The following is a 57,671-nucleotide window of genomic DNA, read 5'->3' as shown; positions in this document are numbered from 1 at the left end:
GACCGTGCGGGCGAGTTCCGCGATGGTGATATCCTCGCCAGACCCGACATTGACGTGGCTGTCGCCGGAATAGTTCCGCAACAGCCAGACAAGGGCATCGGCGGCATCGTCGACATGCAGGAACTCGCGCATCGGCGTGCCCGAGCCCCAGACAGTCAGCGACCTGTCGCCTTGGCGTTTGGCCTCATGCGCCTTTCGCATCAGCGCGGGCACGACATGACTCGAACTGAGATCGAAATTGTCGCCGGGGCCGTAGAGATTGGTCGGCATCGCCGAGATGTAGTCGACGCCATGTTGGCGCCGGTAGGCCTGGCACAGTTTCAGCCCGGCGATCTTGGCGATCGCGTACCATTCGTTGGTTGGCTCGAGCGGGCCGGTCAGCAGCGCATCCTCGGAAATCGGCTGTGCCGCGAATTTCGGATAGATGCAGGATGAGCCGAGAAACATCAGCCTGCCCACCTCGCAGCGAAAGGCGCTTTCGATGACATTGGTCTGCATGACCAGGTTTTCCTGGAGAAAATCGACCGGAAACCTGTCGTTTGCCAGGATGCCGCCGACCTTGGCGGCTGCCATGACCACCGCATCGGGCCTGCGGTCGGCCATCCAGCGACGCACGCCGGCCTGGTCGAGAAGGTCGAGTTCGCAACGCGATGCGGTCAGGATCTCGCAATCCTCGTCCGCCAGCCTGCGCACGATTGCCGAGCCGACCATGCCGCGATGCCCGGCCACGAACACACGCTTGCCATGAAGCTCGAACCCACTGCCCATGGATGCGCCTCCTATGCGGAATGCCCGCTGTGCCAGGCGCCGCCAGCGGCGCGCGCCAGGTCGGCCCGCACCATCTCCGCCACAAGCTCCTTGAAGCCGATCGTATGCGACCAGCCCAGCCTGGTCCTGGCCTTGGATGCGTCACCCAGGAGCAGGTCGACCTCGGTCGGCCGGAAGTAGCGCGGGTCGATGCGCACCAACGCGGCGCCCGAAGCGGCATCAACGCCAACTTCTTCAACGCCCTGCCCTTGCCAGCGAACGGTCCGCCCGGTCTCGGCAAAGGCCAGTTCGACAAATTCGCGCACCGAATGCGTCTCGCCCGTCGCCAGCACGAAATCGTCCGGCACGTCATGCTGGAGGATGCGCCACATGCCCTCGACGTAGTCGCGGGCATGGCCCCAGTCACGCCTGGCGTCGATATTGCCGAGATAGAGCGTGTCCTGCAGGCCGCGGTCAATCGCGGCGACAGCCCGCGTGATCTTGCGGGTCACGAAGGTTTCCCCCCGCGTCGGGCTCTCGTGGTTGAACAGGATGCCGTTGGCGGCAAACATGCCATAGGCTTCGCGATAGTTCACCGTGATCCAGTAGGCATAGAGCTTGGCGACGGCATAGGGCGAGCGCGGATGGAAGGGGGTCGTCTCGCTCTGTGGCACCTGATGCGTCTTGCCGTAGAGCTCCGATGTCGAGGCCTGGTAGAAGCGCACCGACTTTTCCAGGCCAAGGATACGGATCGCCTCCAGCAGCCTCAGCGTCCCCAGCGCATCGGCATTGCCCGTATACTCCGGCGTCTCGAAGCTCACCTGGACATGGCTCTGGGCGCCCAGATTGTAGATTTCGCTCGGCCGCGTCTCCTGTACCAGCCGGATCAGGTTGGTGGCATCGGTGAGATCGCCATAGTGCAGGAAGAAACGGGCACCACGCTCATGCGGGTCGACATAGATGTCGTCTACACGCTCGGTGTTGAACGAGGAAGACCGGCGCTTGACGCCATGAACGACATAGCCTTTTTGCAGCAATAGCTGCGCCAGATAGGCGCCGTCCTGGCCGGTCACGCCCGTTATGAGCGCCACTTTATCCATCGTCGCTGCCTTCGCTCACCTTCAGGTGAGATACCGAAAACAGATTTGGCCGGACAAGGCAAATTTATCGGCCGAACCGGAAGCGATCCGCGTCGCGATCAGACGCCCGCCACCGCGCGGAGATTTTTCATTCTGGCGACCGCCATCTCCGGATCGGCCAGCAGCCCGGCCTGATCGGCGAGGCGGAAGACATCGCCATAGTGGCGGATGCCGCGTGCCGACTGCATGCCGCCGACCATGGCAAAATGGTCCTGATGGCCATTGAGCCACGCCATGAACACGATGCCGGCCTTGTAGTATTCGGTCGGCGCCTCGAAGATTTTTCGCGACAGCGGCACCGTCGGCGCCATCAGCGCGTCATAGCCGGCACGGTCGCCGGCGGCCAGCTTCACCAGCGCCGCGTTGGCGACCGGCGCGATCGCGTCGAAAATGCCAAGCAGCGCATGAGAGTGTTTGTGTCCGTCGCCGGCGATCAGTTCGGGATAGTTGAAATCGTCGCCGGTGAACATGACGACGCCTTCGGGCAATCGGTTCCTCAGCGCGACCTCCTTGCCGGCATCGAGCAACGAGATCTTTATGCCTTCGACCTTTTCGGCGTGGCGCTCGATGATGGCAACGACGGTGTCGAGCGCGCTGTCGAAATCATGGGAGCCCCAGTACCCCTTCAATGCCGGATCGAACATGTCGCCCAGCCAGTGTAGGATGACCTTGCCCGAAGCCTGGGACAGGATGCGGTCGTAGACGCGGGCATAATCCTCAGGACCCTTGGCCACCTTGGCCAGCGCGCGGCTTGCCATCATGATCGCCTTGCCGCCCTGCCCTTCGATGAAAGCGAATTGTTCTTCATAGGCGGCGACCACGTCGTCGATCGACCTTGCCTCGCTTGCCGCCAGATGATCCGTTCCGGCGCCTGAAGCAAGATCCGCACCCTCCACGGTTCGCGCCTCGGCGATCGAGCGGCGGATCAATTCCTTCGCGCTGGCCCAGTCGAAACCCATGCCGCGCTGCGAGGTATCCATCGCCTCGGCGATGCGGAAGCCGAGCCGCCACAGATGATGGCGAAATTCCATCGTCTTGTCCCAGTCGACAACGGCCCGAGACCACGGATCGGTCATCGCCAGCGGGTCGGCGACGACATGCGCGGCGGCATAGGCGATACGCGAAAACCGCCCGCCGATCTCAGGCTGCACCGGCTTGCCGACGAGCCGGTAGGAGGCGCTGCGGCCACCCTCTTCTGGCAAGGCAATGTCCATCGATCTCTCCCTTCCCGGCGCCTATAAATGGAACGTTCCAATAAATCAAGAACCTTTATGATTTCAAGGCCCGTTCTCGCGAATTGCTGCGACGCAATACACAATTCCTTGATAGGGGCCATGTTCCGCCGATATCGATCGATTGTTCGGATTCAGAAAAAATCCTGATTGACTCGAATACCGAGCAGCGATTAGAACGTTCCAATTATCAATGAGAAAATACTGGAGGATGCATCGGATGGCCAGCCGGGCCAAGGCGACGATACTCGACATCGCCCGCGAAGCCGGCGTGTCGAAGTCGACTGTGTCGCTCGTGCTCCAGGGCAGCGGGCTGATCCGGCCTGAAACCGCGAGCAAGGTCCGCAAGGCGATCGAGGATGTCGGTTACGTCTACAACCGCGGAGCCGCCAATCTGCGCAAGGCGCACTCCAATGTCATCGGCATGGTCATCAACGACCTCACCAATCCCTTTTTCGCCGAACTGGCTGTTGGCATGGAGCGCGTCTTCCAGTCGGCCGGCATCGTGCCCTTCATTGCCAACACGGCTGAAAATCCCGTGCGCCAGGAAGAAGTGCTGAAATCGCTGATGGAGCAGGGCGTCGCCGGCCTCATCGTCTCGCCGGCGCGCGGCACGACGCCGGGCGCCTTCCGCCGGCTGGAGATGGCGGGCGTGCCCGTTGTCTTCGCCATGCGCCGTTTGCCTGAAAGCCGTATCCCGGTGATCGCGCCCGACAATCATCGCGGCGCCTACCTTGCCGCCGCCCATCTGATCGAGAAAGGGCATCGCAGGCTAGCCTTTTTCGGCGGCTCGTCCGATCTGGTCGTCTATCACGAAAGGCTGGGCGGATTTCGCGAGGCTTGCGAAACGCTCGGCATCCCCGCGACCGACACTGTGGTGGTCGAGGGCGAAACCAGCCGCCGGGGTGGCATTGCCTGCCTGGAAACGGCGCTGTCGGTGGCTGAGCCGCCAACCGCGGCACTCTGTTTCAACGATGCGGTCGCTTTCGGCGTCATGTTGGCGCTGCGCAAGCGGGGACTTGAGCCCGGAACGGATTTCGCCGTCGTCGGTTTCGACGACGTGGTCGAGGCCGAGCACTATATGCCGGCGCTGACCAGCGTCTCGGTGGATACGGCGGGCCTCGGCGAACGCGCCGCCCATGTCATGCTGAAGATGATTCAGTCACGCACCACGCGCGCCGAGGACCATATCGGCGCGGTCAACCTCATGATCAGGGAAAGCAGCGGCCCGGATCGGCGCGCGGGAACGGGAGACGCGGCATGACCGTTAGATGGGGCCTGATCGGCGCGAGCACGATCGCGCGGCAGTTCATGATCGACGCCATCCGCGCCCAAGGCGACGGCGAGATCTCGGCGGTGATGAGTTCCAGCCCCGAGCGCGCCACGACCTATGCCAGGGAGAACGGCATTCCAGTCGCCGTCTCGACGCTGGACGGCCTCTTTGGCGCGAATATCGATGCCGTCTACATCTCCACCACCAACGAATTGCATCTCGAACAGGCGCTTGCCGCGATCAAGGCGGGCAAGCATGTGCTGTGCGAAAAGCCGCTGGCACTGACCAGCGCCGACGCGCGCAAGATGGTCGCCGCCGCCAAGGCAGCCGGCGTCGTGCTCGGCACCAACCACCATCTGCGCAATGCCGGCGCTCACCGCGCCATGCGCGAGGCGATCGCCTCCGGCCGGATCGGCAAGCCGATCGCGGCGCGCGTGTTCCATTCCGTCTATCTGCCGGAAAACCTGCAGGGCTGGCGCATCACCAGGCCCGAAGCCGGCGGTGGCGTGGTGCTCGACATCACCGTGCACGATGCCGACACGCTGCGTTTCGTTCTCGGTGACGATCCCGTCGAGATTGCCGCCTTCACGCAAACCGCCGGCATGGCCGGCGGCGGGCTGGAGGACGGCGCCATGTGCATATGGCGCTTCAAATCGGGCGTCATCGCCCAGTCGCATGAGGGCTTCACCACCAAATTCGCCGACACCGGCTTCGAGGTACATGGCTCGGAAGGCTCGCTGATCGCCGGGAATGTGATGACGCAGAAGCCGGTCGGTTCGGTCACGTTGCGCACGGCGAAAGGCGAAGAGGAATTGAGCTTCGACCGCGACGACCTCTATGCGCGCTCGCTGGGTCGGTTCCACGCCGCGATCCGTGGCGAGGGCCAGCCCTCCGCGACCGGCGAAGATGGCGTCTGGTCGCTGGCATCGGCCGAAGCGGCGCTGCAATCGGCGCGGACCGGCAAGACCGTCGAGATCAATCCAAGGCTTGAGACCAACACAAGACTTGAGACCAACACAAGATCGGGGAGCGCAGTTTGAGCAAGGTCGTCTCAGCGGCTGAAGCCGCAGCCCTGATCAAGGACGGCATGGTCGTTTCCGTGTCCTCGTCCAGCGGCCTTGGCTGCCCGGACGCGGTGCTCGCCGCCATCGGCGAGCGCTTCGACACGCAAGGCCATCCGAAGAACATCACCACGCTGCACCCGATCGCCGCCGGCGACATGTACGGAATCAAGGGCATTGACCATCTGGCCAAGCCGGGCCTGTTGAAGCGCACGCTGTGCGGCTCTTACCCATCCGGTCCCTCGTCGTCCGAACCGCCACAAATCTGGAAGATGATCGGCGACAATTCGGTCGCCGCCTACAACGTGCCGTCCGGGATCCTGTTCGACATGCATCGCGAGGCGGCAGCCAAGCGCCCGGGCGTGCTGACCAAGGTCGGCCTCGACACCTTTGCCGACCCCCGCCACCAGGGTTGCGCCATGAACGCGGCTGCCAGTGACCCCATCGTGTCGGTGCAGCAGTTCGACGGCGAGGAATGGCTTTATTTTCGCTCGATCGTCCCGCATGTCTCGATCATCCGCGCCACCACGGCAGACGAGCGCGGCAACCTAACCTACGAGCATGAGGGCGCCTATCTTGGCGGCCTTGAACAGGCGCTTGCCGCCCGCAACAATGGCGGCATCGTCATCGCGCAGGTCAAGCGCGTCGTCCAGAACGGCACGCTGAAGCCGCATGACGTGCGCGTGCCCGGCGTGCTGGTCGACCACATCGTCATCGCGCCGGACCAGTTGCAGACGACGCTGACACCTTACGACCCGGCGATCTCCGGCGAGATCTTCCTGCCGCTCTCCAGCTTCAGCAACGCCGAGATGAACGTCCAAAAGGTCATAGCGCGGCGCGTCGCCATGGAGCTTTGCGATGGCATGGCGGTCAACATCGGCTTCGGCATCTCCGCCAATGTGCCGCGCATCCTCCTGGAGGAAGGCCAGCACGGCAAGGTCACCTGGGTGATCGAACAAGGAGCGGTCGGCGGCGTGCCGCTGCTCGACTTCAAGTTCGGCTGCGCCTCCAATGCCGAGGCGATCATGCCCTCGCCGCACCAGTTCATCTACTTCCAGGCCGGCGGCTTCGACGCCTCGCTCTTGTCCTTCCTGCAGATCGACCGCCACGGCTCGGTCAACGTCTCCAAACTGTCGGCACGGCCGCATGTCACCGCAGGCGCCGGTGGCTTTGTCGACATCACGGCACGGGCGAAGAAGATCGTGTTCTCCGGCTTCTTCAATGCAGGGGCAAAACTCTCGTTGGCCGATGGCGGCATCCGCATCGACCAGGAGGGCAAGGTCAAGAAGGTCGTCGCCGAGGTCGAGCACATCTCCTTCTCGGGCAAGCGCGCGGTCGCGCAGGGACAGGACATAACCTATGTCACCGAGCGCTGCGTGATGAAGCTGACGCCGGACGGTCTGCTCGTTACTGAACTGGCGCCAGGTATAGACCTGCAGCGCGATGTTCTGGCGCAGTCCGAGATTCCGCTTGGTGTCGCCAAGAACCTCAAGATCACGCCGGCGGCGCTTTATCGCGATGAATTGATCGGCCTGTCGCTCAATGGCGGCGCCTCGCTCGGAGGCGCGCATGGCTGAGCGTCTCGTCACCTTCGAGCAGGACGGCCCCATCGGCATCGTCACGCTGCGCCGTCCCGAAAAGTTCAACGCGCTGGACATCCCGATGCTGCGGGCGCTGGAGGCCGCGCTCGACGAAGCCGAGGCGGCTGAAGGCGTGCGCGTCGTGCTGCTTTGCGGCGAAGGCAAGGGCTTTTGCGCGGGCGGCGATGTCGAGGCCTGGGCGCGGATGAGCGCCGCCGACTTCCAGGTGCAATGGGTGCGCTACGGCCACCGTGTCTTCGACCGGCTGGCACGGCTGCGTCAGCCGACCATCGCCGTACTGTCCGGCCACGCGCTGGGCGGAGGGCTGGAACTGGCGGTCGCCTGCGATTTCCGTGTCGCCGAGGCACATGTCAAATTGGGCTTCCCGGAAACCTCGATCGGCGTCGTCCCCGGCTGGTCCGGCACGCAGCGCGCCGTGCGCCGCTTCGGCGCCCAGACGGTGCGGCGCATGGCCTTGGGTGGCGAGATTCTTCTCGCCCCCGAAGCCTTGGGACTGGGCGTGGTCGACCGGGTGGTCGAAACCGGCAAGGCCTCCGCCGAGGCCAAGGCCTGGGCCGAAAGAATCGCCGAGCGGGGGCCCTTGGCGACCGAAGCCGCCAAGCTGATGATCGCGGTCGCCGAAGGCGAGGAAACCGCGGCCGCGACCGAAGCGCTGGCCAGTGGCTTCATCGCGCTGACCGGTGACCTGAAGGCTGGTGCCGGAGCTTTCAAGGCCAAGCAGAAGCCAGAATTTTCACGATCCTAGAAAAGAACAAAACCTGATGAACCTGCCCCTCAAGATCGCCATGCCTGCCGAGGCATCCGCCGGCCCAAAAGCCTACCGGCTGCTGATCGACGGCAAGCATGTCGATGCCCGTGACGGCCGCGTGATTGCGCGCAAGAGCCCCGGCCACGGCTTCACCGTCTCGCAGTACGCGCAAGCCGGCGAGGCCGAAGTCGAGGCGGCGGTGCGCGCCGCGCACAAGGCGTTCGAGACCGGCCCCTGGCCGCGCATGAAAGCGGCCGAGCGCGCCGCAATCCTGCTCAAGGCAGCCGACCTGATCGAGGCGCGGCTGGAAGAGATCGCCCGGCTCGACGCGCTCGAATCCGGCAAGCCGATCGCCCAGGCGCGCGGCGAGATCGGCGGCGCCGTCGACATCTGGCGCTATGCCGCGTCGCTCGCCCGCACGCTGCACGGAGAATCCTACGCCAATCTCGGCGACGCCATGCTGGGCGTGGTCGTGCGTGAGCCGATCGGCGTCGTCTCGATCATCACGCCGTGGAATTTTCCCTTCCTCATCGTCAGCCAGAAGCTGCCCTTCGCGCTTGCCGCCGGCTGCACGGCGGTGGTCAAGCCGAGCGAGATGACGTCGGCCTCGACCTTCGTGCTCGGCGACATCCTGATGCGGGCGGGTCTGCCGGCGGGCGTCGTCAACATCCTCGCCGGCCTGGGCAGCGATGTCGGCGTACCGATGGTCAGTCATCCGCTGGTCGAGATGGTATCGTTCACCGGCTCGACGCGCGTCGGCAAGATGACGATGGCCTCGGCCGCGCAGTCGCTCAAGAAGGTCTCGATGGAGCTCGGCGGCAAGAACGGCCAGATCGTCTTTCCCGATGCCGACCTCGAAGCCGCCGCCGACGCCGCCGTGTTCGGCGGCTTCTTCAACGCCGGCGAATGCTGCAATGCCGGCAGCCGGCTGATCGTGCACGAGGCGATCGCCGATGATTTTCTCAGTGCCGTCAAGGCGCTCACCGCCAGGCTAACTGTCGGCGATCCTCTCGACGACCGCACCAAGGTCGGCGCGATGATCTCGTCCGACCACCTGGCCAAGGTGACCGATTACGTCACGGCGGCCTCGAATGAAGGCAGCAGCGTCTACAGCGGCGGCAGGCAGCTGACCTCGAATGCCGGCCAATATCTCGACCCGACCATCATGCGCGGCGTGACCGAGGACATGGCCATCGCGCGCGAGGAGGTGTTCGGGCCGGTGCTTTCGGTTCTCACCTTTGAAACGATTGAAAAGGCGTTGCACATCGCCAACAACACGCCCTATGGTTTGTCGGCGGGCGTGTGGAGCCCCAGCATCGACACATGCATGTCGGTGGCGCGAAGTGTGCGTTCGGGAACCGTTTGGGTGAACACGTTCATGGAAGGTTATCCCGAGCTGCCTTTCGGAGGCTACAAGCAGTCCGGTCTTGGACGCGAACTCGGCAAACGCGCCGTCGAGGATTATACCGAGGAAAAGACAATCCAGTTTCATCGCGGCCAGCGCACCGGATGGTGGGTCGGCTGAGTTGGGAAGAACCCGGTGGACAGCCACCGGTCGTGTGGATGCAACAAGGGAGGAAGTACATGTTGCGCAAACTGCTTATCGGAACGGCTTTGGCGTCGAGCTTTGCCTTCGCGGCGCACGCCGCTGACGTCAAGGAAGTCCAGATGCTGCATTGGTGGACGTCGGGCGGCGAAGCGGCTGCTCTCAACGTGCTGAAGGGCGACCTGGCCAAGGAAGGCTATGCCTGGAAGGACGTGCCGGTGGCTGGCGGCGGCGGTGACGCTGCCATGACCGCGCTGAAGGCGATGGTAGCGGCCGGCAACTATCCGACCGCCTCGCAGATGCTCGGCTACACCGTGCTCGACTATGCTCAGGCCGGCGTGATGGGCGACCTGACCGAGACGGCGAAGAAGGAAGGCTGGGACAAGGCCGTTCCGGCGGCCCTGCAGAAGTTCTCGGTCTATGAGGGCAAGTGGGTCGCGGTCCCGGTGAACGTCCACTCGGTCAACTGGCTGTGGATCAACAAGGCGGTGATGGACAAGATCGGCGGCACCGAGCCGAAGACGTTCGACGACTTCATCGCGCTGCTCGACAAGGCCAAGGCGGCTGGCGTCATCCCGCTGGCACTCGGCGGCCAGAACTGGCAGGAAGCCACCATGTTCGACTCGGTCGTGCTGTCGACCGGCGGACCGGACTTCTACAAGAAGGCCTTCAACGACCTCGACGAAGCCTCGCTCAAGTCGGACACGATGAAGAAGTCGTTCGACAACCTCGCCAAGCTCGTCACCTATGTCGACCCGAACTTCTCGGGTCGCGACTGGAACCTGGCCACCGCCATGGTCATCAAGGGCGATGCCCTGGTGCAGGTCATGGGCGACTGGGCAAAGGGTGAATTCCACGCTGCCAAGAAGACCGCGGGCACCGATTTCCTGTGCTATCGCTTCCCGGGCACCGACGGTTCGGTGATCTACAACTCCGACATGTTCGCCATGTTCAACGTTCCGGAAGACCGCAAGGCCGCCCAGATCGCGCTCGCCACCGCCACCCTGTCGAAGAGCTTCCAGTCGGCCTTCAACGTCGTCAAGGGCTCGGTCCCGGCCCGCACCGACGTGCCGGATACCGACTTCGACGCTTGCGGCAAGAAGGGCATCGCCGACCTGAAGAAGGCCAATGAAGGCGGCACGCTGTTCGGCTCGCTCGCCCAGGGCTATGGCGCGCCTCCGGCGGTCGCCAACGCCTACAAGGACGTCGTGACGAAGTTCGTCCATGGCCAGATCAAGACCTCCGACGAGGCCGTGACCGAGCTGGTTAAGGCCATCGACGACGCCAAGTAAGCGCCACGCACCAAGAACGCCTTCCCCGCTCCGGCGGGGAAGGCCCGATCCGCGAGCCTGATTGGCCGTGCGTCGACGGGAGGAGCCTGATGAGTACCGTAGCGACAAGCCAGATCAAGTTGACGCCGGAGCACACACGCCCGCGCGTCTCCGTACGCTCGCGCCTGCAGGACGCCCTGCCGAAGATAGTGCTGGCGCCGAGCTTCGCCATCACCGTCGTCTTCGTCTATGGCTTCATCCTGTGGACGATCTATCTGTCCTTCACCAATTCCAAGACCTTCCCGTCCTATGTCATCACAGGACCGCGCGCCTATCAGCGGCTGTGGGGCTGGACCTTCGACTCCGATCCGCCATCGAGCTGGTACACCTCGATCGTCAATATGGGCATATTCGGTTTTCTCTACATCCTGATCTGCCTTGCGCTCGGCCTGTTCCTGGCCATCCTGCTCGACCAGAAGATCCGCGGCGAAGGCGTGCTGCGGCCGATCTATCTCTATCCAATGGCGCTGTCCTTCATCGTCACCGGCGTCGCCTGGAAATGGTTTCTCGATCCGGGTCTCGGCCTCGAGCAGACGCTGCACCAATGGGGCTGGACGAGCTTCCATTTCGACTGGATCAAGAACAAGGATTTCGTCATCTACACGGTTGTCATCGCCGGCGTGTGGCAGGCCTCGGGCTTCATCATGGCGATGTTCCTGGCCGGCCTGCGCGGCATCGACGGCGAAATCATGAAGGCGGCGCAGATCGATGGTGCCACCACCTTCCAGCTCTATCGCCGGATCGTCATCCCCCTGCTGCGGCCGATCTTCCTGTCGGCCTTCATCGTGCTCGCCCACCTTGCCATCAAGTCGTACGATCTCGTGGTCGCGCTGACCAGCGGCGGGCCGGGCGGCTCGGCATGGCTGCCGTCCAACTTCATGTACGAGTACACATTCAAGCGCAACGAGATGGCCGTCGGTTCGGCCAGCGCCGTGATAATGCTGATGACCATCGTCGCCATCATCGTGCCCTATCTCTATTCGGAACTGCGGGAGAAGCCGCGATGAGCGCTGTCGCCACCCCTGCCCGCCAGGTCACAGGCGGCGTCAATGTCAAGATCGTCAACCGCATCGTCATCTACGGGCTGCTGGCCGTGTTCGCGGTGTTCTACCTGATGCCGCTGTTCGTCATGCTGGTTACCTCGTTCAAGACCATGGACGAGATCCAGAACGGCAACATGCTGGCGCTGCCCAGGGCGCCGACCTTCGACCCATGGCTGAAGGCCTGGGGCGAGACCTGCGTCGGCCTGACCTGCGCCGGCATCAAGGGTTATTTCTGGAACTCCATCAAGATGGTGGTTCCGGCCGTCCTGATCTCGACGATGCTCGGTGCGCTCAACGGCTACGTGCTGACCAAATGGCGGTTTCGCGGCCACACGCTGGTCTTCGGGCTGATGCTGTTCGCCTGCTTCATCCCGTTCCAGTCGGTGCTGCTGCCGATGGCGACGATCCTTGGCAGTCTCGGCCGCTTCGGCGTTTCGCTGCAGAACACGGTCGGCACCAGCTTCGGTCTCGGCAATTCGACGGTCAATCTCGTCTTCGTGCACGTCGTCTACGGCATCGGTTTCACCACGCTGTTCTTCCGCAACTACTACGAGGCGTTTCCGACCGAACTGGTGAAGGCGGCGCAGGTCGACGGCGCGTCCTTCTTCCAGATCTTCCGCCGCATCATGCTGCCGAACTCGATGCCAATCTTCGTCGTCACCGTCATCTATCAGTTCACCAACATCTGGAACGACTTCCTGTTCGCTTCCGCCTACGCCGGAACCGGCGACGCGATGCCGATGACGGTGGCGCTCAACAACGTCGTCAACACGTCGACCGGCGTCGTCGAATACAACGTCAACATGGCCGCCGCGATGATCGCGGCATTGCCCACCCTCCTCGTCTACGTGCTTGCCGGCCGCTATTTCGTGCGCGGTCTGATGGCAGGCGCCGTCAAAGGATAACCCGATGGCTTTTCTGGAAATTGATGGTCTGAGGAAGCGTTTCGGCCAGGTCGAAATCCTCAAGGGGATCGACCTGGATCTGGAAAAAGGCGGCTTCCTGGTGCTGGTCGGCCCGTCCGGCTGCGGCAAGTCCACGCTGCTCAACACCATCGCCGGGCTGGAAACGATCACCTCGGGAGAAATCCGCGTCGACGGCCGCACGATCAACGATCTGCATCCTTCCAAGCGCGACATCGCCATGGTGTTCCAGAGCTACGCGCTCTACCCCAACATGACGGTGGCGGGAAACATCTCCTTCGGCATGGAGATGCGCGGCGTGCCGGCGGCCGAACGCCAGAAGGCGATCGACAAGGTGGCCAAGGTGTTGCAGATCGGCCATCTCCTGCAACGCAAGCCAAGCCAGCTTTCCGGCGGCCAGCGCCAGCGCGTCGCCATGGGCCGGGCGCTGGTGCGCGACCCCAAACTTTTCCTTTTCGACGAACCGCTGTCGAACCTCGACGCGAAGCTGCGCGTCGACATGCGCATCGAGATCAAGCGCCTGCACGCCACCACCGGCACCACCATCGTGTATGTCACCCACGACCAGATCGAGGCGATGACGCTGGCGACCAAGATCGCTGTCATGCGCGACGGCGAGGTGCAGCAGTTCGGCACGCCGGCCGAGATCTACAACAACCCGACCAATCTGTTCGTCGCCGACTTCATGGGCTCGCCGGCGATGAACCTGATCCCCGCAACGATCGGTACCAACGGCAACGCGCTGTCGGTCGTGTTGCAGCGCGAGGCGCGCGAGCCGATCTCGCTGCCGATGGCCAACGCACCGGCGGGCCTGTCGGCATTCCAGGGCAAGCCGATCATCTTCGGCGTCCGCCCCGAGGCCCTGACCGATCCGGAGGGCGCCGAGCGCAACGCCTCCAACATCGCCACCGCCGATTGCCACATCGAGGTCGTCGAACCCGCGGGCTCCGACACATTCGCGGTCACCAATCTCGGCGGCAAGGGCGTGGTGGCGCGGCTGCGGGCCGATGCCAACATCCACCCTGGCACCAACACGCCGCTGGCCTTCAACCTGACCAAGGCGGTGTTCTTCGATCCGGCGACCGAAAACCGCATTCTCTAGGCCATGAGCAACCCGGATATCGTCATCATCGGCTCCGGCATCGGCGGCGCCACGATCGCCTCCGGCCTTGCCGGAAGTGGCGCCTCGATCCTGATGCTGGAGCGCGGCGAACCCTTGCCGGCAACGCCGCATGCGCGCGACACGCGCTCCATCTTCGTCGACGGCCACTACCGGCCGAAGGAGATGTGGCGCGAGGCCGGCGGAGCCGCCTTCAATCCCGGCAATTACTATTATGTCGGCGGCAATTCGAAATTCTATGGCGCGGTGCTGATCCGCTACCGCAGGCAAGACTTTTCCGCCATGGAGCACTTTGGCGGTGTCTCGCCGGCTTGGCCGTTTTCCTATGACGAATTCGAGCCCTGGTACTCAAGGGCCGAGCAGTTGTTCCGCGTGCGCGGCGCGCTCGGCGAAGACCCGACCGAGCCGTTCCATTCGATCCCTTACGCCTTCAAGCCGGTGCCCGACGAGGCACCGATCGCCCGTGCCCGCGCCGAACTCAAGGGCTTGGGCCTGCATCCGGCCTCGCTGCCGCTCGGCGTCGACATCGACACCTGGCTGAAGGAAGGCAAGACCGGCTGGGACGCCTTCCCGAACACTGGCCAGGGCAAGATGGACGCCCAGACAGCACCGCTGGCCGCGGCGCTGAAGGACAGCAACATCCGGCTCGAAACCGGCTGCCATGTCGAATATCTCGAAGCGGCGCCAGACGGCAAAAACATCGCCGCCATCCATTACCGCCGGAACGGCGAACTGAAGAAAGTCACGCCAAAGCTGGTCATCCTCTCCGCCGGCGCGGTCAATTCGGCGGTCATCCTGCTGCGCTCGCCGTCGGCCGATGGCAAGGGCCTTGCCAATCGCTCCGACCAGGTCGGCCGCAATTTCATGAACCACAATTCGAGCGCCATGCTGGCGATCGATCCGCGCCGCCGCAACGACGCCGTCTACCAGAAGACACTGATGCTGAACGACTACTATCTGTCAGACGGCAAAGGCGGCAAGCCGCTCGGCAATGTGCAGTTGCTGGGCAAGATCGACAGCAACATGCTGAGGGCCAACGTCAAGTCGATGCCGAAATTCGCGCTCGATTTCATGGCCGGGCACGCCGTCGACTGGTACCTGATGTGCGAGGACCTGCCCGACCCGGAAAGCCGCATCACGGTCGACGGCAAGGACATCGTCATGCAGTGGCGACGCTCCAACATGCAGTCGCTCGACGGCTTGACCAAGGTGATGCGCGAAAACTTCCGCGCCTGCGGCTATCCGATCGTCCTGTCGCGCCCCTTCGACAAGCGGACCCCTTCGCACCAATGCGGCACGGTGAAGATGGGCGACGATCCGGCCACCGCCCCGCTCGATCCTTTCTGCCGATCGTTTGATCACCGGAACCTGTTCGTCGTCGATGCCAGCTTCCTGCCCAACTCGGCCGCCGTGAACCCGGCGCTGTCGATCGCGGCACAAGCGCTGCGGGTGGCCGAGCATATCCGCAAGGTGGAGCTATCAGCATGATCGGTTTGCGCCGCCCCTCATCCGCCTGCCGGCACCTTCTCCCCGTGAAGGACGGGGAGAAGGGACTTGGCCGCAACGCTGGCGATCCCCCTCTCCCCGTCCTTCACCGGGAGAGGGTAAGGGTGAGGGGCAGCGCCGGCGTCCGAAAGGCTAGCCTCCCATGACCCGCCCCGCAGCCATCGTCACCGGCGGCGCACGCGGCATCGGGGTGGCTTGTGCCCAGGCGCTGGCGGATGCAGGCTTTGACATTCTGGTCGCCGACCTTGCCGACACCGCAGCCGACGGCCTTGCCGCCGACATCACCGCGCGCGGCGCGAAATTCGCCTATGTCCGCTGCGACATCGCCGATCTCGCTGGCCATACCAACCTTGTCGATGCCGCCATGGACGCCTTCGGCCGCATCGACTGCCTCGTCAATAATGCCGGCGTCGGCGCCGTGGTGCGCGGCGACCTCCTGGAACTCAAGCCGGAGAACTTCGACTGGACGCTGGGCATCAATCTGCGCGGCACCGTGTTTCTCAGTCAGGCCGTGGCCAAGGCGATACTGGCTGCACCATCCGATCATCCGAAATGCATCATCACCATCACCTCGGTCAGCGCCGAAATGGCGTCGCCCGAACGCCCCGACTACTGCATCTCGAAGGCCGGCCTGTCGATGTGGGTGAAGAACCTGGCGCTGCGGCTCGCGTCTGAAAACATCGGCGTGTTCGAGGTCCGGCCCGGCATCATCCGCACCGACATGACGGCCGGCGTAACAGCCAAATACGACGTCTTGATCGAGGGTGGACTGGTGCCGGCAAAACGCTGGGGCGAAACAGCCGACATCGGCGCCGTGGTGGCGACGCTCGCTCACGGCAAGCTCGGTTTCTCGACCGGCTCGATCATCAATGTCGACGGCGCGCTGTCCGTGCCCAGACTGTGAACAGGTAACGCCATGACCGACTACATCATCGTGGGCGCCGGCCCGGCCGGCTGCGTTCTGGCCAACCGGCTGAGCGAAGAACCCTCCAATTCCGTGGTTCTGCTCGAGGCAGGCGGCAAGGACTGGCATCCCCTGATCCACATGCCGGCGGGCTTCGCCAAGATGACCAAGGGCATCGCTTCCTGGGGCTGGTCGACCGTGCCGCAGAAGCACATGAACGACCGCGTGTTCTGGTACACGCAGGCCAAGGTGGTCGGCGGCGGTTCCTCCATCAACGCCCAGATCTACACGCGCGGCAACGCCCGCGACTACGATGCCTGGGAGAAGGAAGAAGGCCTCGCCGGCTGGGGCTATCGCGACGTGCTGCCCTACTTCAAGCGCGCCGAGAACAACCAGCGATATGCCAACGACTTCCACGGCGACCAGGGCCCGCTCGGCGTCTCCAACCCGATCGCGCCGCTGCCGATCTGCGAGGCCTATTTCCGCGCCGGCCAGGAGATGGGCATTCCCTTCAACCCGGACTTCAACGGCGCCAGCCAGGAAGGCGTCGGCTACTACCAGTTGACCCAGAAGGACGCCCGGCGCTCATCCGCGTCCGTGGCCTACCTGAAGCCGATCCGCGAGCGCAAGAACCTGACCGTCAGGACCGATGTGCTGGTGACACGCATCGTCGTCGAGAAGGGCCGCGCCATCGGCGTCGAAATCGTCGACAGGCCCGGCGGGCAGAAGACGGTCCTGCGCGCGGACCGCGAGGTCATCGTCTCGTCAGGTGCCATCGGCTCGCCGAAACTCCTGATGCAGTCGGGCATCGGCCCTGCCGATCACCTGAAGTCGGTGGGGGTCACGCCGGTGCACGACCTGCCCGGCGTTGGCTCCAACATGCAGGACCATCTCGACCTGTTCGTCATCGCCGAATGCACGGGCGACCACACCTACGACAACTATGCCAAGCTGCACCGCACGGCGTGGGCCGGCCTGCAATACCTGGTGTTGAAGAAAGGGCCGGTGGCCTCCAGCCTCTTCGAGACCGGCGGCTTCTGGTACGCCGACCCGACCGCCGCTTCGCCCGACATCCAGTTCCATCTCGGCTTGGGCTCGGGCATCGAGGCCGGCGTCGAGAAATTGAAGAATCCCGGTGTCACCCTGAACTCGGCTTTCCTGCGGCCGCGCTCGCGCGGCACGGTGCGGCTGAAGAGCGCCGACCCGGCCGATCACCCCCTGATCGATCCGAACTACTGGTCCGATCCCTATGACCGCGCCATGTCGCTCAAGGGCTTGAGGCTGGCGCGCGAGATCATGCGGCAAAAGGCGCTTGCTCCTTACGTGCTGCGCGAAGTGCTGCCGGGTCCATCGCTCGCCAGCGACGACGAGCTGATCGACTATGCCTGCCGCAGTTCCAAGACCGACCACCACCCCGTCGGCACCTGCCGCATGGGCCATGACGACATGGCAGTCGTAACGCCGGACCTGCGGCTGCGCGGCATCGAGGGCCTACGCGTCTGCGACGCCTCGGTGATGCCACGCGTCCCCTCCTCCAACACCAATGCACCCACCATCATGGTCGGCGAAAAGGGCGCTGACCTGATCCTCGGCCGCGAGCCGTTGCCGCCGGCGGTGTTTTCGGGCAATCGCGCCGCATAGAATCCTGGAAGGACAATCCGATGATCAGGCACTGCGTGTTCGTCAAATTCCGCAACGATGTCGGCACCGGCGAGCGGAAGGCGATCCACGCCGACCTCGAAGCGCTGCGAAAGGTAATCGACGGCATGGACGCGGTGAAATTCAGCGCCAATGTCAGCCCCGAGCCCTTCGCGCGCGGTTTTACCCACGGCTTCACCATCGACTTCCGCGATGCGGCCGCCCGCGACGCCTATCTCGTGCACGAAGCCCATCAACGCGCCGGCGCCCGGCTGGTGGCGGCGCTCGAGGGCGGCACGGACGGACTGATGGTCTTCGACCTGGATATTTAGAAATCCCCGGCCACGTTGCTCCACATCTTTGATCGCCTCGACCGCATACACGTGGAACCTGACTTGTTACGGAAAAGTGACCACTGGTCTTCGGAATAGTTCTTCGTTCCAACTGGTCGAACGCGATAGCCTTCCCAATATCGTCAGCGACTGTACCTCGAACGAGGACAGTCAATCACATCGATTGCCGCTTCCGCGCGGCGGATTCTTTGTGAAACGCCTTGTGACAGGGGGAGGAAGCCTTGAATCTCAATTCGCAGCAGAAGAAGACCGTCCTGGCGTCGTTTCTGGGCTGGACGCTGGACGCCTTTGATTTCTTCCTCCTGACATTCCTGCTCTCGGATATCGCGTCCGAATTCCAGACGGATGTCCCGGCAGTCTCCAAGGCGCTCTTCCTGACGCTGGCGACGCGCTTCATCGGCGCGTTCTTCTTCGGCATGCTCGCCGACAAATACGGGCGCAAGCCCATCCTCATGCTCAACATCGTCAGTTACTCCGTGATCGGAGCGCTGGCCGCCTTCTCGCCCAATCTCGGCATCTTCCTGGCGCTGCGCGCCCTGTTCGGCATCGCCATGGGCGGCGAATGGGGGCTTGGCAGTTCGCTGGCCATGGAATCCATCCCGCCCAGCGCCCGCGGCATGGTTTCGGGCATCCTGCAATGCGGATATCCAGCCGGTTACCTTCTGGCCGCGGTGGTCTACGGCCTGCTCTATCAGCAGACGATAGGCGGCTACACGGTGGGCTGGCGCGCCATGTTCCTGCTCAGCTTCATTCCGGCATTGATCGTGCTCTTCATCCGTTCCCATGTCCCGGAGTCACCCGCTTTCGTCGAGGCGCAGAAAACGGTCAAGCCTGGGCTCCTCGAAACGCTTCAAAAGCACTGGGGCATTGCCCTCTATTCCGTTGTGCTGATGATGTTCTTCAACTTCTTCAGCCACGGCACGCAGGACCTTTATCCGACATTCCTGAAGAAGCAGCACGGCTTTGACCCGCACACGGTGAGTTGGATCACCATCGTCGCTAACATCGGCGCCATCGTTGGCGGCCTGGCATTCGGCGTGCTGTCCGAGAAGATCGGCCGCGTCAATGCAATCACCATCGCCTGTGTCATCGCCCTGCCGTCGATTCCGCTGTGGGCCTACAGCACCACGCCCGTCATGCTTGCCGTCGGCGCCTTCATCATGCAGGTCGCCGTGCAAGGCGCATGGGGCGTCATCCCCGCGCATTTGAACGAACTTTCGCCCGGCGCGGTGCGCGCCACCTTGCCCGGCTTCATCTATCAGGCCGGCAATCTCGCCGCGTCCTATGGTGGCCCTTATCAGGCGGGCATCGCTGAAAGCGCCGGGGGAAGCTACGGCTATGCGCTGGCGCTGTTCGCGGGCGTGGTCGCCGTTTGTATCATCGTGGTCATCCGCTTCAGTCCGGAACGACGCGGGCAGATCATGACCGTGCATGACGGAGAGGTCCCGGCGAGAGCATGACCGCGCTGAGCCGGCATCTACCGGTGTCGGCCTCGCCTCAACCCATCCTCAGCGCGACGACACCCGCAACGATGCTGAGCGCGGCCGCACCGCGCCAGCCCGTCATCTTCTCGCCGAGCGCGAAGACCGAGATCATCATGGCGAACAGGATCGACGTTTCGCGCAGTGACGCGACCGAGGCGATCGGTGCCTTGGTCATCGCCCACATGACGATCCAGTAGGCCGCGCCGCTGAGCACGCCCGTGAAAGCGCCCGTCTTCCAGCTGGCCGCCAGTACCGGCAAGGCTTTTGGCCCCCGGAAAATGAGGCACAGCACCAAGGCACCGAATGCATCGCACACGAACAGCCATGCCGCGTAGCTCTGCGCGGTGGCGGCGAGCCGCGCCCCGCTGCCGTCGGACAGAGTGTAGCTGGCGATGAAGATCGAGGTGCCCAGAGCGTAGCCGACAGCGCGCAGATTCAGCTTCTCCAGATGCGCGCCGCCGCGAAACGACATCACCAGCGTACCCGCCGACAACAGCACGATGCCGGCGATGGCGAACGGACCGGGTACCTCGGCGACGACGAATACGCCGCCAAGTGCCGCAAGCAGCGGCGCGGTCCCTCGGGCAAGGGGATAGGTCTGGGCAAAATCGCCGGCCTTGTAGGCGCCGATCAGGAATGTCCGGTAGCCGATGTGGAAAATCACCGAGGCGATGATGTACGGCCACACTTCAGCCTTCGGCATCTCGACGAAGGGCAGCGCCACGAGTGCGGCGGTGCCCATGCCGAGCGTCATCAGGGTGATCGACATGAAGCGGTCAAGATTGACCTTGACCAGCGCATTCCAGATCGCATGCATGGCGGCGGCGGCAAGCACCGCGAAGAAGACGAAAAGCGTCATATGCGGCTCATCAGCCCCCGGAATGCGCGGCTAGGGATGTCTCGAGATCGATGTCGACGCGCACCGGGAAATGGTCCGAAGCGACCTCGCCGATGTCGGCGCTAACCGAGCTCACGCGCCCGGCAAACATGCCGCCGACGAAGCAGTGATCAAGCCGCCGCTTCATCAGCCTGCCGTCGATGGTCTTCTCATGGGTGTGGAAATCCTCGCCGGGCGCGCTGGCGACGGAAGCGGCGTCGACCAAGCCGTCGAGATAGGCGGCGCCCCGATGGTAGGGAGTGCTGCCGACGATGCGCCGGTATTCGGCGCTGCCCGGCTCCATGTTGAAATCGCCCATCCATATCGCGGCCAGCGGGTTCTCCGGCTCCTTCTCGCCATGGGTCCAGTTACGCGCGGGCTCGTCATCCGCGCCGCTCCACGGTCCGCCGTCCGACGGTGCCCGGCGATGCTCGGCGAGCAGATAATCGATCTGTTCCAGCCGCTCCTCCGCCGCGATATGGGCGAGATGTAGCGACAGCACCCTCACCGGCCCGGCCGGCGTGCGGATCATGCATTCCAGCGCCGCGTTGCGTGTGTTGAGCGGACGCACGGTACGGCGCATCGGCAGCGCATGCAGCCGCGACCAGACGATTGGCAGCTTGGAAAGCACCATGGTTCCGAACTGCCGCCGGCGGTTGACGATTCGACCATCCCGCCGCTCGCTGGCGTCCATGTCGAAGGCAGGCCCATAGACCCAGTGATAGTCGGGCAGCAGGCTGGAGAGAATGGCCGGCTGGTCGTCGAAATTGGTCCGCTGCCAATGCCGCTCCACCTCCTGCAAGGCGATGATGTCGGCGCCATCAACGATGCGCGCGGCACGCGACAGATCGTAGTGGCCATCGCCGCCAAACCCGTACTGAATGTTGTAGCTGACCAGCTTCATTGATTATCCGGCTTAGTTTCGCAAGGGAGTAACGGTTCGATATCAGGGTTGCAATGTGCAGGATCATGAAAGGGGCTTGTGCCAGCAGCCTCCCCGTTTCCACCTTGCCGGATCATGAACCGATTCCACGACACCGGAGTGTCCCCCGTGCGTCGGGAAATGACGCGTCGCGCCCGGCGAGCAGCACCGGTCCGGATGTCGTGTCAGGTCGTCAGCGGTTGGAACCGGCCCGGCGGGGAAGCCGCCAGTTCGGTCCAGTCGATCTCTTCCTCCAGGCGGTGATAGGCTTCGTCGCCGATCGTGCCGTTGCGGCGCAGCTCCTCCAGCGCATCGCGCTGGCTCTTGATGGCATAGAGGCGCAACTTGTCGTAGTCGGTCACGGCCTTGGCGTCGTCGGGATTTTCGGCGAGCGTGCGCTGCGCGGAGTACTGCTCGCGTACCGCAGCCGCGGCATTCGAGGTCTTGCCGCTCAACACGTTCAATGCGGCCTGCATGATGGCGATGCGCGCCTGTGTCACTTCCAGCTCGACGGTCTGGTCCGGATCGAGCCGCAACAGGCGCAACAGCGGCTTCAGGCTCATGCCCTGCAGCACCAGCGTGCCGAGAACGACCGCGAAGGCAGCGAGCACGATCGGGTCGCGGCCGGGAAAATCGTGCGGCAAGGCAATCGCCGCCACAAGGGTGACGAGACCGCGCATGCCGCACCAGCCAATCAGCAGGCCGCCGCGAACCGACGGCGCGTCCCGTCGCTGCTCGGCGCTGCCGAACCGCGCCAGCGCCCTGATGACCACCCCGCAGCCCAGCACCCAGACGAGGCGCGAAACGATGACGACAGCCAGGACCGTCGCGGCAAAGACGAACGCGCTGAATTGTCCGGCGCCGGCAAGCCGCTCGACGATCGACCGAGCTTGCAGGCCCATCAGCACGAAGGCCAGCACGTTGAGCACGAAGACGGCGGTTTCCCATACCGAATAGGAACTGACGCGTTTTCTGGCCGACATGTGGCGCGGCGCGGTACGCGCAAGCGTCATGGCGTAGACGACGATGGTGATGATGGCGGAAAGGCCCAGCCTGTCGGCCAGGATCCAGACGCCGAAAGTGCTTGCAAACTGAAGCACGGTGCTGCTGGCTGCGTCTTCGATGCGACCAAGCGTGGCGAGAGACAGGCGGCCGAATACGTAGCCGGCCGCAAGGCTGCCAACCGTCGACAATGCAACCACCGGCGCGGCACTGCTCAACAGGATCGGGCCGAGAGCGGCGGCCACGGCAATGCGATAGATCAGCAGCGCCGTCGCGTCGTTGAGCAGGCTTTCACCTTGCAGGATGGCGGTGATGCGGTGCGGAACCTTGAACTGGCCAAGCACCGCCGAAGCCGCGACGGCATCGGGCGGCGCGACGATGGCGCCAAGCGCTATGGCCGCGGCGATCGGCAGGCCTGCCATAGTCCACCCGACCAGCGCCACGGTCGCCGTCGTGAACAAGACGGCACCAAGCGCCAGCAGCAACAGCGGCACGCGGTAGCGATTGAGGTCGCGCAGCGACGTGTCGTAGGCGGCGTCGAGCAGCACCGGCGCGATGAACAGGGCCAGCGCCAGTTCCGGATCGATCTCGATCCTTGGCACTCCCGGCAGGAAGGCGATGCCCGCGCCCGCCAGGGCCAGCAGCGAAGGATAGGGAATCTGCACGCGCCGTGACACCGCTGTCAAAGCGACGGCAATCAACAACAGGACAAGCGTCAGTTCGAAGAGGGCCATGCCCTATCGTAGCGGCCGAACGGAACGATTGGCAGTAGCAAAGTCACTTGAATGGAAGCCCGGCGCCGATGCCGTGCGGCGAAACCCAACGCCGGCAATTCCGCCCCGTTTGAGCAGTTCGTCATGCACTCCAAACGGCCGCGTGAGCGCCTAGTGGAGCACCAGCATGTCGTTCGAGGAGAAGGAAATCTCGGCCTTCTCGCCGACAGCGGGCGGCGGAGCCGCCGGGCTGTTGAATGTATCGAGCGACACCGTGTTGCCGCCGATGCCGACACGAACCCGGATCACCGAGCCGAGGAAATGCACCTCCGAGATCTCGCCCGAAAGGCTTGAGTCCCGGCCGGGCTGGCGACCCAGCGAAATGGCCTCCGGCCGCAGCGCAAGCGACAGCGTATCGCCGGACTTGGAACCGTTGAGCTTGCCCTTCAGCGAGACGTGCTCGTTGTTGACCCTGACCGTCCCAGACGAGGCATCGGTGACGGTGCCCTCGAGCACGTTCAGAGTGCCGACGAAATTGGCGACGAACTTGGTTGCCGGCCTGTTGTAAATCTCGAACGGCGTGCCGACCTGCTCGGCCTTGCCGCCATACATGACGGCGATGCGGTCCGAGATCGACAGCGCCTCTTCCTGGTCGTGCGTCACAAAGATCGTGGTGATGCCTAGCTTCTTCTGGATCGAACGGATTTCCTCACGCAGCGACACACGCACCTTGGCGTCGAGCGCCGACAACGGCTCGTCGAGCAGCAGGAGCTTCGGCTTGGGCGCGATTGCCCGCGCCAGCGCGATACGCTGCTGCTGGCCACCGGAGAGCTGGTAGGGATAGCGATCGCCCATCTGCGGCAGCTTGATGATGTCGAGCATCTCGGCGACACGCTTGTCGGCGTCAGCCTTCGGCATGCCGGCGACCTTCAGTCCGAATGCGATGTTCTGCGCCACGGTGAGATTCGGGAACAGCGCGTAGGCCTGGAACACCATGCCGACATTGCGCTGGTTGGGCTTCAGCCGCGTGATGTCCTTGCCGCCGACGATGATCTTGCCGCCTGAAGGCTCCTCGAAACCGGCGACCATGCGCAGCACCGTGGTCTTGCCGCAACCCGACGGACCGAGAAACGAGACGAACTCGCCAGGTTCGACGTCAAGGCTGAAATCCTGCACCACGGTATTGGTGCCGTAGGACTTTCGCACATGCTGGATGGACAGGAATGGCTCGACCATGGCTTTTCTCTCGATCAATTCGGGCGGTTCGCCGATTTCGGCGCAAAGCGGGACAGGATCTGGATGAGCGACATGCAGCCCCAGGTGATGGCGAAGGCGATGACGGCAAGGGCTGCAGGCTCATAGGCGCGGTTGGCGCCGATGTTCTGCAGGTAAGGCCCGAAGGCCGGGCGGTTGAGCAGGCTCGCCATTGTGAACTCGCCGATAACGATCGCGAAGGTCAGGAACGCGCCGGACAGCACCGCAATCAGCACATTGGGCAGGATAACCCTCGTGATGATTGTCGACCAGCCCGCGCCGAGAATCTGCGCCGCTTCGGTAAGTGTGCGAACGTCGATGGTGCGAAGCCCCGTATCGACGGCGCGGTACATATAGGGCAGCGACAAGGTCGCATAGCCAATCACCAGCAATGCACTGGCGCCCAGGTCACTCGCCAGGAATGGCAGCGGCGAATTCGAGCCGTACATGCGGATATAGCCGAAGACGATGACGATGGCCGGGATGACCAGTGGCAGCAGCGTGATGAACTCCACGATTGGCCGCAGCTGCGGAAGCCGCAGCCGGATCCAGTAGGCCGCCGGCACTACGACCAGCACACCGAGGATGATTGTGAAGACGGCGGCGATCACCGAATACATGAACGTTGCCTGGAAGCGTGGATCGCCAAGCACGATTTGGTAGGCGTCGAAGGAATGGACGCCGCGCCGTAGGCGTAGCGAAAACTCGAACGTCGCGAGCAGCGGAATGAAGAAATACGCCGCGCTGAGCGCGAAGACGACCCAGGCCCAGAATTTTCCCGACTTCATTTGAGCCACCTCTCCGAACGCGTCCGGAACCAGATGTAGAAGACATTCGCAAGCCCGGTGATCACGATCATGCCGAAGGCAATGGCGTAGCCGAGTTGCGGGTTGTGCAGCACGTCGCCATTGATCTGCGAGTAGAGCTTGATCGGGACGATGTTCAACTGCGGACCGGCAAATGCATAGGCGGTGGCGATGGCGCCGAAGGAATTGGCGAACAAGAGGATGACGGTGCCGAGGAAGCTTGGCCAAAGCACCGGTATGACAACCATGCGCCAATACTGCCCCTGGGTGGCGCCGAGCGTAGCGGCGGCCTCGCCCCATTCCTTTTTCAGTCCGTCGATCGCCGGCACGATGATGACGACCATCAGCGGAATCTGGAAGAACAGGTAGACCACGATCAGCCCCGCCGTGGTCAGGAAATTGAACCCCATCGCGTATATGTTTAGGTTGAACCAGTCACGCAGGATCACCGTTACGATGCCGACGCGACCGAGCGTCGCTATGAACGCAAAGGCAAGTGGCAAGCCGGCGAAGTTCGAGGCAACGCCGGAAAATGTCAGGGTCGCCGAGCGTATCCAGTTGGGCAGGCCGCCGCGCACGATCGCAATAGCCAGTGCCAGCCCGGCAAACGCCCCGATGATGGCCGACCAGAAACTAATCTTGATCGAAACCCAGTAGGCATTGCTGATGGATGGGTCGCTAACCAGTTGAAGGATGTTGTCCAGCGTCAACTGGCCGTTCGCGTCCTGGAAAGCTCCGACGACGAGATAGAGCGTCGGCAGGATCAGGAACATAATGGTAAAAATGAAAAACGGCGCCACGCCGATCCATTGCGTCGGCAGGCGAAAAGCGGTCGCCTCGTTCGGCGGCGCGGATTTGGTGCCAATTGACTGATTTGAAAGCGAGAGATCGGTCATGCGCCGGCTACCGTCTTCGAGGAAAGGCCGGGCGGCCTGCCGGCCGCCCGGTGGATTCAAGTCTTACTTGACGTTGGCGCCGACAACGGCGTCCCAGTTCTTGCTGATGGCTTCCTTGGCCTTGCCCTGCTCGTCGAGCGTCGGGAACGCGGCTTCGGCATAGGATTCCGCCGGCGGCAGCTTGGCCAGCACGTCCGCCGGGATCTTGCCGTTCTTGGCGAGATCGTTGAAGCGGATCGGGTGGCAATAGCCCTTCAGCCAGGCGATCTGGCCTTCGTCGGAATAGAGGTATTCCATCCAGAGCTTGGCCGCGTTCGGATGCGGCGCGTAGGCGCTGATCGCCTGCACGTAGACGCCGGCGACAACGCCGGTTTTCGGCACGACAACGTCGACGGGCGGGTTGCCCTTCAGCGTGTCGCGGCCAGCGAGAGCGTTGTAGTCCCAATTGATCAGGATCGGGGTCTGGCCCTGGGCGAGGGTCGCGGGCTTACCGACGACCGGAACGAAATTGCCGGCGGCATTGAGCTTCTTGAAGAAGTCGAGGCCTGCCTTGCCGGCGGCTTCACCAGCGGCGGCGCCCGTCGACAGGCCCGAGGCGTACACAGCCTGGATAGCCTGGTTCGAAGCGCGCGGGTCACCGGCAAGGGCGACCGAGTTGGCGAATTCCGGCTTCAGGAGATCGGCCCAGTCCTTGGGCGATTCCTTGACCAGGTCCTTGTTCACCATGAAGGACAGAACGCCGTAATAGTCGCCGTACCAGGCGCCATCGGCATCCTTGGCGCTGTCCGGGATCGAGTCCCAGGTCGATACCTTGTAGGGCATCAACAGGCCATCGGCCTTGGCGGTCGGACCGAAGGACAGGCCAACGTCGATGACGTCGGGAGCCTGCGGGCCCTTGTTGTCCTTGTTGGCCTTGATCGCCTCGACCTCGTCGCCGGAGCCGGCATCGGGGTTGAGTTCGTTGATCTTGATTTCCGGATACTTAGCCTTGAAGCCGGCGATGACATCGCCATAACCGCACCAGTCATGCGGCAAGGCGATGGTCGTGAGTTGGCCTTCAGCCTTTGCAGCCTTGACGAGATCGTCCAGCGAAGCCGCGGACGAAATCACCGACGACACCATGAGGGCCGCGGCCGAAAGGGAAAGCACTTTCCCCGTGAATTTGAACATGTGTTCTCTCCGTTGAACTGACGCCGTTGGACGCCTGCGATCCCCGGTATCGCTTTCATGTGACAGCCAGATGAAAGCTTTGTGAAACCGTGTGCTCGCAGTACGAAAAAGTAAACTCTTTTTAACCGGTTGTAGCAATCGCCCCGCGACTCTTTTTCCGGCTAATTAGTTGCTGAGTTGCCTTTCCTCCTCCCCCTTGGTTTCGGAATCCCCTTCCAGATCAATTTTCCGTGCCGGAAAGCGCCTCAGACGGTCCCGGCAATGGCGTTCTCGAGCAATGTCAGGGCCGCTTTCTTGGTCAGCTTCACCGGATTGCCACCCGCCGTCGGGTCGACCACGGCCATGTCGGCGATCAGCCCCTTGCGCTTCTTGTCCATGTCCAGCCCCTTGATCAGCCCCGGCAGCGCATGCGGCACCTTCAACTCCTTGCGCAGCTTGATGATCGCCTTGGCGAAACCATCAAAGCCGCCCTTGATGCCGCAATAGGCGGCGAGACGGGCAATGCGCTCCTCGATGGAGTCGCGGTTGAACGCCAGCACATAGGGCATGAACACGGCATTGGTCATGCCGTGATGGGTGTCGTAAAGCGCGCCGATTGGATGCGACAGCGAATGGATGGCGCCAAGTCCCTTCTGGAAGGCGGTGGCGCCCATGGCGGCGGCGCTCATCATGTGGGCCCGCGCGACAAGGTCCTTGCCGTTGGCAAAGGCTTTCGGAAGGTTTTCGAAAACGAGGCGGATGCCTTCGACCGCGATGCCGTCGGCCATCGGGTGATAGCCCGGCGCACAATAGGCTTCCAGGCAATGGGCAAGGGCGTCCATGCCCGTGCCGGCCGTGATGAACCCGGGCATGCCGACCGACAGTTCAGGATCGGCGATGACGATGGCCGGCAACAGCTTGGGATGGAAGATGACCTTCTTGGTATGGGTCTCCTCATTGGTGATGACGCCGGCGCGGCCGACTTCCGACCCGGTGCCGGCCGTGGTCGGCACGGCGATGATCGGCGCGATCACATCCGAATTGGCTCTGGTCCACCAGTCGCCGACATCCTCGAAATCCCACACCGGCCGTGTCTGGCCGGCCTGGAAGGCGATCAGCTTGCCCAGATCGAGCGCCGAGCCGCCGCCAAAGGCGATGACGCCGTCATGTTTGCCCTTCTTGAACACCTCGATACCGGCGGTCAGGTTGGACTCGACAGGGTTCGGCCGAACCTCGGAGAAAACGCCATAGGGAACCTTGGCGTCGTCGAGGATCTTCAACGTCGAGGCGACGACCGGAAGCTTGGCGAGCCCCGGATCGGTGACGAACAGCGGCCGCTTGATGCCGGTGGCCTCCAGCACCTCCGGCAGTTCCTTGATGCGCCCCGCGCCGAAGCGGACGGTGGTGGGGTAGTTCCATTTGGAGATCAGCTTGGACATTTTTTGTCTTTCAAAAAATCAGATGACTTCGCGCAGGTGAAACGACTTCGGCCGGGTCAGGTTGTCATAGCCGATCGCCGACAGTGCCGCGCCCTTGCCCGTATCCTTGACGCCGGTCCAGACCAGAGCCGGATCGAGATAGTCGCAGCGGTTCATGAACACGGTGCCGGTCTCGACGCGGTCGCCGATGGCAGCCGCATGGTCCACGTCGCCGGTCCAGATCGAGGCCGTCAGCCCGTATGGGCTGTCGTTCATCAGCGCGATCGCCTCTTCGTCGTTGCGCACCTTCATGATGCCGACGATCGGGCCAAAGCTTTCCTCGCGCATGACGCTCATCTGATGGTCGACTTCGGTCAGCACTTCCGGCGCGAGGTAGGGCGAGCCGGCCTTGTCCTGGGCCACCTTCATGTTGATGTGCGCCTTGGCGCCCTTGCGCAGGGCTTCCGCCTTCTGCTCGCGGATCAGGTCGGCGAAACGCGCCTGCGCCATCGGCCCCATGGTCGTGGCCTGCTCCAGCGGATTGCCGACGACATAGTTCTTCGTCTCGGCGATGAAGCCTTCGACGAACTCATCGTACACCTTCTCGTGCACATAGACGCGCTCGATGCCGCAGCAGCACTGGCCGGAATTGAAGAAGGCGCCGTCGACCAGATTGGCGACCGCATGGTCGAGCTTGGCATCGGGCAGCACATAGGCCGGGTCCTTGCCGCCGAGTTCGAGGCCGAGCGACATGAACGTTCCCGCCGCCGCTTTCTCGATGGCGCGGCCGCCGGCGACCGAGCCGGTGAAGTTGACATGGTCGATCTTGCCCGAGCCGAGCAGCTTCTCGGTCTGCGCATGGTTGAGGACGACGTTCTGGAACACACCCTTGGGCAGGCCGGCCTTCTCGAAAGCCTGGCTGAAACGCTCGCCGACCAGCAGTGTCTGCGCCGCATGCTTCAGGATCACCGCATTGCCAGCCATCAGCGCCGGCACGATGGTGTTGACGGCGGTGAGATAGGGGTAGTTCCATGGCGCGATCACCATGACCACGCCGAGCGGCGCCTTCTTCACGTAACGGCGGAAACCATCCTTGGGATTGGAGGCGGGCACCGGCCGCAGCGCTGCTTCGGCGATCTCGACCATGTAGTTGGTGCGTTCCTTGACGCCGCCGAACTCACCGCCATAGCGCACAGGACGCCCCATCTGCCAGGCGATTTCCGGCACGATCTCGTCGGTCATCGCGACCAGTGCTTCCAGCATGGCAAGCATGTATTTGCCGCGCTCGACAATCGGCGTCCGCGCCCACTTTTCTTGCGCCGACTTCGCGCGCTCGACGGCGGCGTTGATTGCCTGGTCCGTGGCGACAGGCCGCTCAGCATAGATCGAGCCATCGATGGGGGATATGAGTTTGACCGTCTCGGTCATTTTGAAAGTCCTCGCATTCTACAACAAAAATCGTGCGGGCCGACGCCGCCCCTCGCCCGCCTGCCGGCAACGTCTCCCCGTAGGGTGTCGGAGAGAAGGGAAAGCTCCGACGTCGGCGCCACTATCCCGTTTCTCGGGAGCGGTAAATGTACGGAGCGGCACCGACGTTCGGTCGATAAACTAGTACCGCTCGAACCCTCTGTGCAGTTCCCAATCCGTAATCCGGCGGTCGTATTCGAACTGTTCCCATTTCGCGGTGTGGACGTAGTGCTCCAGCACGTCCTCACCGAGAGCCTGCTTGAGCATCTTCGACTTCGCCAATGTCTCGGTCGCGTCACGCAGCGTCTTCGGGATTTCCGGCAGGCGAGACGCCTGGTAGGCATCGCCGACGAAAGGCTTCTGCAGTTCGAGCTTCTCGTCGATGCCCGCAAGGCCGGCCGCGATCAGCGCGGCAAAGGCAAGGTAGGGGTTGAGGTCGGCGCCACCGATGCGGCACTCCATGCGGATGCCCTTGGTGCCCTCGCCGCACAGGCGAAAGCCGGCGGTGCGATTGTCCTCGCTCCACATGATCTTGGTCGGCGCGAACGTGCCGGCCTGAAAGCGTTTGTAGGAGTTGATGTAGGGGGCCAGGAACCAGGTGAACTCCTTGGCATACTTCAACTGGCCCGCCGCCCATTGCTGGCCGAGCGCCGAGAGCGTCCAGTCCGCGCTCTTGTCGTAGAACAGCGGCGTCTTGCCGTCGGCGCTCCATAGCGAATTGTGGATATGGCTGGAATTGCCGGCGAGCCCATAATTGTACTTGGCCATGAAGGAGATGGCCTTGCCCTCGGTTTCGGCGATTTCCTTGGCGCCGTTTTTCAGGATGACATGCCGATCGGCCATGTCGAGCGCCTCGGCATAGCGCACATTGATCTCTTCCTGGCCTGGCCCCCACTCACCCTTGGAATTCTCGATCGGAATGCCCGCCGCTTCCATCTCGTTGCGAAGCCGGCGCATGACGCCTTCTTCCTTGGTGGTGATGCCGATCTGGTAGTCGCCGATGTAAGGCGATGCCGTATCGAGACCTTGCCAGTGCTTTTTACGGGCGGAATCGTAGGTTTCGCTGAACAGGTAGAATTCGAGCTCGGAAGCGAAATAGCCGATATAGCCACGCTCCGTCAGCCGCTTGACCTGCTTCTTGAGGATGGCGCGCGGCGAATGCGGCAGGTCGTCATGGGTGTGGTGGTCGAGCACGTCGCAGATCACCAGCGCCGTCTTCTCCAGCCACGGGATGCGCCGAAGCGTCGAAAGGTCGGGCTTCATGACGAAATCGCCATAGCCCTTCGACCAGCTTGCCGCCTTGTATCCCGGCACCGGCTCCATATCGATGTCGGCGGCCAGCAGGTAGTTGCAGCCATGCGTCTCGTCATGCGCGGAATCGACGAAGTACTGCGCAAGGAAACGTTTTCCCGCCAGCCGGCCCTGCATGTCGACGATGCAAGCCAGCACCGTGTCGACCTCACCTGCCTGAACCGCCTTCTTCAACTGATCGAACGAGAAATTTCCTGCCATTCTTTTAACACTCCGGCTTGCCGTTTAGGCCTGTCGCTTTTGAACGGTCCCCTCACCGTGAAGGGACCCATGACTTGAAGGGACTTATTGCTTTGAAACATACGGAAAACCATGGCCAGCAAGACGCTGGCCATGGCCCAGAAGTATCGGCCTCAATGGCCGGCGGTTTCGCCGACAGCCTGCTCCGCTGCCTTGATCGCCGCCTGGCGCGCCGCGATGATGTCGCCCAGCGGCGGGCCTTGGAAGCGGCGCTTTTCGAAGCCGAACCAGACGATCGCCGTCAGGATGAAGAAGCCGACGGTGATGTAGAGCGCCCAGTCGTTCGGCGGCTGAACGCCAATGACGAAGATCAGGATCATCGACACGATCGACAGGAAGGCAAACAGCATGAACACGCCGCGCCCCATGTTCCATGGGCCCATCTTGTCCCACTTCGGTGTTCCCCAGGCCAGCATGCCCAGAACGATCGGCACGGTGAAGGAGAGGAACAGGAAGATGACGGTGCAGGAGACGACGATGGTATAGGCCGAGGTGCCGGCGACTGAAACCAGCGTCGAACCCCAGACGAACAGCACCGACAGGATGGCCGCCGTCCAGATCGCCGCCACCGGGGTGCGGTAGGTCGGGCTGACCTTGGACAGTGCCGACGAGCCGGGCAGGCCGCCGTCACGCGAGAAGGCGAAGATCATGCGCGAGGCCGAGGTGACCGTGGCGAGGCCGCAAAGCAGCTGCGACACGAACACGACGAGATAAACGAACTCCTTGAGGCCGGCCGGCACGCGCTGGTCGAAGGCCCAGAAAAACACGTTCCAGCCCTGCTTGGCGGCATCATCCATGTTGGGGATCATCAGCACGAAAGCGGCCAGGAACAGATAGCCGAACAGTGCCGACCAGACGACCGACATCACCATCGCCCTCGGCACCGACGATGCCGCCTTGATGGTCTCCTCGGACGTATGCGCGGAGGCATCGTAGCCGGTGATCGTATAGATCGGCAGCAACAGGCCGAGCGCGAACACCCACCAGTTGGAAACCGCCGGCCACACGGGATCGCCCGTCAGTGAGCCATCCCCGGCCACAGTGGGCTGCCCGGAATAATTGTGGAACGTGAACAGCCGGCTGAAATCCCAGTGCTCGGCAAAGATCAGGCAGACTACCGCGATCAGGATGGCGCCAAAGAAAATAAGATAGCCGGAGAAGTCGGTCAGCTTCGCCGTGAGCTTGATACCAAGATGATTGATCAGCGCCTGAGCGCCAGTGACGACGACCAGGAAGATCATCTGGTTGGTGAGCGAGCCGTCAATGTGGAGCGCTGGTCCGAAGGCTCCGACGAAGAACGTCCAGGTGCCGACATTGATGGCGCCCAGCACGGTGATGAGGCCGAGCAGATTGAGCCATGCCGTCACCCAGCCAGTGCCACGGTTGCCGAGGATGGAGCCCCAGTGATAGAGGCCGCCCGCGGTCGGATAGGCCGAGCTGATCTGCGACATGGCGACGGCGAACGTCAGCGAAACGAAACAGCCGACCAGCCAGCCGATGCCTATGCCTATGCCGCCGGCGCCGGACGTGCCCTGCGCCAGCGAATTGATGCCGCCCGACAGGATGCAGATGATCGAGAACGAAACCGCGAAGTTCGAAAAGCGGCTGAGCCGCCGTTCCAGTTCCTGGGCATAGCCCATACTATGGAGGGCCTTTACGTCCTCCGCCTTGTCAACGTCTGTATAGGTCGGTCCTGCCATTGTAATTCCCCTGTTGTTTTACCTGGCCGATTGAGCTGACTTTCCGACTGCGCTTGGTCTTGAGCCTTTGGCCTCCTCTGGCTCCAGATTTGAAAAAATGCCCGTGAGCAGATCCGCCCATCTCCGCTGCCCGGTCTCGCCGGAAATTTCGTCGTTGCGGATTTCGATCATCGCGCAGGGCAGGCCGCGCGAGCGCGCATGCCGTTCCAGCGTGAAATAGACGCGGTCGGCCGGCGAATAGGGTTCGTTGACGCCGACGGTGACACCGGCGAGCCGCTTCAGCGCGGCGATAAGCGGCGAGGCCAGCCGATGATCCTCGTCATGGATGATGCCGATGTGCCAGGGCCGGTTCCGGCCCTTGTACACAGGCGTGAAGGAATGGATCGAAACCAGCCGCGTTTCTTGTCCGCGCGCCAGCCGCGCGTCGACGACATGCTCCACGGCGTTGTGGAAGGGCTGCCACGACAGGGCGATGCGGGCCGTACGTTGCTTGTCCGACAGCCCGGCATTCCCGGGAATGGTCGTCGTCTCGCTGACGGGCGGCACAAGATCCGGCGCGTCGAGCGGACGATTGCAGTCGATGACCAACCGCGAAATACAGGTCTCGACGAGTGTCGCGTCGAGCGCCTCCGCCATGCGGCGGGCAACCGGCAGCGCGCCCGGATCCCAGGCGATGTGGCGCGACAGGTCCTCGGCGGCAAGGCCGAGCGTTCCGAATTCGGCGGGCATGAAATTGGACGCGTGATCGCAAGTCAGCACGAATGGACTCGATCCGCCCGGGTTCGTCACCCTCACGGAACTTGGCGATGCAAGGCTGGCGGGCCGCGCTGTCTCCATAGTCTTGCCGTCCCCCGGGAGCGCTGTATCGTATGTTACGTATTTTGCCTCATTGCGTCCCTATGGATGATTTCATACAGTTTGCCGAGCTTTGTCAAATGCGATTTCGGGAAACCGGCAACAGCCGGATCAAGGGTGGGGAAAAATGATTTCCAGCATTGCCGAACTGATCGCCGACCGCATGGTGACCATGCCTGCCGGCGAGCGGCGCGCCGCCCAGACGCTGATCGCCAACTATCCGCTGATCGGCCTGAAGACGGTGGCGGAATTCTCGGCCGCCGCCGGCGTATCGTCGCCGACGATCCTTCGGTTCGTCTCCCGGCTCGGCTTCCAGAACTATCCGGAGTTCCAGTCGACCTTGCAGGACGAACTGGCGGCGCAGTTGCAATCGCCGGCCTCGAGGACGCTCAACCCGCCCTCGCCCGGCAGCAGCGCGGTATCGCCGATGCTGGAGGCGACGCTCGAAAACATGCGCGAGACGTTCCGCCACCTTTCCGACAAGCAGCTTGCCGACATCGTGACCAGGCTTGCCGACCGGCGCGGCAAGACATTCCTGATCGGTGGCCGCTTCACCGACCCGCTGGCGCGCTACATGGCCGCCCATCTCGCCGTCATCCAGCCCGATGTCTACCACCTCGTCGGCCAGGAGAGCATGTGGCGCGACCGGCTGATCGATATGGGCAAGCGCGACGTGTTGGTGATCTTCGACATCAGGCGCTACCAGGACAGCCTGATCCGCTTCGCCGAGAAGGCGCATCAGCGCGGCGTGCAGATCGTGCTGTTCACCGACCAGTGGCTGTCGCCCATCGCCCGCTTTGCCCGCCATGTCATAGCCGGGCGCACGGCCGTGCCGTCCGCCTGGGATTCCTCGGCGGCGCTCTTCGTGGTCGCCGAAGCGTTGATCGGCGCGGTCACCCGGCAGCTTGAACCAGACGGCACCAGGCGTATCCGGGAGATGGAAAGCCTGCGCTGAAAGGTGTCGCCGGCCCAGGACGAAAACCCAACGTTACATAGATTTAATGTGCGCCGGCCCAGTAGAGTTGTCATATAGGTTTGGCATCGATGTTGCTTCGCGCATATCGCCTTGCGTGGGTGCGTCTGCTAGATTTCTAGAAAGCGGTGGACGAAGGGATTTTGTCAACCGGAGTGCCAATGGCGACCTGGAAACAGTTACTTTTAGCACTTGTGGTGATCGTCGCGGCCGCCGCGGCATGGGTTCGATTCTTTCCCGGGGCGCCGGATATTCTGGCGCGCTGGGGAATAGACTGGACATATGCGCGGACGGCGCCTTCCGACAACGGAGCTCCCGCGAGCCAGAACAGCGGCCGCAGCGGCGGTGCCCGTGAGGTCAATGTGGTTGTCCTGCCGGCCACCACGGCCACCATCAACGATCGCCTGCAGGCAATCGGCACGGGCCGCGCCAAGGACTCCGTCACGGTCAATCCCTATAGCTCGGGCCGCCTGACCGAACTGCTCGTCCAATCCGGTGCGCATGTCGACAAGGGCCAGCTGATCGCGACCCTTGATTCCGAAACCGAGATTATCGCTCAGGATCGGGCCAAGCTTGCCGTGCAGGATGCGCGGGAAAAGCTGGACCGGGTCAAGTCGCTGCGTGCGTCCAACGCCGCGACACAGGTGGCGGTGGCTGACGCGGAGGTGGCCCTGTCGAACGCCAGGCTGGCGCTTCGCGACGCGGAACTCGCGCTGGAACGCCGTTCGATCCTGGCGCCGATCGCCGGCACGGTCGGCATCCTGCCTATCTCCGCGGGCAACTATGTGACCAACCAGTCGGCAATCGCGACGCTCGACGATCGCTCCAGCATACTGGTTGATTTCCTGGTGCCGGAGCGCTTTGCCGCTGCCGTGAAGGTCGGCGCGCAACTGACGGCGACGCCGATCGCCAATCCCAGCGACGCCTATGCCGGCACGATCTCGGCCATCGACAATCATATCGACGAGAACAGCCGCACGCTTCTGGTCAAGGCGACCATCGCCAATCCGGCCGACTCCCTGCGGGCCGGCATGTCGTTCAGCATCGCCATGAAATTCCCCGGCCAGAACTATCCCGCCGTCAGCCCGCTCGCCATACTCTGGGGCTCCGACGGCGCCTATGTCTGGTGTATCGAGAACGGCAAGGCCAGGCGTGTCGCCGTGCGCATCATCCAGCGCAACACCGAGACGGTGCTCATCGATGCGCCGATTACCGGCGGCGACCTCGTAATCACCGAGGGCACCCAGAGTGTCAGCGAAGGCGGCGACGTCCGCATCGCCGGGCAGGAACAGCCCGCCAACGGCGCTGAAGGCTCATGAGCGGGAGCGTCAACACCGCCGGCGACGCGAGTCTGACCGCCCTGTTCATCCGAAGGCCGGTCATGGCTCTCGTGCTGAATGTTCTGATCGCCGTCGCCGGGCTTGCCGCCTTCTACGGCGTCGAGGTCCGTGAGTTGCCGGATGTCGACCGCTCCGTCGTCACCGTCTCGACCACCTTCACCGGCGCCGCTGCCGAGACCGTCGACCGCGAACTCACCAAGACGATAGAAGGCGCCGTCGCACGCGTCTCCGGCGTCAAGTCGATCTCGTCATCTTCGTCCTTCGGCTCGAGCCGCGTCACCATCGAGTTCAACGACGGCGTCGATCTCAACGTCGCCGCCTCCGACGTGCGCGACGCCGTCGGCCGCATCGCCAACCAGATTCCCGAAACGGCCGATCCGCCGCGCATCGTCAAGGCAGACGCCAACTCCGATCCGGTCATGCGCCTGGCGGTGACGTCGGACACCATGTCGATCCAGGACATGACCGTCATCGTCCAGGACCAGATCGAGGACGAACTGGCCGCCGTGCCCGGGGTCGCCGACGTCCAGGTCTATGGTGATCGCGACAAGATCTTCCGCATCGATGTCGACCAGAACAAGCTGGCGAGCCTCGGCTTTACCGTCGCCGATTTGCGGGCAGCCCTTGCCTCGGTCGCCTTCGATTCCCCTGCCGGCTCGATCACCACCGCCAACCAGGACCTCATCGTGCGCACGACGGCCGACGTCACCACGCCGGCGGAGTTCGAGAACATCATCATCGGCGGCACGACGCGCATCCGCGATGTCGCCGCCGTTTCGCTCGGTCCCGACATCGGCCAGACCTCGCTGCGTTCGGACGGCAAGACCGGCATTGGTATCGGCATTATCCGGCAGGCGGAATCGAACACGCTGGACATCTCGACCGGCGTCCAGGCCGCCGTCGCCAAGCTGCAGGCAAACCTGCCCAGGGGCATGTCGATCAAGGTCACCAGCGACGATGCGGTCTTCGTCAATGGCGCGGTGCACGAGGTCGAGATCGCGCTGGCGCTCTCCGTCTCCATCGTTCTGATCGTCATCTACCTCTTCCTTCTGGATTGGCGCGCCACGCTCATCCCGGGATTATCGATGCCGGTCGCCATGATCGGCACCATCGCCGCCATCTATCTTGCCGGCTTTTCGATCAACATCCTGACGCTGCTCGCCCTGGTGCTGGCCACCGGGCTTGTCGTCGATGACGCCATCGTCGTGCTGGAAAACATCGTGCGGCGCCGCAACCAGGGCATGGGACCCCGCGCGGCCGCCGTGCTCGGCACGCAGGAAGTGTTCTTCGCCGTGATCGCAACGACGCTGACGCTGGTCGCGGTCTTCGTGCCGATCTCGTTCCTGCCCGGCCAGACCGGCGGCCTGTTCCGCGAATTCGGCTTCGTGCTTGCCATGTCGGTGCTTCTGTCCGGCGTGGTGGCGCTGACGCTTTGCCCGATGCTGGCGTCGCGCATGCTGGGCAGCGCATCACTCCATCACGAAGGCGGCAAGAAGGGCATCGGTTCGCGCATCGGCGGGGGGCTGAATGCCCTCTACAGACGCGGCCTGCGCCTCTGTCTGGGCGCGCCATGGATCGTGGTTCTGGTCGCGGTGCTGTTTGCCGGCACAGCCTTCACCCTGTTCGGCACTATCCGACAGGAGCTGACGCCGACGGAGGATCGCGCGGCCGTGCTGCTGCGCATCAACGCGCCGCAAGGCGTGAGCCTCGACTACACGACGCAGCAGATGCAGAAGATCGAGAAACTGATCCAGCCGTTGCGCGATTCCGGCGAAATCGTCTCGACCTTCGAGAGCGCCGGCCAGAACGGCTCCTACAACACCGGCTTCATGGTGATGACGCTGGCGCCCTGGGATGAGCGCGGCCGCAGCCAGCAGCAAATCATGGCGCGGATCAGCCAGTTGACGGCACAGGTGCCGAGCTTGCGCGTCTTCCCGGTTCAGCCCAACAGCCTGGGCATCCGCGGCGCCGGCAACGGGCTGCAATTCGCGCTGGTCGGCAACGATCGCAAGGCGCTCGGCGACGCGGCGGTGAAGATTATCGCCGAGATGCAGAAAGACCCGCGTTTCCAGTCGCCGCGCCTGAGCGTCGACCCGACACAGCCCCAGCTTGCCGTCGCCATCGACCGCGAACGCGCCTCGGATCTCGGCATCGACATCACCGGGCTCGCCAACACCATGCAGGCCATGCTCGACGGCAACGACGTCGTCGACGTCTACATCGCCGACCGCAGCTACGGGGTGAAGCTGGTCTCGACCACCAATCCGATCAACGATCCGACCGATCTGGAAAACATCTTCCTCAAGACGTCGGACGGCCGCTTCGTGCCGATGTCGACCATCGCCACGCTGACCGAGCGCGCCGTGCCGCCATCGCTGACCCGCGAGCAGCAGCAGCCCTCCGTGGCCATCACCTCCAACCTCGGCAGTGATTTCGGCCTCGGTGCCGCGCTGACGCGCGCGCAGGAAATCGCGGCGCCGCTGTTGCCCGCGGGCAGCCGTCTAGTGCCGCTGGCCGAGGCGGCGACGCTGGGCGAGAGCAACAGCGCCATGGTGACCATCTTCGGTTTCGCGCTGGTCATCATCCTGCTCGTTCTTGCCGCGCAGTTCGAGAGTTTCATCAGCGCCGTCATCATCATGGCGACGGTGCCGCTCGGGCTTGCCTGCGCCATTTTCGCGCTGCTGCTGTCAGGCACGAGCCTCAACGCCTACAGCCAGATCGGCCTGGTGCTTCTGGTCGGCGTCATGGCCAAGAACGGCATCCTCATCGTCGAATTCGCCAATCAGTTGCGTGATCGCGGTCTTGGCGTGCGCGAGGCTATCGAACAGGCCTCGATCATCCGCCTGCGTCCGGTAATGATGACGATGATCTGCACCGTGCTCGGCGGCGTGCCGCTGGTGCTGGCCGCGGGCGCCGGCGCCGAGGCGCGCGTCGCGCTCGGCTGGGTGATCGTTGGCGGGTTGGGCCTGGCCACCGTCTCGACGCTGTTCCTGACACCGGTGGCCTACCTGCTGCTTGGCCGCTTCGTCACGCCGAAGGCCGAGGAAGACGCGCGCCTGAAGCGCGAACTGGAGGAAGCCGCCTACGTCGATGTCGAGCCGGCGCAGTAGGAGGAATTCCTCCTACTTCAGCAGCCGGCCTTCGATCGACCAGCGGGCGGCAAGGAAATTCAGCACCGCCCCCAGGATGACGCCCGCGATCTTGGCCGGCCACACGCCGGCTGTGCCGGCAAGCAACGCGATGGACAGGCTGGAAACGCCGAGCGAAATCAGCGCGCCCAGCGACACGAAGCGGAAGAAGGCGCTGTGCAGGGCGATGGCCGGGTCGCGTTCGAACGACCAGAAGCCGTTAGCCACGAAGGAAAAGGCGACGGCCACGATCCAGGCGCCGACATTGGCTCCCAGAGGCGGCGCCTTCAGCCATAGCAGCAGCGAAAAGCTGGCGAGATCGATGGCGGTGTTGGCGACACCGACAATCGCGAACCGGATGATCTTGTCGCCGGTCGTGCGACCCGGCTGGTCCGCGCCGCTCATCCCTGGAAGCCCATGACGTCGGCGCCAGCGCGCTCCAGGCTTGCGGCAAAATCGCCGGAGGCGAGGTAGGCAAACTCGACCTCGCGCGCGGCCTGCATCGGATCGCGCCCGCGCAGCGTCTCATCGACATGGCCGGGATGACACATGAACAACCCGTTTTCCGGCAACGTCTCGATGGCCGACCGGAGCACGGAAGCGAAACCATCGGGTTGCCGCCAGTCGTAGAGCCCGGTCAGCGGTCGCATGACCGTGAAGCCGGCGCGCTCCATCGACCGGTCGAATCCCGCCGCGAGCGCCGCCACGGCAGTGACTTTCATCGCCGTTGCCGCCGTGCCCGGCCATGCCGGCGAGCCGCGCAGCCAAGGCATCCCCACTCCCTTCGAAAAGCGTGTGCGCAACCATCGCCTGACGACGGCCAGGAAGTGCACATGCTGGTGGCCGTCGATGAAATCGGGAGCGCGTCCCAGCGGCTCGACGAAGCGGCTGTACTGCGCGTCAAGTTCGGCATGCACGTCGCGTTCGTCAATCCGGCCGCGTCTGTGCGGCAGCGCCAACGAGCCGAGCGGCGGAAGCCTACCGTCCGGCGCCAGGCTCGATTGTCCGGTAACGGCGGGCTGGTCGGTCAAGGTCAGGTGCAGGCCGATCGCCACGCGACCGGCGAGCGGTCTTATGCGCCCCGCCTCGCCCTGCCATTCCGGAAAGCCGGTCATGCAGCTTGTGCCGGTCAGGCGCCCACGGTCGAGCAGGTCGAGAATCGCGGCGGAGACGCCGGGCGCCAGACCGTAATCGTCGGCGATCAGGCGAAGGCGTCGCGTCATGTATCGCCGACGCCAGGCTTCCCTCTAGCGGGTTCGCCGTTGACGACATCGCGCACGATGTAGATAGGCCGGTCCTTGCTTTCGCTTAGCGTTACCCAGACATATTCGCCGATCAGACCGAGAAGGGCGAGGTTGAAGCCGCCGAGAAACACCACCGCCACAAGAAGGCTGGGATAGCCGGGCACGGCGATGCCGTAGAAGATGACCTCGAAGAACACCTTGGCGCCATACAGCGCGCCCGCGAACGCCGCGAGCATGCCACAGAGGCTGATGAGCCGCAGCGGGATGACGGAAAAGGACGTGAAGCCCTCCAGCGAAAAGGCGAGCAGGTTGAGCCGGCTCCATTTCGACGTTCCGCTCGCACGATCGTCCGGCGAATAAGGCACCGCCTTCTGGCGGAAGCCGGCCCAGGCAAAGAGGCCCTTGTTGAAGCGCCTCTTGTCGCGCAGGCTGGCGACCGCGCGCGCGACCGCGCCACGCATGACGCGAAAGTCGCCGGCGTTCTCAGGGATGTCGAAGCGCTGGCTGCTGTTGATCAGGCTGTAGAAGAGCCGTGCCAGCTGGCTTCGCCGCCAGCTGGCCTCGCGCCTGTCGTTCTGCGCATAGACTACATCGAGTTCCGGATCCTCGACCAGCTCGGAAATCATCTTGAGGCTGATGTCCATCGAGTGCTGGAGATCAGCGTCCATGATCAGCACCATGTCGCCGCGCGAACGGTCGAGACCGGCGAGCACGGCAACCTCCTTGCCGAAATTGCGGCTGAGGCGCACGATCTCCCAGGATCCGGACAGGGCGCGAGAAAACCGCTCAACGCTGTCATCCTGGCTGCCGTCGTCAACCAGGATCTTGTGCATGGCCATGCCGAACCGCTGCGAGACGGCCGCCTCGAGCTGGTCGAGCAACCCCGCGAAGGCCGCTGCCGACTGCGCTTCGTTGAGGAATGGCGCGATGACGTCAAGCGTCGCCCGTGGCTCAGCCATGCGCGACAGGTCCAGCATGGTGTGCCTTTTCACGTGCCTTGGCCCAGAACCACCAGGCCAAGGAGCATCCGATCATGCTAACGACGACCGGCCGCAGCCATGGGCTGAAGAATTCATGGCTGGCGCGAGAAAGCCCGCTCATGCCGCCAAGGACGAGCAATATCATCAGCGTCACGCGCAAGGCGCCGCCTTGCTGTTCCCGCCACAGCAGGGCGATGGCAAGACCGGCCGGGATGGCGAACATGGCATAGGTGTTGGATTCGACACGCGGATTGAACACGCACATGTAAAAGCAGGCTATCACGAATATGGCGAGCCCGGCTGTCCCCCGCTCGAGCTTCCGATCAAACCAGAGGACTGCCGAAAGCGTCATAAGCGCGGTGATGACGCGCACGATCGTGGCGTCGAATTCGGGGATGGGAACACCCGCCCATGCCAGGGCCGATGTAAAGTCGCAAGGAGAGAAGGGACCAGACCTGTCTACAGCCATCGACGTCAGCATGTGGAAGAAGTCCCGGTACTGTTCATTGACATAGCCGATGGGTGCGAAGGCATAGGGTATGATGAGGACGACCAGCATCGAAAGCACAAGCACCGGTATCAAACGGGGCCGCAGCGCCGCCACCAGCAGCACCATCACGATTGCGGTCGGCTTGGCGATGACCGCGAGAGACGCCCACAGAAATGTCTCGGCGCGCCGGCCCTCGAGCGCCGAGAGGGTGAGAAGCCAGCAGGCGGCGGCGAGCAGTATGGTCGCCTGGCCATTGCGGATCGCGCCAAGCGCCATGGGCAGCGACAAGACAAGGCCAAAGGAAAGCAGCCAGGTCAAGTCACTGCCGCCAAGCTTTCGGACCTGCCGAACAACGGCATAGGTTATCAGGCCAAAGCAGAGGGTGCGCCAGACCAGGTCACCCAGATTGTGCCCCAACATCAGAAGCGGCGAGTAGAGGGCGGCGAAGGCGGGCGCGTAGAGGTAGCCCATTTCGAGCTGGACGTTGTAGAGCGTTCGCCCGGCCACGAAGGTCTCGGCGCCATTCCGGTAGACGAACACCACCGAACGGTCATCGAGCGACATCTGCGCCAGTATCACCGTGACCAGGAAGGCCACGATCCATAGCATTAGCCCCAAACGGTCGAAGACCGGCTTGGAAATCGTCATGACAACACCCCAAAACCTGCTCGGGGCCGTCCCAACAACAGCCCCGGCATTCAGTGCCGGCGGCATATCATGGACAATCCGGCGCGGCATAGGGCTATGATGCGCGCAGAATGTCCATTTTAGGGCGCCGCGACGCTCCAATATGGGAAAATCACCATCTTTGATAGCCGGATCAAACCTTCGTGTTCGATCATTTCCGGTTGACCAATCGATTGCGTCGATCTGTTTCTAGGGCCGGATGAACACTTTGCCGTTGGGCCTGGCCAGTTCCGCGGGCACGCGCGCCATTGCCTCCGCGAGCGGCACGACGGCTGTTACGTCGGTCGCCCAGCGCCCGTCGGAAAAGCGCTTCTGCGCCTCCATGATCGCCGGGCCGCGACGGTCGCGGAACTGGCGCATCCATTCGCTCAGCCAGAAACCCTCGATGTGCTTTTGCTGGAAGATCAGCTGTCCGGGCTCGCGGATGATCGTGGCCTCGGGATCGAGCCTGCCGTAGACGATCCAGCGCGAACGCTTCGGCATGACGTCGAAAATCGCCGAGGCCAGGGGTCCAGTCACCGCATCGAGGAAGATGCGCGGCTCCTCGGCCTTCATCACCTCGCGCAGCGCTGTCTTGAAATCCGGCGACTTCTCGTTGAGCACGTGCGCCGCGCCAAGCTCCTTCAACTGCGCGATCTGGTCGTCACGGCGCACGGTGACGATCGGCCGGAATCCGGCTTCCCTGGCCAGACCGATGATCAGCTTGCAGAGCTGGCTGGCGCCCGCGGTCATGACGAAGGCCTTTTCGCCCTCCTGCTTGACAATGTCGAACATGGCGAGCGCGGTGAGCGGGTTGACGATCATCGCCGCGCCATCTTCGTCGCGCACCGTATCGAGCAGCGGGATACAGGCGGCGGCTTCGGCAACGGCATATTCGGCCCACGAGCCCCAATTGGTGAGGCCGGTGGCAAAGGCGACGCGCTTGCCGACGAGGGTTTTGGCGTAGGGATCGTCACCGGTTGCCACCACCGTGCCGACGCCCTCGAAGCCGGCCGGCTGACCCTTGGCGCGCGGCTGGCCGTACTGGCCCTTGATGAAGGAAACATCGGATGGATTGATCGAGGCAAGGCTGACCTTGATCAGCACCTGTGTCGGTCCAGGTGCGGGGACCGCGATGCTGCCCGGCTGGAGATAGGCTTCCATGGCCTCCAGAACGCTGCCGCTGGGTGCCTTGGTGTAGCCGTCGCCGACAAGCAGCAGAGCCTTCATTTCGGTGGGAACGGTCATCGGAATACTCCTTCTTGCCGGGCGAAACGATCGCGACAGGCCAGGATTGGCCGGACGTTCAGACTTTTTCCTGCGTGTATTTCTTCAGCTCGGTGCGCGCCACCTGCCGGCGATGCACCGCATCGGGTCCGTCGGCGAGGCGCAATGTCCTCAGATGCGTCCACGAGCGGGCGAGCGGCGTGTCCTGGCTGATGCCTTGGGCGCCGAACATCTGCACCGCTTCGTCGGTGACCTTGAGCGCGACGCGCGGCGCGATGACCTTGATCTGGCTGATCCAGGGGGCCGCTGCCCGCGCATCGCCCTGGTCGATCATCCAGGCGGCCTTCAGGCAGAGCAGCCGCGCCATCTCGATCTCCATGCGGCATTCGGCGATGATATCGAAATTGGCGCCAAGCTTGGCCAGGGGCTGGCCGAAAGCCTCGCGGCGCACCGAGCGCTGGCATAGCATCTCCAGCGCCATCTCGGCCTGGCCGATCGCCCGCATGCAATGGTGGATGCGGCCGGGACCAAGCCGCCCCTGCGCGATCTCGAAGCCTCTCCCCTCGCCGAGGATCAGGTTCGATGCCGGTACGACGACATTGTCGAAGCGAAGATGCATGTGGCCGTGCGGGGCGTCGTCATCGCCATAGACCTGCATGGCCCGAACCTTGGTCACGCCCTTTGTGCCTGATGGCACCAGGATCATCGAATGGCGGCGGTGCTGCGGCGCTTCATCGCCGCCGGTGCGGACCATGACGATGTAGATGGCGCAGCGCGGATCCCCGGCGCCCGACGCCCACCATTTCTCGCCATTGAGCACGTAGTCGCCGCCTCGCGGCTCGCAGCGCATAGAAATGTTGGTGGCATCGGACGAGGCGACATCCGGTTCGGTCATCAGGTATGCCGAGCGGATCCTGCCATCGAGCAGGGGCTCCAGCCACGCCTTCTTGTGCTCGGCCGAGCCATAGCGTTCCAGCACCTCCATGTTGCCGGTGTCGGGCGCCGAGCAGTTGAAGGTCTCGGCGCCGAGATGCGCCTTGCCCATTTCCTCGGCGAGATAGGCGTATTCGACGGTGGAAAGGCCGTAGCCGCGTTCCGAGCCGGTCAGCCAGAAATTCCACAGGCCACGCTCTCTCGCGGTCTTCTTCAATCCTTCCAGAATGTCGCTTTGACGGGCGGTGTAGGCCCAGCGGTCGCCCCCCTTGCCCACCTCGGCCAGGAATTCCTTGTCGAGCGGCATGATCTCGTCGCGCACCATGGACGCGACCCGCGCCTGGATCGGCCTCAGCCGCTCGGTCATGCCGAGATTCATCTCCGTCATCGGTCGCTAACCCTTTCGCCCACGCCGGCATTTTACCCGTGGCAAGGATGACCGTACTTCGGATAGCCTTGTCAACGCGAGCCCTTCCCGCGCGACAGCGGGAGAAGCGCACGGAGGAATGGCGATGAGCTATCTGGACGAGCTGTTTTCCGTGACCGGCAAGACCGCCTTGGTGACGGGAGCCGCCACCGGGATCGGCCGCATGGCGGCCGCCGCCCTGGTCCGGGCGGGTGCCACCGTCATGATCGCGTCGCGCAAGGGCGACGATTGCGTCAAGGTCGCCGGCGAATTGAACGGCCTCGGCGCGCCCGGCCGCGCCGAAGGCTTTGCCGGCGATGTCTCCAGCGAGGCCGGCATCGCCGCGCTCGTCGCCGAGGTCAAGGCGCGGACCGACAAACTGCATATCCTCGTCAACAATGCCGGTGTTTCCTGGGGCGCACCGCTGGAGAGCTTTCCCTATTCGGCCTGGGCCAGGGTTTTCGGTGTCAATGTCACCGCGGTCTTCCATCTGACCAGGGAATTGCTGCCGCTGCTCGATGCGGCGGCCAGCGATGCCGATCCGGCCCGGGTGATCAATCTCGGTTCGGTGATGGGCACGCAGCCTCTGGCCGACGACGCCTATTCCTACACGGCCTCGAAGGCGGCGGTGCATCACCTGACGCGCACCCTGGCGCTGGAATTCGCCGCCCGCCGCATCACCGTCAACGCCTTCGCGCCCGGCCCTTTCCAGAGCCGCATGACGGCGTTTGCCACGGGCACGGAAGAACAGGCAAGACATGTCGGCGGCCATGTTCCGATCGGCCGCATCGGCGCACCGGATGACATTGCCGGCGCAACGCTCTATTTGTGCAGCCGTGCGGGCAGCTATGTCACCGGCGCCATCTTGCCGATTGACGGCGGGCAGTCGGTGCAGCATGGGCTGACCCTGTTCAAGGAATGACATTTTCCGGCCGCAGAAGCCGGAGATGAACTGGAGGGCATGAACTTGGAACCGATCAGTCTCGATGTGCTTCTGGCCAGCGTCGGCAAGGAAGTCGGCGTCTCCCCGTGGCGCGTGGTCACGCAGCGTATGATCGATCAGTTCGCCGACGCCACCGACGATCACCAGTTCATCCACTGCGACCCGGAGCGCGCCAAGCGCGAGACCCCGTTCGGCGGCACCATCGCGCACGGCTTCCTGTCGCTGTCGCTTTTGTCGGCGATGACCTTCGAGACCATGCCGCCGCTCGAAAACGGCAAGATGGGCGTCAATCATGGTTTCGACACGCTGCGCTTCCTGGCGCCGGTGAAGACCGGCGCGCGCATTCGCACCCGTTTCGTCCTGGCCGATGTCAAGGTCAGGCCGTCGGGCTGGGTGCAGACGGCGCATGACGTGACCATCGAGATCGAGGGGTCAAAGAAACCGGCCCTGACCGCGCGCTGGCTGACGCTGACCCTGATCGAGCGCCAGCCAGAGACGGCATGAGCGACCCGAACGCTCTCGACCAGAAAGCGCTCGCCCCTTACCTCGAGGCGGAAATCCCCGGCTTTTCCGGACTTCTCGCAGTCGAAAAATTCAAATCCGGACAGTCGAACCCGACCTATCTGCTGACCGCGCGAAGCGGCCGCTATGTGCTGCGCGCCAAGCCACCGGGACAATTGCTGAAATCGGCGCATCAGGTCGATCGTGAATTCACCGTGATGAAGGCGCTTTGGGGCAGCGCCGTGCCGGTTCCCGACATGCTGCACCTCTCGGGCGAGGCGTCGCCGATCGGCCGCATGTTCTATGTCATGGGCTTCATCGAAGGGCGTATCTTCTGGGACCCCGCACTCCCGGAAGCCTCGGGCAATGAGGAACGCGCGGCGATCTATGACGCAATGAACGCAACGCTCGCCGCCCTGCACGATGTCGACGTCCAAGCGGTGGGGCTCGGCGAGTTCGGCCGGCCGGGCAGTTATTTCGAACGGCAGCTGGCGCGCTGGACCAGCCAGTACCGCGCCTCCGAGACCGGCGCCATCGCCGACATGGACCGCCTGATTGCCTGGCTGGAAACGCACATGCCCCCTGACGATGGCCGCGTCTCGCTGGTGCATGGCGATTACCGGCTGGACAATCTGATGTTCGCTCCGGGCCGGCCAGGGGTGGTGGCCGTGCTCGACTGGGAGCTGTCGACGCTTGGCCATCCCTTCGCCGACATTGCCTATCAGTGCATGCAATGGCGCCTGCCGCATGCCTCGGGCTTTCGCGGGCTGGGCGGTGTCGATCGCGCGGCGCTCGGCCTGCCCTCGGAAGAGGACTATGTCGCCGCCTATTGCCGGCGGCGCGGGCTCACCGGCATCGGCAATTGGACATTCTTCCTGGCCTTCTCCTTCTTCCGGCTGGCCGCGATCTGCCAAGGCGTCTACAAGCGCGCGCTCGACGGCAACGCCTCCAATCCGGAGAAGGCCAGGACCTATGGCGAGGCGGTAAAGCTGCTTTCGCATCTCGCCGTGAAACTGATCGACAGGCACATGTGACGGGGAGACCAGATGGGCCGCTTTGACGGGGCGACAGTGCTGATCACGGGCGCGGCCGGCGGCTTGGGCAGCGGTGCGGCCAAGGCCTTTGCCGCGGAAGGTGCACGGCTGGTGCTTTCCGACATGAACGAGGCTGCACTCGAAAGCCTTGCCGCCACGCTGGGCACGCAAACGGCGATCCTGACCGGCGATATTTCGGACGAAAAACTATCCGAGGACCTGATCGAACTGGCGGTGAAGACATTCGGCCGGCTGGATGTCGCCGTCAACAATGCCGGCATCGTCCAAAGCTTCGTGCGACTGCCGCAAGTGGCGTCGGACGAGGCGCGCCGCGTGCTCGAGATCGATCTGCTTGGTGTCTTCTACGCCATGAAGCATCAGATTCCGCAGATGGAGCTGCAATTCAAGGCAACCGGCAAAGGTGGCGCCATCGTCAACATCGCCTCGGTCGCCGGGCTGGTCGGCGCGCCAAAGCTCTCGGTCTACGCCGCCGCCAAGCATGGCGTCGTCGGGCTGACCAAATCGGCGGCGGCCGAATACGCCACCAAGGGCGTGCGGGTGAACGCCATATGCCCCGCCCACACAAGAACGGCGATGGTCGACGGATTCGTTCACATCTCCGGCGCGCCGGAAGCCGAGGCGCTGGCAGAACTCACGCGCGGCGTACCGATGAAGCGGGTGGCGGAAGTAAGCGAAATCACCACCGCCATCCTGTTCGCCGCCGATCCCGCGAATTCCTTCATGACCGGCCACGCGCTGGCGGTGGACGGCGGCGTCGGCGCGGTCTGAAACATGCCGTTGGGGGAACCAAACCCGCCCTTGTCCGTTCCCGTACAGCGTATATAGTTTAGCCGCAAATCAAACCAACGAGAGCACCAGATCTTGCCGCTGAGCGTCCAGAAACGCCGCGAGAAACAAAAGGCCGAACTGCGCTCCGAGCTGGTCGAGGCCGCTCACAAGCTCGTCCAGGAAGAGGGCTATGAAGGCCTGACCATCCGAAAACTTGCCAAGCGCGTCGGCTACGCGCCGATGTCCGTCTATTCCTACTTCGCCGACAAGCAGGACATTCTCTTCGCACTTGCCGAAGATGCGTTCGAGACGCTAGCCCGACGCATCGAGGAGCATACTTCCGACGATCCGGTCGAGGCATTGCAGGCGGTCGTGACGGAGTACGCCGCTTTCGGGCTGGGCAATCCCAATGAATACCGCACCGTGTTCATGACCGAAAAGACCAGGCCGCCGGAAGGCAAGACCTTCGCCGAGATGGAAGAAGGCAATCCGGCGATGAAGGTCCTGATCAGCCGGGTCGAGGCCTGCGTTGCCGCGGGCAAGCTCAAGGGCGATCCGCGCGCCATTGCCACCATGCTGTGGGCGGTGGGCCACGGCACCATCTCCTTGCTGATCACGTTCCCCTTCTATCCGTTCGGCGACCCGCGGGCTTTCGTGAAGCGGATGTGCGACTCCACCCTGGCCTCGCTTAGCACGCAGGACGTGCCACCGCTGACCGAGACACCGGGCAACTGCTGACCCGTCACGTTCTTCGTCCCCCCAACCCTCACAGGCTATTCACCCCGAAGCCGGGGCGGATTTCATGGTTAACAATAAGTTTATCGTACGCGTACGGTTTTATCTTGAACTTCGCGATCGGCAGGCGTATTTGTACGGCATAGCGTACATGTACGGATCAATTCACCCACCCGTCGAAAACGGAGACTGACAATGAAAAAGACAATCCTCACCCTCGCCGCGGTGCTGGCACTCTCGGGCTCCGCCTTCGCCGCCAGCGCACCCCAGCCGGTCAAGCAGGCGCCAGCCACGACCTGCGTCGACACCCGGACCCATGTGAAGCTTGATTGCAGTGCGACCGGATCGATCGAAAAGACGACCAAATCGGCCGAAGGCAAGGGACCGAGGGTTGGCATCGACATCAACCCCTGGATCGTCCCGAGCTTCTGATTTTAGCAACGCAAAGCCATGCCCTCGGACCGACCCGAGGGCGCCAGATAAATCCGCGACAGCGCTCAGTCGACCGTCAGCGGCCGCCTCGCGGTCGAACTCTCAAACGCCGCATCGATCAGTTTCTGCATGTCGGCGGCACGCCGGAAGGATGGATCGCCGTTCTGCCCTTCGTCGAGCGCCTCCGCGAAACGCCGTGCGTTGCGCTTCACGACGGGCAGCGGCACCGTTCGCCAGCGTTGATGGTCGACATCCTTGCCCAGGCAAACCGACAGGTGGGAGATCTTGCCGTCGGTTTCCACCCTTATCGCGCCCTTGGTGCCGTGCATGGCAAGCGACAGTTCGTTGGTGTTGCCGGTCATGTAGCGGCTCGCCACGATCGTGGCCAGCGCACCCGATTTCATCCTCGCCGTGATCGCCGCGCTGTCATTGGCATCGAGCACATAGTCGCCGATCCGGTCTCCCTCGGCCTTCGGGAAGGTCACCAGATCGGCGTGCAGGCTGACAATGTCGTCGGCCGCGCCATAGGTGGCGAAGTCCAGTATATGGATGCCGACATCACCCAGCACGCCTGTCGAGCCGTGCCGGCTCGACAGGCGCCACAGCCATTTGTCCTCGACCCGCCAGTCGCCCCACGACTTGCTGACCAGCCAGCTCTGACGGTAGCTTGCCTCGACATGGCGCAATTCGCCGATTTCACCCGCCTGAACCAGGCGCCGTGCTTCCTGGATCGCCGGGGAGTTGCGATAGGTCAGGTTGACCATGTTGACGACCCCGGCCGCCTCCGCGGCTTCCGTCATCGCCAGCGCATCGGCATGGTTCGGCGCCAGCGGCTTTTCGCAGAAGACATGTTTTCCAGCGGCAAGCAGCGCCAGCGTCGTCGCCTTGTGGGCGCCATCCGGCGTCGCGTTGATGGCGGCATCGAACCGCCCCCATGCGATCGCCGCCTCCAGGCTCTCGAAGAAATCGCCAATCTTGTTGGCTTCAGCGAACGCCGCCGCACGGCCTGGCACCTGGTCGACGCAGGCGACGATGCTGCAACCCGGGATCTTGGCAAATTCTTCGACATGGTGCCCGGCGATGCCGCCGGTGCCAAGCAAAAGCAGACGGTGCATCAGCCCAAACCCCTGATCAACTGAGACCCTTGTCGCCATCGGCATGCAGGCGCAGGCCCTTCTGGACGATCTTCTCCTTGGCCGCGTGCGTCGGCACGTTCGGCGCGTTGGTGATGCCGGACCATGCCGGCGCGGGGTTGTGGGCCCAATGCACCGCATTGCGCAGCACCTGCTGCACGCCTTCATTGTGGTAGATCGGATAGGTCTCGTGCCCTGGCGAAAAATAGAAGATCCGTCCGGCGCCGCGCTGATAGGTCAGCCCCGACCGGAACACCTCGCCGCCCTCGTACCAGGAGACGAACACCGTCTCCAACGGCTCGGGCACCGCGAACGGCTCGCCATACATTTCCGTCTCGGCGATCTCCAGGCACTCGCCTATGCCCTGGGCTATCGGATGGCCGCGATTGATCGCCCAGACGCGCTCGCGCTCGCCGGCCTCGCGCCATTTCAGCGAACAGGGCGTGCCCATCAGCCGCTTGAAGATCTTCGAGTAATGGCCGGAATGGAGCACGATCAGCCCCATGCCTTCCCAGACCCGCTTCTGCACCCGCTCGACGATCTCGTCCTTGACCTCGCCATGCGCGGCATGCCCCCACCACAGCAGGACTTCAGTGGCGGCAAGGCGCTTTTCGCTCAGGCCGTGCTCGGGCTCCTGCAAGGTGGCGGTGGTCGCCTCGATGCCCTTGTCCTGGTTCAGCGCGGCCGCGATGGTGCAGTGCATGCCCTTGGGATAGAGATCGCGCACGGCGGCATTGGTCTGTTCGTGGACGTTCTCACCCCACACGACGGCTTTTATCGGCATTTTTCATCTCCCAAAGCGCTTTAAATAGCTCATGTGGCGGCAGATTGAGAAGATGGCGCTTCAGCGAAATTGGGGAAATCAGGGCGCGCGGCTCTTGCGCCCGGGCACGGTCTTGGCCTTCCCCGGTTTTGCGGGAGCGCCCGGAATGGACGTTCCTGTTATGGATATCGGATCGCTGGCCGGGAACGTGTCCTCCAGGCCTTCCTCGAGTTCCTGCTCGACGCTGGGCTCGTCGCGCTGCTCATGCTCCAGGGAGCGCACGGCCGGGGACTTCTTGACCTGTGATTTCGGCGCGGACTTCGACGGCATCGGCATTCTCCCTCGGCTTGCCCAGGAGAACGGCCCGCTGCCCCCAACGTTCCTGCCCGCCTCGGCCGAAAACCCGTTCGCCTGCTCGTTCAGGCCGCCGCGTCGCGCGCCGCCTCCGAGAGGAAAGTAAAGACATAGTCGGAGAAGGAACGCCAGCACTCGACACGGAACTCGTCCGGCGCCTTGCGCAACAGGACGATCTCGGTCTTGCCCAGTATCGTCCGCGATGCCGCCCCCACCGGGAAGGCTTCGAGCGACAGATCCTGCGGGCAGCCCGCATTGACCGTCGCGGCCGCGCCCGCGCCAGTAACTGCAATCGCGATGTTGCGATGGGAGATGCCGACAGATGAATGCAGTGCGGTGACCCCTGTGCAATCGGCGAGCGGATCGTTGCCGGCCTCGTCGATGACCAGCCACTCGTCAGGGCCGAGCCACAGCGCGGTGCGCCCGGCCTTCGAGGCCGACGTCTTTTGCTTCTGCGGCAAGGTCACGCCGAGTGCTTTCGACAGCGCGGCAATCGATGCCTCCGGCGCGCGCAATGAAATACGCTCGGCCGGCGGCAGGACCTCGACCTTGACGTTGGTCGCGGCGGTCGTGCGTCCGGCCTGCGCCGGGCGGCGCTCGACCGAGGGCGATGCCGCCGGTGCCGTTGTCTTTGCAGCAGACTTAGCCATTGAGGCGCCCTCCCGTCTCGTCGAAGAACACCATGCCGGTAACCTCCACTTCGATCACACCGTTCGGCATCGGCACGTAGAGCGTGTCGCCCATCCGGTCGCGGCCGCCGGCGACCAGCGCCAACGCGATCGAGCGGCCGCAATTCTGCGACCAGTAACTCGAGGTGACATGGCCGATCATCTTCATCGGGATCGGCTGCCTGGGATCCTCGACGATCTGCGCGCCCTCTTCCAGAACCACTTTCGGATCCTTGGTCTTGAGACCGACAAGCTGCTTGCGGCCCTTGGCGACAAGATCCGGCCGCGTCAGGCCACGGATGCCTACGAAGTCGGTCTTCTTCTTGCCGACCGCCCAGTCTAGACCGGCGTCGTTCGGCGTCACCGTGCCGTCGGTGTCCTGGCCGACGATGATGTAGCCCTTCTCGGCGCGCAGAACATGCATCGCCTCGGTGCCGTAGGCGGCCGCACCGTGCTTCTGGCCCTCGGCCCACAGCGCCTCCCAGACGGCCTGCCCGTAATCGGCGGGCACATTGACCTCGAAGCCCCGCTCGCCGGTGAACGACATGCGGAACAGTCTTGTCGGCACACCGCAGATCTTGCCTTCGCGCACCGACATATGCGGCAACGCCCCGTCGGACATGTCGATGCCTTCGACCAGCGGCGCGATGATGTCGCGCGACTTCGGACCCTGCACCGCGATCACCGCCCACTGCTCGGTGATCGAGGTCAGCCAGACGTTGAGATGCGGGAACTCGGTCTGGAGGTAATCCTCCATATGGTTCATCACGCGCGGCGCGCCGCCCGTCGTCGTCGTCACATGGAAACGGTCGGGCGCCAGCCTGCCGACGACGCCGTCATCATAGATGAAGCCGTCCTCGCGCAGCATGATGCCATAGCGGCAACGGCCGGGCTCCAGCTTTTCCCACGGGTTGGTGTAGAGCAGTTCCATGAACTTGGCCGCGTCCGGCCCGACCACTTCGATCTTGCCGAGCGTCGAGGCATCGAACAGGCCGGCATTGTTGCGAACGGCGACGCATTCGCGGTCGACCGCCGCGTGCATGTCCTCGCCTGCCTTGGGGAAATACCAGGCGCGCTTCCACTGGCCGACATCCTCGAACACCGCGCCCTGGGCTTGCGCCCAAGGATGGATTGCCGTCCTGCGCGTCGGGTCGAACAGCGGACCGCGCGCATGGCTGACGATCGAGCCGAACGTCACCGGCGTATAGGGCGCGCGGAACGTGGTCAGGCCGACTTCCGGAATCGGCTTGCCGAGCGTTTCGGCGGCAATCGCCAGCCCGTGCATGTTGGAGGTCTTGCCCTGGTCCGTCGCCATGCCGTTTGTTGTGAAGCGCTTGACGTGCTCGATCGAGCGCATCCCTTCATGCACTGCCTGGCGGATGTCCTTGGCGGTGACGTCGTTCTGGAAATCGACAAAGGCCTTTACGGTCTTGTCCGGCCCGGCGCCGGGGGCGGCGCCCAGCATGCCGCGTGACCAGCTTTCGGACGCGTCGACCTTCGGCTTGACGCCTTTGGCTGCTTTCGCGCCGGCATCCTTGGCTGCCTTGGCGCCCGCCGTATAGGCTTCGTCGACGCTGGCCGACAGCCCGTCCGTGCCGTTGCAGGCGCCGACGGAAACGCAGTCCTGCGCATAGGTGCCCGGGACGAAGCGCTTGGTCTCGTCGTTGAAGGCGACCTTGCCGCGAGACTGCGAGAACAGGTGCACCGACGGCGTCCAGCCGGCCGACATCAGGATCGCGTCCACAGGGATGGTGCGTTCGCCGCCGCCATTCTTCGGCTGTACCGTCATCGACGATACTCTGAGCTTGCCGCCGGCGCGGATCACGGCGCGGCCGAAATTGACTTCGATGCCCAGCGACCTCGCCTCGTCGATGACCGGTCCGGTCGGATTGTCGCGCAGATCGACGATCGCCGCCACGTTGACGCCGGCCTTCTTCAGGTCGATAGCAGCCGCATAGGCGGAATCATTGGCCGTGTAGACGCCGACATTTTTGCCGACCGCCACGCCATAATGGTTGAGATAGGTGCGCGCCGCACCCGCAAGCATGACGCCCGGGCGGTCGTTGTCGGCGAACACCATGTGGCGCTCGATGGCGCCAGAAGCCAGCACCACGCGCTTGGCCCTCACCTGCCATAGCCGCTCGCGCGGCAGGTCGTGGCCGGGGCTCTTCAGGTGATCGCTGACACGCTCGACCAGGCCGACGAAGTTCTGCGCGTAATAGCCAAAGGCGGTCGTGCGCGGCAGCACGCGGACGTTGTCCATGGCGGCGAGCTTCGCCACCACGCCTTGCGCCCAGGCAAAGCCGTCCTGGCCATCGATCCTTGCGCCGTTCTCGAAACGCAGGCTGCCGCCGAATTCAGCCTGTTCGTCGGCCAGGATGACGCGCGCCCCGGTTTCAGCCGCGGCCAAGGCCGCCGCGATGCCGGCGGCCCCGCCGCCCAGCACCAGCACGTCGCAATGCGCGTAGCGCGATGAATAGTGGTCTGGATCGGGCTTGTCCGGGGAAACGCCAAGGCCGGCCGCCGCCCGGATCTTCGGTTCATAAAGGCTCTTCCAGGCCGCCTTCGGCCACATGAAGGTCTTGTAGTAGAAGCCCGCCGAAAACATTGGCGACGCCAGGTCATTCACGGCGCCGACGTCGAAGGCCAGCGACGGCCAGCGGTTCTGCGACTGCGCGGCAAGCCCGTCATAGAGCTCCTGCACGGTCGCCCGCACGTTGGGTGTCTTGCGCGCGTCGTCACGCTTGATTTCGACCAGCGCGTTGGGCTCTTCCGCTCCCGCCGACAGGATGCCGCGCGGACGGTGGTACTTGAAAGAGCGGCCGACCAGATGCACGCCATTGGCAAGCAGTGCCGAAGCCAGCGTGTCGCCCTCGATGCCGGTGTAGGACTGGCCGTCGAAGCTGAACCGCGCGGTCTTGGCCTGCTTGAGGCGGCCGGCGCCGGAAATGCGGAACGTACCGCTCATTTGGCAACCACTTCGTTGGAGTTTTTGGGGAGCTTCGACGGTTTCGGCTCGCCGGCCTTGTAGGTCATGAGGAACTTGTCGGTGACGGTGTCGCGCACGGCATTGAAGAAGCGCGCGCAGCCATGGATGTGGCGCCAGCGCTCATAGATGATGCCCTTGGGGTTCGACCGGATGAAGAAGAACTTCTCGAAATCGTCGTCGCTCTCGCCGGCCATGTTCGCGGAGCGCGCTATATGCGCCTCGCCGGCGTTGCGGAATTCGAGCTCCGGGCGCTCTTCCTCGCAATAGGGGCAGCGGATGAGAAGCATTCTGTTCGTTCCTACAATTCGCCGTGGCCGACGCGGGCGCCGGGAGGTTGGTCGCAAAGCTTCTGGCCCATGGCCACGAATGGCGCGACGAGCCGCAGCCGATCCTCGACACTCGCGGAATCGCGAAACAAGGCGCGGTTGGCGATGTTGCCGAGTGTCAGCTGTATCGGGTCTGTCGTGACGATGACGCCACGCGGTTTGAAATCCTCGTCTTCATCCAGGCCTTTCGGCCGACCCTCGAAGAACATCACCACTCTCTGGCCACCGCCCCAGACGCAGGCCAGCATTCCCTCGTCGACCGAAAACGGCCACCCCGCCTCGTTGCCGGCGCGGGTGATTGGCTGCAGGCGCACCTCGTCGGCCGAGGGCATGTGGAACATGCCCTGTTCTCCCGCCAGCATCAGCGGCATCGCGACTGCCATCTCGGCCATCGTCATCAGTGCGCCACCGCCGCCGCTGCCGCCTCGTCGATCAGGCGGCCGGTGCGGAAGCGCTCGATGGTGAAGGGCGCGTTGATCGGATGCGGATCGTCCCTGGCGATCGTGTGGGCAAAGACATGGCCCGAGCCCGGCGTCGCCTTGAAGCCGCCCGTGCCCCAGCCGCAATTGACGTAGAGGCCTGGCACCGGCGTCTTGGCCAGGATCGGCGAGCGATCCGGCGTCACGTCGACGATCCCGCCCCATGAACGCAGCATCTTCATGCGCGTGAAGATCGGGAACATCTCGCAGATGGCGTCCAGCGTGTGCTGCAAGATGTGCAGGCCGCCGGTCTGCGAATAGGAGACATACTGGTCGGTGCCGGCGCCGATCACCAGTTCACCCTTGTCGGACTGCGAGATGTAGGCATGCACCGTGTTCGACATCACCACGCAGGGCACCACCGGCTTGACCGGCTCCGACACCAACGCCTGCAGCGGATAGCTTTCCAGCGGCATGCGTACGCCGGCCATGTTCATGATGACGGAGGAATGGCCGGCGGCAACGACGCCGACCTTCTTGGCGCCTATGAAGCCGCGCGTCGTGTCGACGCCCATGACCGCGCCATTGGCCGCCCGCTTGACCCCGGTGACCTCGCAATTCTGGATGATGTGGACGCCGCGCGCCGAGGCGCCGCGCGCATAGCCCCACGCCACCGCATCGTGGCGCGCCGTACCGCCGCGACGCTGCAAGGCGGCACCCACCACCGGATAGCGCGCATCACTGGAGATGTTGAGCGGCGGGCAGAATTCCTTCGCCTGCTCCGGCGTCAGCCATTCATTGTCGATGCCGTTCAGCCGGTTGGCGTGGACATGCCGCTTGAGCACCTGGATGTCGTGCACATTATGCGCGAGCATCATGACGCCGCGCGCCGAGTACATGACGTTGTAGTTGAGCTCCTGGCTGAGCCCGTCCCACAGC

Annotated in this window: 52 protein-coding genes (2 of these 52 running past the window's edge); 23 read left to right on the top strand and 29 right to left on the bottom strand. The window is 63.8% G+C overall.

Annotated elements, in window-relative coordinates; genetic code table 11:
- The 3 genes from fcl to ACO07C_RS22740 form a co-directional block, all read right to left on the bottom strand.
- On the bottom strand, positions 1-768 hold the 5' portion of the coding sequence (gene fcl / locus ACO07C_RS22750; protein ID WP_421916408.1) for a GDP-L-fucose synthase. It extends 201 nt beyond the left edge of the window; only the first 768 of its 969 coding nucleotides appear in the window; the start codon lies at positions 766-768; its stop codon lies off the left edge, out of view.
- Positions 769-779: 11 nt separating this feature from the next.
- The gene (gene gmd, locus ACO07C_RS22745; protein WP_421916407.1) at positions 780-1,847 is read right to left on the bottom strand and encodes a GDP-mannose 4,6-dehydratase; all 1,068 of its coding nucleotides are present in this window, start codon (positions 1,845-1,847) and stop codon (positions 780-782) included.
- Between the two features lie 98 nt (positions 1,848-1,945).
- A complete protein-coding gene (locus ACO07C_RS22740; RefSeq protein ID WP_421916406.1) occupies positions 1,946-3,100 on the bottom strand; it encodes a dihydrodipicolinate synthase family protein in 1,155 nt (384 codons plus the stop codon).
- 238 nt (positions 3,101-3,338) lie between these two features.
- Between ACO07C_RS22740 and ACO07C_RS22735 the strand changes: the two genes are divergently transcribed.
- The 14 genes from ACO07C_RS22735 to ACO07C_RS22670 all read left to right on the top strand — a co-directional run bounded on the left by ACO07C_RS22735 (position 3,339) and on the right by ACO07C_RS22670 (position 19,625).
- Positions 3,339-4,382, top strand: coding sequence for a LacI family DNA-binding transcriptional regulator (locus ACO07C_RS22735; protein ID WP_421916405.1), 1,044 nt, complete (start codon positions 3,339-3,341; stop codon positions 4,380-4,382).
- Positions 4,379-5,431 carry a Gfo/Idh/MocA family protein gene (locus ACO07C_RS22730; protein ID WP_421916404.1) on the top strand — a complete coding sequence of 351 codons (1,053 nt, stop codon included), beginning with the start codon at positions 4,379-4,381 and terminating at the stop codon, positions 5,429-5,431. The genes ACO07C_RS22735 and ACO07C_RS22730 overlap by 4 nt, the downstream gene beginning before the upstream one ends.
- Positions 5,428-7,029, top strand: coding sequence for an acyl CoA:acetate/3-ketoacid CoA transferase (locus ACO07C_RS22725; protein ID WP_421916403.1), 1,602 nt, complete (start codon positions 5,428-5,430; stop codon positions 7,027-7,029). Before ACO07C_RS22730 ends, ACO07C_RS22725 begins: the two co-directional genes overlap by 4 nt.
- Entirely contained in the window at positions 7,022-7,798 is a 777-nt protein-coding gene (locus tag ACO07C_RS22720) for an enoyl-CoA hydratase/isomerase family protein (RefSeq protein WP_421916402.1), read from the top strand. Before ACO07C_RS22725 ends, ACO07C_RS22720 begins: the two co-directional genes overlap by 8 nt.
- A 16-nt stretch (positions 7,799-7,814) precedes the next feature.
- The gene (locus ACO07C_RS22715) at positions 7,815-9,326 is read left to right on the top strand and encodes an aldehyde dehydrogenase family protein (protein WP_421916401.1); all 1,512 of its coding nucleotides are present in this window, start codon (positions 7,815-7,817) and stop codon (positions 9,324-9,326) included.
- Between the two features lie 59 nt (positions 9,327-9,385).
- Positions 9,386-10,639: an ABC transporter substrate-binding protein gene (locus ACO07C_RS22710; RefSeq protein ID WP_421916399.1), complete on the top strand. Its 1,254-nt coding sequence runs from the start codon at positions 9,386-9,388 to the stop codon at positions 10,637-10,639.
- A gap of 89 nt (positions 10,640-10,728) precedes the next feature.
- The gene (locus ACO07C_RS22705; RefSeq protein WP_421916397.1) at positions 10,729-11,685 is read left to right on the top strand and encodes a carbohydrate ABC transporter permease; all 957 of its coding nucleotides are present in this window, start codon (positions 10,729-10,731) and stop codon (positions 11,683-11,685) included.
- Positions 11,682-12,626 carry a carbohydrate ABC transporter permease gene (locus ACO07C_RS22700; RefSeq protein WP_421916396.1) on the top strand — a complete coding sequence of 315 codons (945 nt, stop codon included), beginning with the start codon at positions 11,682-11,684 and terminating at the stop codon, positions 12,624-12,626. The genes ACO07C_RS22705 and ACO07C_RS22700 overlap by 4 nt, the downstream gene beginning before the upstream one ends.
- Positions 12,627-12,630: 4 nt before the next feature.
- Positions 12,631-13,746 (top strand): ABC transporter ATP-binding protein, encoded by a 1,116-nt coding sequence (locus ACO07C_RS22695; protein ID WP_421916395.1) that lies wholly within the window; start codon positions 12,631-12,633, stop codon positions 13,744-13,746.
- A gap of 3 nt (positions 13,747-13,749) precedes the next feature.
- Positions 13,750-15,252, top strand: coding sequence for an FAD-dependent oxidoreductase (locus ACO07C_RS22690; RefSeq protein WP_421916394.1), 1,503 nt, complete (start codon positions 13,750-13,752; stop codon positions 15,250-15,252).
- Between the two features lie 160 nt (positions 15,253-15,412).
- Positions 15,413-16,174, top strand: coding sequence for a 3-ketoacyl-ACP reductase (locus ACO07C_RS22685; protein WP_421916393.1), 762 nt, complete (start codon positions 15,413-15,415; stop codon positions 16,172-16,174).
- A gap of 12 nt (positions 16,175-16,186) precedes the next feature.
- On the top strand, positions 16,187-17,815 hold the full coding sequence (locus ACO07C_RS22680; RefSeq protein ID WP_421916392.1) for a GMC family oxidoreductase: 1,629 nt from the start codon (positions 16,187-16,189) through the stop codon (positions 17,813-17,815).
- 20 nt (positions 17,816-17,835) lie between these two features.
- The gene (locus ACO07C_RS22675; RefSeq protein WP_421916391.1) at positions 17,836-18,144 is read left to right on the top strand and encodes a Dabb family protein; all 309 of its coding nucleotides are present in this window, start codon (positions 17,836-17,838) and stop codon (positions 18,142-18,144) included.
- Between the two features lie 242 nt (positions 18,145-18,386).
- The gene (locus ACO07C_RS22670; RefSeq protein ID WP_421916390.1) at positions 18,387-19,625 is read left to right on the top strand and encodes an MFS transporter; all 1,239 of its coding nucleotides are present in this window, start codon (positions 18,387-18,389) and stop codon (positions 19,623-19,625) included.
- A 37-nt stretch (positions 19,626-19,662) separates the two neighbouring features.
- Here the strand turns inward: ACO07C_RS22670 and ACO07C_RS22665 are convergent, their stop codons facing one another.
- The 12 genes from ACO07C_RS22665 to ACO07C_RS22610 form a co-directional block, all read right to left on the bottom strand.
- On the bottom strand, positions 19,663-20,508 hold the full coding sequence (locus ACO07C_RS22665) for an EamA family transporter (protein ID WP_421916389.1): 846 nt from the start codon (positions 20,506-20,508) through the stop codon (positions 19,663-19,665).
- Between the two features lie 10 nt (positions 20,509-20,518).
- On the bottom strand, positions 20,519-21,430 hold the full coding sequence (locus ACO07C_RS22660) for an endonuclease/exonuclease/phosphatase family protein (RefSeq protein ID WP_421916388.1): 912 nt from the start codon (positions 21,428-21,430) through the stop codon (positions 20,519-20,521).
- A 203-nt stretch (positions 21,431-21,633) separates the two neighbouring features.
- Entirely contained in the window at positions 21,634-23,184 is a 1,551-nt protein-coding gene (locus ACO07C_RS22655) for a cation:proton antiporter (RefSeq protein WP_421916387.1), read from the bottom strand.
- Positions 23,185-23,334: 150 nt separating this feature from the next.
- On the bottom strand, positions 23,335-24,399 hold the full coding sequence (locus ACO07C_RS22650) for an ABC transporter ATP-binding protein (RefSeq protein WP_421916386.1): 1,065 nt from the start codon (positions 24,397-24,399) through the stop codon (positions 23,335-23,337).
- Between the two features lie 14 nt (positions 24,400-24,413).
- A complete protein-coding gene (locus tag ACO07C_RS22645; protein ID WP_421916385.1) occupies positions 24,414-25,205 on the bottom strand; it encodes an ABC transporter permease in 792 nt (263 codons plus the stop codon).
- Positions 25,202-25,996, bottom strand: coding sequence for an ABC transporter permease (locus ACO07C_RS22640; protein ID WP_421917586.1), 795 nt, complete (start codon positions 25,994-25,996; stop codon positions 25,202-25,204). The genes ACO07C_RS22645 and ACO07C_RS22640 overlap by 4 nt, the downstream gene beginning before the upstream one ends.
- A 186-nt stretch (positions 25,997-26,182) precedes the next feature.
- On the bottom strand, positions 26,183-27,289 hold the full coding sequence (locus ACO07C_RS22635; RefSeq protein WP_421916384.1) for an ABC transporter substrate-binding protein: 1,107 nt from the start codon (positions 27,287-27,289) through the stop codon (positions 26,183-26,185).
- 245 nt (positions 27,290-27,534) lie between these two features.
- Positions 27,535-28,707 (bottom strand): iron-containing alcohol dehydrogenase, encoded by a 1,173-nt coding sequence (locus tag ACO07C_RS22630; RefSeq protein ID WP_421916383.1) that lies wholly within the window; start codon positions 28,705-28,707, stop codon positions 27,535-27,537.
- 18 nt (positions 28,708-28,725) lie between these two features.
- Entirely contained in the window at positions 28,726-30,114 is a 1,389-nt protein-coding gene (locus ACO07C_RS22625) for an aldehyde dehydrogenase family protein (protein WP_421916382.1), read from the bottom strand.
- Between the two features lie 180 nt (positions 30,115-30,294).
- On the bottom strand, positions 30,295-31,665 hold the full coding sequence (locus ACO07C_RS22620) for a glutamine synthetase family protein (RefSeq protein ID WP_421916381.1): 1,371 nt from the start codon (positions 31,663-31,665) through the stop codon (positions 30,295-30,297).
- A 152-nt stretch (positions 31,666-31,817) separates the two neighbouring features.
- The gene (locus ACO07C_RS22615; RefSeq protein ID WP_421916380.1) at positions 31,818-33,404 is read right to left on the bottom strand and encodes an amino acid permease; all 1,587 of its coding nucleotides are present in this window, start codon (positions 33,402-33,404) and stop codon (positions 31,818-31,820) included.
- An 18-nt stretch (positions 33,405-33,422) separates the two neighbouring features.
- Entirely contained in the window at positions 33,423-34,241 is an 819-nt protein-coding gene (locus tag ACO07C_RS22610; RefSeq protein ID WP_421916379.1) for an N-formylglutamate amidohydrolase, read from the bottom strand.
- A 145-nt stretch (positions 34,242-34,386) separates the two neighbouring features.
- Between ACO07C_RS22610 and ACO07C_RS22605 the strand changes: the two genes are divergently transcribed.
- From ACO07C_RS22605 to ACO07C_RS22595, 3 genes are all read left to right on the top strand, one after another.
- The gene (locus ACO07C_RS22605) at positions 34,387-35,214 is read left to right on the top strand and encodes a MurR/RpiR family transcriptional regulator (RefSeq protein ID WP_421916378.1); all 828 of its coding nucleotides are present in this window, start codon (positions 34,387-34,389) and stop codon (positions 35,212-35,214) included.
- A gap of 179 nt (positions 35,215-35,393) precedes the next feature.
- Positions 35,394-36,551 (top strand): efflux RND transporter periplasmic adaptor subunit, encoded by a 1,158-nt coding sequence (locus tag ACO07C_RS22600; RefSeq protein WP_421916377.1) that lies wholly within the window; start codon positions 35,394-35,396, stop codon positions 36,549-36,551.
- Complete coding sequence (locus tag ACO07C_RS22595) at positions 36,548-39,682, top strand: efflux RND transporter permease subunit (RefSeq protein ID WP_421916376.1); 3,135 nt, start codon at positions 36,548-36,550, stop codon at positions 39,680-39,682. The genes ACO07C_RS22600 and ACO07C_RS22595 overlap by 4 nt, the downstream gene beginning before the upstream one ends.
- A 12-nt stretch (positions 39,683-39,694) precedes the next feature.
- Here ACO07C_RS22595 and ACO07C_RS22590 read toward each other — a convergent pair whose 3' ends face one another.
- The 6 genes from ACO07C_RS22590 to ACO07C_RS22565 all read right to left on the bottom strand — a co-directional run bounded on the left by ACO07C_RS22590 (position 39,695) and on the right by ACO07C_RS22565 (position 45,628).
- Positions 39,695-40,105 carry a GtrA family protein gene (locus ACO07C_RS22590; protein WP_421916375.1) on the bottom strand — a complete coding sequence of 137 codons (411 nt, stop codon included), beginning with the start codon at positions 40,103-40,105 and terminating at the stop codon, positions 39,695-39,697.
- Positions 40,102-40,923 (bottom strand): ChbG/HpnK family deacetylase, encoded by an 822-nt coding sequence (locus tag ACO07C_RS22585; RefSeq protein ID WP_421916374.1) that lies wholly within the window; start codon positions 40,921-40,923, stop codon positions 40,102-40,104. The genes ACO07C_RS22590 and ACO07C_RS22585 overlap by 4 nt, the downstream gene beginning before the upstream one ends.
- The gene (locus ACO07C_RS22580) at positions 40,920-41,903 is read right to left on the bottom strand and encodes a glycosyltransferase family 2 protein (protein WP_421916373.1); all 984 of its coding nucleotides are present in this window, start codon (positions 41,901-41,903) and stop codon (positions 40,920-40,922) included. Before ACO07C_RS22580 ends, ACO07C_RS22585 begins: the two co-directional genes overlap by 4 nt.
- A complete protein-coding gene (locus ACO07C_RS22575; RefSeq protein WP_421916372.1) occupies positions 41,896-43,062 on the bottom strand; it encodes a glycosyltransferase 87 family protein in 1,167 nt (388 codons plus the stop codon). Before ACO07C_RS22575 ends, ACO07C_RS22580 begins: the two co-directional genes overlap by 8 nt.
- Before the next feature lie 228 nt (positions 43,063-43,290).
- The gene (locus ACO07C_RS22570; RefSeq protein ID WP_421916371.1) at positions 43,291-44,328 is read right to left on the bottom strand and encodes a zinc-binding dehydrogenase; all 1,038 of its coding nucleotides are present in this window, start codon (positions 44,326-44,328) and stop codon (positions 43,291-43,293) included.
- 58 nt (positions 44,329-44,386) lie between these two features.
- Positions 44,387-45,628: an acyl-CoA dehydrogenase family protein gene (locus ACO07C_RS22565; RefSeq protein WP_421916370.1), complete on the bottom strand. Its 1,242-nt coding sequence runs from the start codon at positions 45,626-45,628 to the stop codon at positions 44,387-44,389.
- Between the two features lie 124 nt (positions 45,629-45,752).
- On the opposite strand from ACO07C_RS22565, the gene ACO07C_RS22560 reads away from it, so the two are divergent.
- From ACO07C_RS22560 to ACO07C_RS22535, 6 genes are all read left to right on the top strand, one after another.
- Entirely contained in the window at positions 45,753-46,568 is an 816-nt protein-coding gene (locus ACO07C_RS22560; RefSeq protein WP_421916369.1) for an SDR family oxidoreductase, read from the top strand.
- A 39-nt stretch (positions 46,569-46,607) separates the two neighbouring features.
- Entirely contained in the window at positions 46,608-47,093 is a 486-nt protein-coding gene (locus tag ACO07C_RS22555; RefSeq protein ID WP_421916368.1) for a MaoC family dehydratase, read from the top strand.
- Positions 47,090-48,124, top strand: coding sequence for a phosphotransferase family protein (locus ACO07C_RS22550; protein ID WP_421916367.1), 1,035 nt, complete (start codon positions 47,090-47,092; stop codon positions 48,122-48,124). The genes ACO07C_RS22555 and ACO07C_RS22550 overlap by 4 nt, the downstream gene beginning before the upstream one ends.
- A gap of 12 nt (positions 48,125-48,136) precedes the next feature.
- Complete coding sequence (locus tag ACO07C_RS22545) at positions 48,137-48,913, top strand: SDR family NAD(P)-dependent oxidoreductase (RefSeq protein ID WP_421916366.1); 777 nt, start codon at positions 48,137-48,139, stop codon at positions 48,911-48,913.
- Between the two features lie 93 nt (positions 48,914-49,006).
- A complete protein-coding gene (locus ACO07C_RS22540; RefSeq protein ID WP_421916365.1) occupies positions 49,007-49,651 on the top strand; it encodes a TetR/AcrR family transcriptional regulator in 645 nt (214 codons plus the stop codon).
- Positions 49,652-49,843: 192 nt separating this feature from the next.
- Positions 49,844-50,080: a DUF680 domain-containing protein gene (locus ACO07C_RS22535; protein ID WP_421916363.1), complete on the top strand. Its 237-nt coding sequence runs from the start codon at positions 49,844-49,846 to the stop codon at positions 50,078-50,080.
- A 65-nt stretch (positions 50,081-50,145) separates the two neighbouring features.
- On the opposite strand, the gene ACO07C_RS22530 is transcribed toward ACO07C_RS22535, so the two are convergent.
- From ACO07C_RS22530 to ACO07C_RS22495, 8 genes are all read right to left on the bottom strand, one after another.
- A complete protein-coding gene (locus ACO07C_RS22530; protein WP_421916362.1) occupies positions 50,146-51,195 on the bottom strand; it encodes a Gfo/Idh/MocA family protein in 1,050 nt (349 codons plus the stop codon).
- Positions 51,196-51,211: 16 nt separating this feature from the next.
- Positions 51,212-51,997, bottom strand: a complete 786-nt coding sequence (locus tag ACO07C_RS22525; RefSeq protein WP_421916361.1) for a ThuA domain-containing protein — start codon at positions 51,995-51,997, stop codon at positions 51,212-51,214.
- Positions 51,998-52,075: 78 nt separating this feature from the next.
- Entirely contained in the window at positions 52,076-52,306 is a 231-nt protein-coding gene (locus ACO07C_RS22520; RefSeq protein WP_421916360.1) for a hypothetical protein, read from the bottom strand.
- Positions 52,307-52,395: 89 nt separating this feature from the next.
- Positions 52,396-52,980 carry a sarcosine oxidase subunit gamma gene (locus tag ACO07C_RS22515; protein ID WP_421916359.1) on the bottom strand — a complete coding sequence of 195 codons (585 nt, stop codon included), beginning with the start codon at positions 52,978-52,980 and terminating at the stop codon, positions 52,396-52,398.
- On the bottom strand, positions 52,973-55,966 hold the full coding sequence (locus ACO07C_RS22510) for a sarcosine oxidase subunit alpha (RefSeq protein WP_421916357.1): 2,994 nt from the start codon (positions 55,964-55,966) through the stop codon (positions 52,973-52,975). The genes ACO07C_RS22515 and ACO07C_RS22510 overlap by 8 nt, the downstream gene beginning before the upstream one ends.
- A complete protein-coding gene (locus ACO07C_RS22505; protein WP_421916356.1) occupies positions 55,963-56,274 on the bottom strand; it encodes a sarcosine oxidase subunit delta in 312 nt (103 codons plus the stop codon). The genes ACO07C_RS22510 and ACO07C_RS22505 overlap by 4 nt, the downstream gene beginning before the upstream one ends.
- A gap of 11 nt (positions 56,275-56,285) precedes the next feature.
- Positions 56,286-56,711, bottom strand: coding sequence for a hypothetical protein (locus tag ACO07C_RS22500; RefSeq protein ID WP_421916355.1), 426 nt, complete (start codon positions 56,709-56,711; stop codon positions 56,286-56,288).
- Positions 56,711-57,671, bottom strand: the 3' portion of a protein-coding gene (locus ACO07C_RS22495; RefSeq protein ID WP_421916354.1) for a sarcosine oxidase subunit beta. Its footprint extends 293 nt past the window's final position; the window shows 961 of its 1,254 coding nt (coding positions 294-1,254); its start codon lies off the right edge, out of view; the stop codon is at positions 56,711-56,713. Before ACO07C_RS22495 ends, ACO07C_RS22500 begins: the two co-directional genes overlap by 1 nt.

The sequence above is a fragment of the Mesorhizobium sp. genome, from assembly GCF_965229135.1.
Taxonomy (GTDB): domain Bacteria; phylum Pseudomonadota; class Alphaproteobacteria; order Rhizobiales; family Rhizobiaceae; genus Mesorhizobium.
Note: the sequence above shows the minus strand (reverse complement) of the source record. Positions and strands in the feature narration are given on the sequence as shown.

Coding starts and splice junctions, on each gene's coding strand:
- ACO07C_RS22560 (WP_421916369.1), top strand. CDS start 45,753: ATGAGCTATCTGGACGAGCTGTTTTCCGTGACCGGCAAGACCGCCTTG.
- ACO07C_RS22695 (WP_421916395.1), top strand. CDS start 12,631: ATGGCTTTTCTGGAAATTGATGGTCTGAGGAAGCGTTTCGGCCAGGTC.
- ACO07C_RS22600 (WP_421916377.1), top strand. CDS start 35,394: ATGGCGACCTGGAAACAGTTACTTTTAGCACTTGTGGTGATCGTCGCG.
- ACO07C_RS22510 (WP_421916357.1), bottom strand. CDS start 55,966: ATGAGCGGTACGTTCCGCATTTCCGGCGCCGGCCGCCTCAAGCAGGCC.
- ACO07C_RS22720 (WP_421916402.1), top strand. CDS start 7,022: ATGGCTGAGCGTCTCGTCACCTTCGAGCAGGACGGCCCCATCGGCATC.
- ACO07C_RS22595 (WP_421916376.1), top strand. CDS start 36,548: ATGAGCGGGAGCGTCAACACCGCCGGCGACGCGAGTCTGACCGCCCTG.
- ACO07C_RS22535 (WP_421916363.1), top strand. CDS start 49,844: ATGAAAAAGACAATCCTCACCCTCGCCGCGGTGCTGGCACTCTCGGGC.
- ACO07C_RS22730 (WP_421916404.1), top strand. CDS start 4,379: ATGACCGTTAGATGGGGCCTGATCGGCGCGAGCACGATCGCGCGGCAG.
- ACO07C_RS22545 (WP_421916366.1), top strand. CDS start 48,137: ATGGGCCGCTTTGACGGGGCGACAGTGCTGATCACGGGCGCGGCCGGC.
- ACO07C_RS22515 (WP_421916359.1), bottom strand. CDS start 52,980: ATGGCTAAGTCTGCTGCAAAGACAACGGCACCGGCGGCATCGCCCTCG.
- ACO07C_RS22575 (WP_421916372.1), bottom strand. CDS start 43,062: ATGACGATTTCCAAGCCGGTCTTCGACCGTTTGGGGCTAATGCTATGG.
- ACO07C_RS22610 (WP_421916379.1), bottom strand. CDS start 34,241: ATGGAGACAGCGCGGCCCGCCAGCCTTGCATCGCCAAGTTCCGTGAGG.
- ACO07C_RS22700 (WP_421916396.1), top strand. CDS start 11,682: ATGAGCGCTGTCGCCACCCCTGCCCGCCAGGTCACAGGCGGCGTCAAT.
- ACO07C_RS22710 (WP_421916399.1), top strand. CDS start 9,386: ATGTTGCGCAAACTGCTTATCGGAACGGCTTTGGCGTCGAGCTTTGCC.
- ACO07C_RS22690 (WP_421916394.1), top strand. CDS start 13,750: ATGAGCAACCCGGATATCGTCATCATCGGCTCCGGCATCGGCGGCGCC.
- ACO07C_RS22500 (WP_421916355.1), bottom strand. CDS start 56,711: ATGACGATGGCCGAGATGGCAGTCGCGATGCCGCTGATGCTGGCGGGA.
- ACO07C_RS22655 (WP_421916387.1), bottom strand. CDS start 23,184: ATGGCCCTCTTCGAACTGACGCTTGTCCTGTTGTTGATTGCCGTCGCT.
- ACO07C_RS22740 (WP_421916406.1), bottom strand. CDS start 3,100: ATGGACATTGCCTTGCCAGAAGAGGGTGGCCGCAGCGCCTCCTACCGG.
- ACO07C_RS22565 (WP_421916370.1), bottom strand. CDS start 45,628: ATGACGGAGATGAATCTCGGCATGACCGAGCGGCTGAGGCCGATCCAG.
- ACO07C_RS22525 (WP_421916361.1), bottom strand. CDS start 51,997: ATGCCGATAAAAGCCGTCGTGTGGGGTGAGAACGTCCACGAACAGACC.
- ACO07C_RS22705 (WP_421916397.1), top strand. CDS start 10,729: ATGAGTACCGTAGCGACAAGCCAGATCAAGTTGACGCCGGAGCACACA.
- ACO07C_RS22715 (WP_421916401.1), top strand. CDS start 7,815: ATGAACCTGCCCCTCAAGATCGCCATGCCTGCCGAGGCATCCGCCGGC.
- ACO07C_RS22660 (WP_421916388.1), bottom strand. CDS start 21,430: ATGAAGCTGGTCAGCTACAACATTCAGTACGGGTTTGGCGGCGATGGC.
- ACO07C_RS22640 (WP_421917586.1), bottom strand. CDS start 25,996: ATGTTCCTGATCCTGCCGACGCTCTATCTCGTCGTCGGAGCTTTCCAG.
- ACO07C_RS22580 (WP_421916373.1), bottom strand. CDS start 41,903: ATGGCTGAGCCACGGGCGACGCTTGACGTCATCGCGCCATTCCTCAAC.
- ACO07C_RS22590 (WP_421916375.1), bottom strand. CDS start 40,105: ATGAGCGGCGCGGACCAGCCGGGTCGCACGACCGGCGACAAGATCATC.
- gmd (WP_421916407.1), bottom strand. CDS start 1,847: ATGGATAAAGTGGCGCTCATAACGGGCGTGACCGGCCAGGACGGCGCC.
- ACO07C_RS22530 (WP_421916362.1), bottom strand. CDS start 51,195: ATGCACCGTCTGCTTTTGCTTGGCACCGGCGGCATCGCCGGGCACCAT.
- ACO07C_RS22680 (WP_421916392.1), top strand. CDS start 16,187: ATGACCGACTACATCATCGTGGGCGCCGGCCCGGCCGGCTGCGTTCTG.
- ACO07C_RS22570 (WP_421916371.1), bottom strand. CDS start 44,328: ATGACCGTTCCCACCGAAATGAAGGCTCTGCTGCTTGTCGGCGACGGC.
- ACO07C_RS22650 (WP_421916386.1), bottom strand. CDS start 24,399: ATGGTCGAGCCATTCCTGTCCATCCAGCATGTGCGAAAGTCCTACGGC.
- ACO07C_RS22645 (WP_421916385.1), bottom strand. CDS start 25,205: ATGAAGTCGGGAAAATTCTGGGCCTGGGTCGTCTTCGCGCTCAGCGCG.
- ACO07C_RS22685 (WP_421916393.1), top strand. CDS start 15,413: ATGACCCGCCCCGCAGCCATCGTCACCGGCGGCGCACGCGGCATCGGG.
- ACO07C_RS22605 (WP_421916378.1), top strand. CDS start 34,387: ATGATTTCCAGCATTGCCGAACTGATCGCCGACCGCATGGTGACCATG.
- ACO07C_RS22505 (WP_421916356.1), bottom strand. CDS start 56,274: ATGCTTCTCATCCGCTGCCCCTATTGCGAGGAAGAGCGCCCGGAGCTC.
- ACO07C_RS22550 (WP_421916367.1), top strand. CDS start 47,090: ATGAGCGACCCGAACGCTCTCGACCAGAAAGCGCTCGCCCCTTACCTC.
- ACO07C_RS22555 (WP_421916368.1), top strand. CDS start 46,608: ATGAACTTGGAACCGATCAGTCTCGATGTGCTTCTGGCCAGCGTCGGC.
- ACO07C_RS22625 (WP_421916382.1), bottom strand. CDS start 30,114: ATGACCGAGACGGTCAAACTCATATCCCCCATCGATGGCTCGATCTAT.
- ACO07C_RS22735 (WP_421916405.1), top strand. CDS start 3,339: ATGGCCAGCCGGGCCAAGGCGACGATACTCGACATCGCCCGCGAAGCC.
- ACO07C_RS22665 (WP_421916389.1), bottom strand. CDS start 20,508: ATGACGCTTTTCGTCTTCTTCGCGGTGCTTGCCGCCGCCGCCATGCAT.
- ACO07C_RS22635 (WP_421916384.1), bottom strand. CDS start 27,289: ATGTTCAAATTCACGGGGAAAGTGCTTTCCCTTTCGGCCGCGGCCCTC.
- ACO07C_RS22585 (WP_421916374.1), bottom strand. CDS start 40,923: ATGACGCGACGCCTTCGCCTGATCGCCGACGATTACGGTCTGGCGCCC.
- ACO07C_RS22675 (WP_421916391.1), top strand. CDS start 17,836: ATGATCAGGCACTGCGTGTTCGTCAAATTCCGCAACGATGTCGGCACC.
- ACO07C_RS22615 (WP_421916380.1), bottom strand. CDS start 33,404: ATGGCAGGACCGACCTATACAGACGTTGACAAGGCGGAGGACGTAAAG.
- ACO07C_RS22620 (WP_421916381.1), bottom strand. CDS start 31,665: ATGGCAGGAAATTTCTCGTTCGATCAGTTGAAGAAGGCGGTTCAGGCA.
- ACO07C_RS22630 (WP_421916383.1), bottom strand. CDS start 28,707: ATGTCCAAGCTGATCTCCAAATGGAACTACCCCACCACCGTCCGCTTC.
- ACO07C_RS22520 (WP_421916360.1), bottom strand. CDS start 52,306: ATGCCGTCGAAGTCCGCGCCGAAATCACAGGTCAAGAAGTCCCCGGCC.